This is a genomic window from Streptomyces sp. NPDC040589 (assembly GCF_055594445.1).
Genome location: NZ_JBVIWP010000004.1, coordinates 392946 through 450616, shown reverse-complemented (window position 1 = coordinate 450616; position 57671 = coordinate 392946). Strand labels below are relative to the sequence as shown.

The following is a 57671-nucleotide window of genomic DNA, read 5'->3' as shown; positions in this document are numbered from 1 at the left end:
ACGGCCCGGCCCCGCTGCCGCTGAACCAGTGGAGCCATCTGGCGGTGACGATCGCGGGCGGCACCGGCACCCTCTACGTCAACGGCACCGCCGTCGCCCGGAACGCCGCGATGAGCCTCACCCCGGCGGCTCTCGGCACGCTGAAGAACAACTGGCTCGGCCGCTCGAACTACTCCGCCGACCCCGTCTTCGCGGGCACCTTCGAGGAGTTCAACGTCTTCTCGCGGGCGCTGACGGCCGCCGAGATCACCGAGTTGCAGGGCCGCCGGGCCGCCGACGCCTCGACGGGCCGGGGCGACCTGGCGTCGTACGCCTTCGACGAGACGGCCGGCGGGACCTTCGCGGACGCCTCCGGACGCGGACTGACCGCCACCCTGCGCCGCACCTGGGGCGGGCCCAGCCACCCCGGGTTCCTCGCGGCGTACCCGGAGACGCAGTTCATCGACCTGGAGTCGAGGACCTCTCCCGACTACACGAAGGTGTGGGCGCCGTACTACACCGCGCACAAGATCCTCAAGGGGCTGCTCGACGCGTACACCGCCACGGACGACGACCGGGCCCTGGACCTCGCGTCCGGCATGTGCGACTGGATGTACTCCCGGCTGTCCAAGCTGCCTGAGGCCACGCTTCAGCGGATGTGGGGAATCTTCTCCAGCGGGGAGTTCGGCGGCATCGTCGAGGCGATCTGCGATCTGCACACGATCACCGGCAAGGCCGAACACCTCGCGCTGGCCAAGCTGTTCGACCTGGACCGGCTGATCGACGCGTGCGCCGCGAACACCGACATCCTCGACGGCCTGCACGCCAACCAGCACATCCCGATCTTCACCGGGTACGTGCGGCTGTACGACGAGACGGGCGAGGAGCGCTACCTCACCTCGGCGAAGAACTTCTGGGACATGGTCGTCCCGCACCGGATGTACGGCATCGGCGGCACCAGCACCGCGGAGTTCTGGAAGGCCCGGGACGTGATCGGGGGCACCCTGAGCGCGACCACCGCCGAGACCTGCTGCGCGTACAACATGCTCAAGCTGAGCCGGACCCTGTTCTTCCACGCGCAGGACCCGAAGTACATGGACTACTACGAGCGGGCCCTGTACAACCAGGTGCTCGGTTCCAAGCAGGACAAGCCGGACGCGGAGAAGCCGCTCGTCACGTACTTCATCGGGCTGACGCCCGGTCATGTCCGGGACTACACACCCAAGCAGGGCACGACCTGCTGCGAAGGCACCGGCATGGAGAGCGCCACGAAGTACCAGGACTCGGTGTACTTCGCGAAGTCCGACGGCAGCGCCCTGTACGTCAACCTGTACAGCCCGTCCACGCTGACCTGGGCCGAGAAGGGCGTGACGGTCACGCAGACCACCGGCTATCCCAGGGAGCAGGGCAGCACCCTCACCTTCGGCGGTGCCCGCGCCGCCTTCACGCTGCGGCTGCGCGTGCCGTCCTGGGCGACCGCCGGGTTCCGGGTGACCGTCAACGGGAGGGCGGTGCCGGGCACTCCGGCGCCGGGGAGCTATTTCGCCGTGTCCCGGACCTGGCGGGCCGGCGACACCGTCCGGGTCACCCTGCCGTTCCGGACGCGGGTGGAGAAGGCCCTCGACGACCCGTCCCTGCAGACCCTTTTCCACGGCCCGGTCAACCTGGTCGCCCGCTCCTCCGCGACGGAGTTCCTGAAGGCCGGGCTGTACCGCGACGCCGGACTGTCCGGCGACCTGACCGCCTCCCTCACGCCGGTGCCGGGCAAGCCGCTCCACTTCACGCTGGACGGGACCGAGTGGGCGCCGTTCTCCGAGGGGACGGAGGATCCGACGCACGCCTACTTCCGCCGCCAGGAGCCGAAGGCCGTCTTCGGCGGCCGGGACTCGGGCGTCGCCAACCCGGCGAAGGCCGACGGCACCACGCTGCTGGACGAGGTCTGGGCCGGGGCGCCCTTCCGGAACAAGGGGGCCCTGGTGGCACGGGTGCGGTCCACGGTGGACGCGTGGGTGACGGCCGGACTGCTGAGCAGGGCCGACGGGGACAAGGTGGTGAGCACGGCGGGAGCGGCCTCCTACGAACCCTGAGCGGACGGAGCGGCGTTCGGGTGGGCCCGGTGCTGTGCGGTTCCGGCACCGGGCCCCGTCACATCCGGAACTTTTTTGCGGCAGGGGTGATTGTTTCGCGTCCGGCATCCGTACTTCTCGGTGTTGGGCCGTTCATATCCCAGGAGGCACGATGCGCATCTCGCGCAGCACGGCAGGAACCGCGTTCGTGGGCGGTGCGATGATCCTGACGCTCACCGCGCTCGCCTACCCCAGCATGCTGGGTGTGGAGAACGCGGCTTCCGGCCAGGACCGCATCATCGCCAACACCCAGTGGGGTCCGCTGACCGAGGCGGACCGCGACTTCGTGGTGCGCGTGCGCGCGGCCGGCCTGTGGGAGTACCCGCTGGGACAACTCATCATGGAGCGGAGCACGGCGCCGGCGATGAAGGAGACCGGTGAGCATCTGCTCGTGGGACACGGCCGGCTCGACGCGGCCTGCCGCAAGATCTCGACAGACCTGGGCATCACCCTGCCGAACGAGGCGTCGCCGCAGCAGCAGCAGTTCGTGGCGACGGCGGAAGGCAGCTCCGGCAAGGAGTTCGACTCCACGGCGGTGACCATCATGCGCGTCGCGCACGGGGGCATCTTCCCGACGGTCGCCAAGATCCGGGCGACCACCCGGAACAGCCTCGTGCGGGAGCTCGCCGACACGACCAACGACACCGTGCTCGACCACATCACGGTCCTGGAGAAGACCGGTCTGATCAACCACGAGCAGGTCAGCTTCCAGATCACGGCCCCGGCCAAGCTGCCCGGGGACCAGACGACGCCGCCGCCTCCGCAGGCGGGTGCGCCGGTCCGGGTGCTGCCGGTCCCCGAGAACCTGAAGGATCTGCAGACGGTCGCTCCCAACCCGTCCTACGGGGCGCCGCAGCCGTCTCCGTCGGCCGGCTGAGCCAGAACGGTTCGCGAGGGCCTCGCTCGCTGCGGCGGGCCCCGGAACCGACTAGGAACGACGGCGGGGCTTGCCGCGCCCGTCGCCCTTGGAGGCCCCGCGCCCGCCCTTGCCGGTGCGCTTCGCACCCGCGGACCGCCCGGCCGCCGACTTCCCGGGCGCCGGCTTCCCGGACACCGGTTTACGCCGGGCCCCGCCCCGGTCGGACGCCGCGGACTCGTCCGGCTGCTTGCGGCCCCGGGTGCTGTTGACCGTGCGGCCGCGGACGATGCCGATGAAGTCCTCGACCTGGTCGGTCGTCGCGTCCTGGGGCCAGGCCAGTGCCACGCTCGACTCGGGGGCGTCCTTGAGGGGACGATGCGCCAGGTCCTTGCGGTGGTGGAGACGGGCGAGCGACAGCGGCACGACGAGGACGCCGATCCCGGCCGCGACCAGTTCGATGGCGTCGGCCGTGGTGGCGGGGCGTTCGACGGCGGGCTGTCCGGGCAGGGTGTCCCAGTCGAGGACGTCGTCGAGGGGGTGCAGCACGATGTCGTCGGCCAGGTCCTCCGGGGACACCTCGTCGACGGCCGTGACCAGGTGGTCCTTGGGCACCACGACGACCGTCTGCTCGGTGTAGAGGGGGATGGCGCTGAAGACCGTCCGGTCCACGGGCTGCCGGACGAGCCCCGCGTCGGCGTCCCCGTCCAGCAGCCGCTCGGCCACCGCCCCGGCGGCCACCTGCGTCAGAGCCAGCGGGACATCGGGCTGCCGCTCGTTCCAGATACGCACCCACTTGTCGGGCATCACCCCGGGGACGTATACGAGCCGGAACGAGGGAGAAACATCCGAGCCTGTCACCGGGCCAGGTTACCGGGCGTGGTCGGAGGTCGTGCACATGCTGGGCCCTGTCGGCAGATTCCCCGCCCTCCGGGCGGACGGCGGGAATCTGCCGACAGGGCCCAGATACCCTGGGCATCATGACGTCGCACCAGAACACCCAGACGATGAAGCCCGCCACCGCGGCGAAGAAGCTGGGTGTGTACCTCGAGGCCACACCCGCCGAGTTCCGGGAGGGAGTCGTCTCGCGCGCCGAGCTGAACGAACTCCAGGCGAACCCGCCGCAGTGGCTCCAGGAGCTGCGGCACAACGGCCCGCATCCCCGCCCGGTGGTCGCGGCGAAGCTCGGGGTCTCCATCGCGGGGCTCGCCCGGGCCGGTGTCACCGAGCCCCTCACCACCGAGCAGATCGAGACACTGAAGCAGGAAGGCCCCGAGTGGCTGGAGCGGGAGCGCGCCACCCAGGCGGAGGTCCGCAAGGAAGCCGCCCGCATCAAGAAGAAGAACGCCGAGCAGGCAGAACGCCAAGCCTGACGCCCCCTGCCCCGAAGGCCCCGACCGGATCATCCGGTCGGGGCCTTCGTCGTTCCCGGGCCGCACTTCCCGCACCGTATGGCCTCGGTGAAATCTTTCGGCCATGTATTGACATGGCGATGAAACGATCCGTAGCTTGGCCGATCATTTAGATTCGTGAAGCGAGTTCACGAATATGAACGGAGAACCACCCATGCGGGATCGCCGACGCTGCATAGATATGCGGCTCCGCCGCGGGCGCCTCGTCGCCACGCTCGCCGTCTCGGGGCTCCTGTTCGGAACGGCCGCCTGCGGCTCCGGCTCCGGCAGCGCCCGGGCCGGCGATCCGAACACGCTGGAGGTGTGGACCCGGAGCGATCCGGAGTCCGCCCAGACCTACCAGAGGGTCTTCGCCGCCTTCACCAAGAAGACCGGCATCAAGATCGACTACCAGCCGGTCATGAACTTCGACCAGCAACTCCAGAGCCGCGCGTCCACCAAGGATCTGCCGGACGTCATGATCAACGACACGGCCCTGATGGGCAGCTACCAGGCCCAGGGCCTGCTCAAGCCCATCACCCCGGACTCGATCGCCGGACATGACGAGATCACCGCCAAGTCCTGGTCGTCCACGGTGGGCCGCGACGGCCGGCACTACGGCATCCCGTACTCCCGTCAGGCGATGACGCTGTTCGTCCGCAAGGACTGGCGGGAGAAGCTCGGCCTGCCGCAGCCGAAGACCTGGCAGGACACCCTCGCCCTCGCCAAGGCCTTCGCCACCCGCGACCCGGACGGGGACGGCAAGAAGGACACCTACGGCATGGTGGTCCCCGGCAGCGCCCAGAACGGCTATGTCGCCTGGTGGGGCTCCAGCTGGCTGTGGCAGGGCGGCGTGCAGATCTTGGAGAAGGAGGGCTCGGGCTACCGGCCCGCCATGGACTCGGCGGCGGCCCTGGACACCGTCACCTGGATGAAGAAGAACCTCTTCTGCGGCGACAGCGGTGTCATCCAGCCCAGCGCCCTGACCTCCGTCACCGCGAACACCACCAACTTCCAGGACGGCAACGCCGGGATGTACCTCACCGGCCCGTACAACATCTCCACGTTCGACAAGGCGCTCGGCAAGGACAAGTACGAGGTCCTGCCCGCGCCTTCGGGCCCGGCCGGGAACGACGTGCTGGCCGACGGCGAGAACGTCTACTTCGGCGCCAAGACCGGCAAGGCGAAGCAGGAGCAGGCGCTCGCCGCCTTCCTGGTCTCCCCCGAGGGTCAGACGCTGGCCATGACCGGCGACCACCAGCCCGTCGTACGCATCCCCGTCAACTCCACGCTCGACGCCGCGAAGGTGCGGAACGACCCGCGCTGGAGCGTCGTGCAGAAGGCGTACGAGGACGACTCCGTACAGTTCCCCAACGCGCCCGACTTCGCCCCGATCAAGCAGGACACCGCCGACGCGCTCAACGCGATCTTCACGTACTGCGGCAGCGACGTCCGCTCCGGCCTGAAGGAACTCAACGACACCCTCGCCGGTGACCTCAAGGACCAGGACCTGTTGAAATGACCGCGACCGTGACGACTCCCGGGCCGCGCAGAGCCCGGATCCTCGGCAAGAGGGCCGTACTGCCCTGGCTGTTCCTCGCCCCGGGCCTGCTCCTCGCCCTCGTCTTCAAGTTCCTGCCCATGGGCAAGGGCGTCTGGCTGAGCTTCTTCGACGTGCGGCCCTTCCTCGGTGACAAGTGGGTCGGCCTCGACAACTACACCCGGGTCCTGACCGACCACCGCTTCCAGGACGCCATCGGCCACACCTTGCTCCTCGGCGTCGGGATGTCCCTCGGCGGGATCGTCGTCGGCTCCGCGCTGGCGCTGCTGCTGGAGGGCCAGGCCCGCTCGCTGAAGATCATCCGCACCGCCGTGTTCCTGCCCGTCGTCACCGCCACCGCGGTGGTGGGCGAGATGTGGCGGCTGATGTACTACCCGACCTCCGACGGCCTGATCAACAGTGGTCTGGGGCTGTTCGGACTGGGGCCCGTGCCCTATCTGGACAATCCCGACACCGCGCTGTGGGCGACGATGGCCATGGGCATCTGGATGCTCGCCCCGTACAACATGGTGATCATCCTCGCCGGACTGGCCGGCGTGGACCGCTCGTTGTACGAGGCCGCCGCGATGGACGGTGTCTCGCTGTGGCAGCGGCTGCGGCACATCACACTGCCCGCGATCCGGCCCGCCCTCGGCATCGTCCTCACCCTCGCCGCCATCCGCGGGCTGCGCGTCTTCACCGAGGTGTACGTCCTCACCGGCGGCGGCCCGGCCGGGTCCACCGATGTGTGGATGACCCGCGCCTACACCCTCGGCTTCACCCGTAACGACATCGGCGGCGCCTCGGCCGCCTCCGTGGTTCTGCTCTGCGTGACGCTGCTGCTCACCGTCACGGTCAACTACCTCCGCAAGAGGGGAGACGTGAGATGAGCGCTCCCGCCATCGACCCCGTCCGGACCCCGGTGACCGCCTCTCCCGCGGGCAGGTCCGCCGGGAAGCAGCGCACCACCCCCGCCCGTTTCGACACCGCCCTCGGCTGGAGCGACCGGCCGGGACCCGCCTGGGCGCTGCGCGTCCTGCTCTGCCTGCTCGCCCTGGGCGTCTTCGCGGCGCCGTTCCTGACGATCTTCTCCGGTTCCTTCAGCGAGAAGGCCAGCGGCTCCACCCTGTCGTTCCTCCCCCACCACCCGACCCTGCTGAACTTCAACGTGGCGGGCGAGCGCGGCATCTGGGACTACTTCGGCAACTCCCTGGTCATCGCGGGCGGCGGACTGCTGCTCCAGCTCGCCGTCTGCACGCTCGCCGCGTACGCCCTGGCCCGGCACCGCTTCCGTGGGCAGGCCCTGATCCTGACCCTGTTCATGCTGACGATGATGCTCCCCGAGGAGGTCATCGCCATCCCGCTGTCCCTGGTCCTCGGGCATGTACCCGTGGTCGGCATCGACCTCAAGGGCACCGTCTGGGGTGTGATCCTGCCGCTCGGCGCCTGGGGCTTCTCGGTGATGGTGCTCACCGAGTTCATGAAGGACGTCCCCGCCGAGATCGAGGAGGCCGCCCGTATCGACGGCGTGGGCGAGCTGCGGATGCTGTGGCAGGTCATCCTGCCGCTGTGCAAGCCCGCGCTCGGCGTGGCCGGGGTGCTCGGCTTCATCATGATCTGGGACCAGTACCTGCTGCCCCTGATCGCCGCCAAGGACCCCACCGACTACACGGTCACCGTCGCCCTGTCCATCCTGCGCACCGACCCCGAGGTCGGCTCCGGGGTGGTGCTGGCCGGTGCGGTCATCGCCCTGATCCCCAGTCTGATCGTCTATCTGCTCCTCCAGCGCTCGCTGGTCACCGGCATCGCCGCCGGCGCCACCAAGGGCTGACCACCCCCACCCCCCACGTATGAGGGAGACATGAAGTTCCACGGAGTGCTGTTCTTCCCGGTCACGCCGTTCACGGCGGACGGCTCACTGGACGAGGAACGGCTTGCGCAGCACATCGAGTCCGGTGTCGCCGCAGGCGCGGGAGGTGTGTTCGTCGCCTGCGGCACCGGCGAGTTCCACGCGCTGTCGACCGAGGAGATCGAGCGGGCCACCCAGGTCGCCGTCCGCACGACCGCCGGACGAGTTCCGGTCCTCGCGGCGGCCGGCGGACCGCCGGCGGCCGCCCGCGACCAGGCCGCCCGCGTCGAACGGGCCGGTGCCGACGGCATCCTGCTGCTGCCTCCCTACCTGGTCAGCGCCCCGCAGCAGGGTCTCGTGCGGTACGTCCGGGAGGTCACCGCCGCAACGAGGCTGCCCGTCATCTTCTACCAGCGGGGCACCGCCCGGCTCACCGCGGACACGGCCGCCGAGATCGCCTCCCTGCCCGGGGTCGTCGGACTCAAGGACGGCATCGGGGACATCGAGCGGATGCACCGCATCGTCCGCGCGGTGCGTGCCGTGCCGGGCACGGAGGACTTCCAGTTCTTCAACGGCCTGCCCACCGCCGAGATGACCGCGCCCGCCTACCAGGGCATCGGCGTCGAGCTGTACTCCTCGGCGGTGTTCGCCTTCGCCCCGGAGATCGCCCTGGCCTTCCACCGGGCCCTCGCCGAGGGCGACGACACCCTGGTCAACCGGCTCCTCGACGAGTTCTACGGCCCGCTGGTCGCCCTGCGCGACGAGGTCCCCGGCTACGCCGTGTCGCTCGTCAAGGCCGGGGTGACCCTGCGCGGCCTGGACGTCGGCGGCGTACGGGCGCCGCTGCTCGATCCGGAACCGGAGCATCTCGCCCGGCTCGCGAAACTCCTCGACCACGGACTGGAGGTGGCCGGCGCATGAGCTCCACGCGTATCCGCGAACTGATCGTCACGCCGATCGCGTTCGGCGACCCGCCGCTGCTCAACTCCAACGGCGTGCACGAGCCGCTCGCCCTGCGGATCATCCTCCAGCTGGTGCTGGAGGACGGCACAGTGGGCCTCGGCGAGTCCCCGGGCGGCACGGCACGCCTGGAGCGGCTGCACATCGCCGCGCGGACGGTCGTCGGCATGGACGTCTTCGACACCACGGCCGTGGCCGCCGCGATCGACGCGGCCCTGCTGCCGACCGTGCCCAGCTCGCACGAGCGCGGCTGGACCACCTCGGCGATCGAGGTGGCCTGCCTCGACGCGCAGGGCAAGCTGCTCGACCGCCCGGTCAGCGACCTGCTCGGTGGCAGGGTCCGCGACGCGGTGCCGTTCGCCGCGTACCTGTTCTACAAGTGGGCCGAGCACCCCGCGCTCGACGGCCGTCCGGCCATCACCGACGACTGGGGCGAGGCCCTGGACCCGGCCGGGATCGTGGAGCAGGCCCGGCTGATGCGGGAGCGCTACGGTTTCAAGTCGTTCAAGCTCAAGGGCGGCGTCTTCCCGCCCGACGAGGAGATCGCCGCGATGCGGGCGCTAGCGGAGGCCTTCCCCGGGCAGCCGCTGCGTCTCGACCCCAACACGGCGTGGACGGTGGAGACGTCGAAGTACGTCGCCCGTGAACTCGACGGTGTCCTGGAGTACCTGGAGGACCCGGCCAAGGGCATCGAGGGCATGGCGGAGGTGGCGAAGGACTCCCCCATGCCGCTCGCGACCAACATGTGCGTGATCGCCTGGGAGCATCTGCAGCCGGCCGTCGAGCAGAACGCGATCCAGGTCCTGCTCACCGACCACCACTACTGGGGCGGACTGCGCCGCACCCGGGAACTGGCCGCCGTCTGCGAGGCGTTCGGGCTCGCCCTGTCGATGCACTCCAACTCGCACCTGGGTATCAGCCTCGCCGCGATGACCCATGTCGGCGCGGCCATCCCCAACCTCGACCACTCGTGCGACACGCACTACCCGTGGAACTCGGCGGACGACGTGATCGTGCCGGGCGTGCTGGAGCTGCGCGACGGGGAGGTCAAGGTGCCCACCGGTCCGGGTCTCGGTGTGGAACTCGACCACGACCAGCTCGGCCGGCTGCACCGGCGGTACGTCGAGTCGGGGATGCGCGGCCGGGACGACACCGGCTACATGCGGCGCTTCCAGCCGGAGTACGAGCGGCTGCTGCCCCGCTGGTGACACCCGTGCGCCCCTCCGCAGGGAGGGGCGCACGCTCTCACTTCCCGGACCGGGGCACCTTCAGGCGGTCCCAGGTGAGCTTGCCGGGGATGCCGTCGGCGTCCTTGCCGGAGAAGCCCTGCTTCTGCTGCCAGAGCGCGTAGGACCGGCGGTCGGCCTCGGACCAGTCGGGGCTCGGCCCCTCCTCGTAGCGGCTGCAGCCCTCGGCGACCAGGCGGCGGCCCATCGCCGTGATGATCGGGGAGCGCTGCCCGACGTGGAAGAACGCGGCGCCCGGGAACGGCTCGTAGGACGGCTTGGGCGCGGGCTTGGGGTCCGGGTCCGGCTTGGTGCTGCCCCCGGCGCCCTTCAGCCGGTCGGAGATGCGCTTGCGCATGCCGTCCATGGTGAAGCCGCGCGGGTCCACCTTGCCCGGCTGCCACTCCTTGTGGCCGATGACGGAGCGCTCGGACCAGCCGTGGTGGCGGCAGATCGCCGCCGACACCTTCTCGATGGCCTCCTTCTGCGCCTCGGGCCAAGGGTCCTTGCCGTTGCCGAGGTTGATGCACTCGAAGCCGTAGAAGTGCCGGTTGCCGTCGGTGTCGGCCTCGTTGTCGCCCGGCAGCTTCGACTCGTTGGTCACGGCACGCAGGACATCGCTGTCGCCGAGGCCGGCGTGGTTGGCCCGGCCGTTGCCGACCAGGTGCACATGGCCCTTCTTGTCGATGACGCCGTGGCACAGCGGGCCGGGCAGGTTCGAGTAGCCGTCGTAGCAGATGTCGACGGAGGAGGCGGTGCCGGAGGTGACGGTGTGGTGGATCATCACGCCGTTCACCGGGCCCCAGGGGCCCTTGCTGTTGCGGTTGTGGGTGCGCCAGCTGCGGACCTCGTGGACGGTCACGCCCTCGGCCCGCAGGATCTCCACCAGCTTCGACGCGCTGAGCGGCTTGGCCATCAGTTGTCTCCTTCCACGGCGGCTTCCGCCTCCGCTGTGGTCTGGGACCTCCCCTGTGAGGGGTCCTCGGCGGCCAGCTCCTCGCGGCGGGCCTGTTCTTCCGCGGCGAGCGTCGCCTCGTCGGCGGCCGGCATGCTGCTCGCCAGCGGGCCGAACGCCAGGCGCAGGTCGACCGCGCTGCCCTCGCCCTTGATCAGGGCCAGCGGGGCGAAGTGCCGGGCGATGCCGGCCGGCCCCTGGAGCAGCGGCCGGCGGGCCGGGTCGACCGGCCACTCGACGCCGCCGGTGGCGGTGCGGGCGGGCACGATCCAGTGGTCGCCGGTGCGGTAGGCGCCGCCCCTGGCGAAGTACACCTCGACGCCGTCCTCCAGGGGCAGCCACTCGCCCTCGGTGACGGGGATCGCGCCGCCGCGCAGGTCTGTGGTGCGGCCCTTGCGCTTCGGGCCGCCGCGGTGGTCCCAGCGGCGCAGGTACGGGTTCAGGTGCGCGAGCCGTCCGACGCCCGGGTCGGGTTCGGCGGACAGGCGGACGCGGCGGCCGGGCAGGTCCAGTTCCTCGACGCGCAGCAGCGGCAGGGGCTCCAGGCGGGAGGCGTAGGCGGTGTCGGTGAACTCGACGTGGTCGCCGACGTCCAGGTCCAGCTTGTCGTCGTGACCGAGGGACGCCAACTGCACCCAGGTGCCGTCGAGTTCGTCGACGGGGAAGACGACGGAGCCGTTCTCGCGGGACCACTTGAAGGTGGCGTCCTTCGCCTCGCCGCCCGCGTGGACCTCCACCCGGTACAGCTGGTTCTCCGGTCCGCGGTAGCGGGCGTCCGGCTTGACCAGGCACGGGTCCTCATCCGCGTGGCCGGGCCGCTCGCTGCGGGCGGCGAGCCGGGCCGAGGGGGCCGACTGGCGCTGTGCCCAGCGGGTGAAGGCGGCGCGGACGACCTCCTTGGACGGGTCGGCCTCCTCGATCTCCAGCTGGGTCAGGGACAGCGCCAGTACCTGCCAGACGACCTTGAGGCGGGCGGCGGTGTCGGGCATGGCGGCGCCGAGGGCGACCTCGCGCAGCGCGGGGTCCTCGGCCGCGTTGACCGAGCGCTCCCATACGTTCAGGTAGACGAGGAACGGCGTCTGGGCGGGCGAGGGCAGCCGGTCGCCGGGCTTCTCCGGGTCGCGGAAGGCATCCGGCTGGTCCCAGTAGGTCCACTGCGCGGGCGGTTCCGGCGCGGACTCCTCGCTCTCCTCGTCGGTGACGGGCACCCCGGCCGCCGGGCGGTCGGCGTCGCACAGGATGCCGTCGACGTAGTAGCGGCCGCCGTGGACGACGAGGGTGTCGATCTCGTGCTTGCCGCCCACGTACTCGATGCGGAAGCCGGCGGCGTCACGCGGCCCGCCGTGCGGTCCGATCAGGTCGGCGGCGAGGCTGCGGGCCTGGTGGAGCTGGATCGCGGTCTGCTCGTTGAGGTCGGCGTCGAGCTGGACGCGGCCCTGCTGGGCGACGACCGCCGAGTAGTGCCGCTCCGGCCGGAACGTGGAGCGGGAGAGGTCTGCGTGCATGAAGGGTGTCCCCTCGGGTTCAGAGGTGCGGGTTCACGAAGTCGGTGGCGGTGCGGCTCAGCCGGTGGCGGCACGGCTCAGCCGGTGGCCGTGTGCTCACGTCACGAAGAAGATCCCGGCGTCGGTGCCGGCCGGCGTGTACTCGGCGAGCCGGGCCCTGAGTCCGTCCTCGCGCTGCGGCCGGTACAGGTCGTGGAAGGCGCCCATCTCGGCGCCGTCGTCCGCGCCGCGCCGGATCTCCTCTCGGCATCGGTCGGACGACAGCGCGTACCAGGGCGTCCCGTAGCGCTGGGACGTGAACGACGGCTTGGTGTCCGCGCAGCGGTGCCGGCGCGGAGTGCGGGAGCCGGTGGGGACGCAGGAGTAGCGCACGCAGCCGATGCCGCGCCGGGCCACGTGGAGCCGGCCCGTGAAGACGCTGTTCTCGGCGATCTTCACCGCGTGCGTGTGGATCTCGCCGATGACGGTGGTGCGGTGCAGGTGCAGCACGGCGTGGGCGTGGCGGCAGTCCGGGGCGGACAGGGCCTCGCGGTCGTCGGCCGTGGCGTCGAGGACGCTGTCCCGGATGTGGATGTCGAGGGGGTCCTCGCCCACCTCGTCGCCGATGACCTCGATGGTGCCGAGGATGCTGTGCTCGACCTGGAGGCAGGCGGTGGTGCGGTCCAGGACGATGCTCGGCTCCTCGGGCGAGTGCGGATCGCACTCGGGCTCCAGGGACCAGCCGGGCACGAGCGTGCTGTGCCGTACGACGACGGCGCCCATCGCCCCGGTCACGTTGATGCCGCGGCCGGCGACCAGCAGCCCGTCGAGGACGACACGCGGCCGCTCGTGCGGGGCGCAGTCCTCCGACACCGCGCGGATGTTGAGCGCGTCAGGGCGGTTGCTGTACCAGTCGAGCAGGCGGATCACGGGGCGTGTGCCCTCCGCTGCTCGCACTTCCAGTCGGTCGCCCGGGTCGAGGTCGAAGTCCAGCTGCTCCTGGTAGGCGCCGCTGTGGGTGATCTCGATGATGCCGTCGGGCCCGGTACGGCCGGCCCGGCGGTCGTTCTGCCAGGCCCGGTAGGCGTCCATGATCTGCCGGTAAGGCTGTCCGGGCCCGACCCGGTAGAACTCGGCGTCGGGACGCGGCTCACGGTCGCGCTCGTACTCGCCGCCGCCCATGTCGGCCGCGAACGCGTAGTGGTAGTCGACCCACACGCCCTGCCGGGGCGCGGACCGCGAACCGAAGGCGATCCGGCCCAGCTCGGGGTCCACGGCCACCTGTCCGCGCTTGGGCCGGTAGCGCCAGTCCGACAGGTCGGCGACCACGATGTCCGAGGGCGGAACCGGGTTGTCCTCGCCGTCGCGCCGGATGACGAAGCTCTTGCCGGGCCCGTAGTAGTCGAGCAGCCGGTCGTGCAGGAGACGGCGGGTGACGAACGCCGGCACGTTGTCGACGGTGGCGATGTGCGTCGGCGAGGGCTCCGGGAACGGCTTGGTGATCAGCGGGGTGTCGTTGCCGAGGATCGAGAAGGTGTAGAGGTTGCGGGCCCGGTCGATGCAGTAGGCGGGGGTCCGGGTCAGCGCGTACGCCTTCAGCCGCCATACGAACAGGGCGACACCGGCCGGGGTCCAGCCGCCCTGCCGGTGCCGTGACTCGGCGCGGCGGACGTCGGCCGTACGGGCCGAGTTGGCGAAGGGGCCGCCGCCGAGGGCGAGTTCGGCGCCGTCGCGCAGGTCGGTGAGACGGCCGCGCTCGCCCCGGTGGGTGCCCGTGCCGTACAGCTTCACCGGCTGGGTGTGGGCCACCTGCCGGGACAGTTCGACGGCGCGCGCCGGCCAGGCCGCCACCTGCTCGGACAGTTCCTCCAGCAGGTGCAGGGTGCCCTTGCGACGGCGGCTCGCGACCGTGGCGGCCACGTCCCGGCGCGGGGCGACGGCCTCGGCGAGGGCGGCCCGGCCGCCGTCGTGCAGGCCGGTGGTGAGGACGCGTTCGTAGCCGGGCAGGGTGCGGTAGCCGACGAGGTCGCCGAGGTACGGCAGCACCCAGGGGGCCGCCGTCTCCACGAACAGGTCCTCGTAGCCCTGCTGGACGCCGTCGCGGACGCGGTCGACCTGCTCGGCGATCACGGCGAGCAGCGCGCGCAGCGGCTCGCCCTCCTCGGCGTCGCGCAGCCGGTGCCAGCGGGGCAGCAGGTCGGCGAGCCCGTCCGGCTCCCTGGGCACCACCGGGGCCGGCGTCTCCAACTGGGGATCCGGGGACATCACTTGACCTCCGTCAGAATCAGGGTGTCCGCGGCCCGGGGCGACAGCAGCGCGAGCTGGGCCGGGCGGATGCCGCGGAAGACGTACACCGACCGGCCCTTGGGCAGGCGCCGGGTGTCGGTGATGTCGGGGTTGAGGCGCAGCAGTTCGGCGAGCGGGACGCCGTACCGGGCGCAGATCTCCGACAGCGTCTCGCCGTTCTCGGCGCGGACCGTGTGGATCTTCTCGTCGTACGTCGCCGGGTGCGCCGGGACGGACGCCCTGGGCGGGCCGGGCCGGGTGAGCAGTTCGGTGAGCTCCTCCGGGGTGGCGGAGGCGGGCACGCCGGTGAAGACGTCGACGTCCACGTAGTCGACGCCGGGCACGGTGTGGGCGGTGGCCAGGACCTCGGAGAGGCGGGCGGGCCGGCCAAGCTCCCGGCCCTCGAAGCCGAGCCGGTTCAGCAGGGCATGCCGCAGGCGCGGCTCCACGGTGTGCCAGGCGTGGTCGGGGGCCACCTTCACCCGGGCGGCGATCAGCAGCAGGACCAGTTCCCGGCCGTCCACGCGGACCGGGAGGTTGGGGTCGCCGTACTCGGTGAGGGCGCCGCGCAGGGCGCGCAAGGTGTCCGAGTCGGGGGCGATGGGCACGTCGTCCGTGCCCGCCACCGTCACGTGCAGCACGCGCCGCCGCCCGTCGAAGAGTTCGCGTGCCGAGGCCCGGCCGATGCCGGCGCGGGAGCGGGCGAAGTTCTCGTAGTCGGACTCGGACACCAGCCGGTCCAGCGCCGAGACGGCCAGCGGGACCGTACGGCGGGTCAGGCCGGGGCCGTCGGCGTCGGCGCCGCCGGTGGCCGGGCGCGGGTTGGTGACCGCGGTGACGCCCAGCGGCCGGGTGAGGGGCTGGGTGACGCGGTCCGCGGGCACGTTGGCGGCCCTGCCGGTGCCGAAGCGGTAGCGGGCGCGGACGTTCTCGTGGCCGGAGGGCAGCCGGGCGCCGTGCACACCGTCGCCGAAGGTCACGGTCGTCCGGCCGTCGGCCGTGGCACCGCTGATGTAGACCCGCTCGGTCGGGCCGCGTCCGGCGAGGCTGTCGACCTCGTGCCACAGCACGCCGTCGACCCGGAGCTCCAGCACGGGGGTGGCGCCGAGGGGGTTGTCGTCGGCGAGCCAGGTCAGCGGGGACTGCCAGAGCGCGAAGGTCTGGTTGACGCGGTCCGAGTCGCCGCTGCCGATGGCCTCCTCGCGGCTCTCGCCGTGGGTGGCCTCGACGACGTTGCCGAGGATGCGGACCGTCTCGCGGCGGTAGCGGTGGGCGAGGTCGGCGGTGAGGGTGAGCCGGGTGTGAACGTGGTCGCCGGGCAGCCGCGGATCGACGGCCGGGTCGGCGGCGGCGATCGACACCACCTCGGTGGCGCGCACCCCTGCCGTGCCGGGGAGGTCGCTGCGCTCCCCCGCCACGACGAGCGTGCGGCCGGGCCTCAGCCCCTCGTACAGCTCGGCGAGTTCGATCTCGTTGCCGTGCACGTCCTCGCCGAGGGGCTCGTCGGCGAGACGCAGCGGCTCCCCGGCCGCGTGCACGGTGGTGTCGCGGATGTGCGACAGCAGGACGTCGAACTCGTCCAGCCAGGGTTCGGCGAGGGTGAGTTCGGTGCCGCGGCCGGTGATGCCGTAGTTGGTGTAGGCGGCCGTACGCGCGGCCACCACCTGGGTGGTGACGAACTTCAGCTTCGGGTCGCCGGGCACACCGCCCTCGGCTCCCTTGGCGGGCCGCTGGATCGCCACCCAGCTGCCGACCGTGATGCCCTCGTGCACGGTGTCCAGCTGGAGCGTGCGGCGGTTGACGGGCTCCGGCTTGCTGGCGATCACGACCTCGACGTTGGGCTCGGCGCTGCCCACCGTGTACGTGAGGCTGACCTGGTGGTCGCCGTGCGTGAACTGCTCACTGGCGCCCGGCCGCAGGGCGATCTGCTCGGAGGTGCCGTTGTGGACGCCGACGTGGACCAGGCCCTCGTCGTCGGGCCGGGACACGAAGAGCGTGCGCTCGGGCAGGGCGGAGAGGAAGCGGGCCGTGACGCCGGGCTCCTGGGAGTCCGCGGGTCGCCGGTTGAGCCAGCTCAGGTCGCGGTCCTGGCCGGAGCGCACGGACAGTTCGACCTGGCCGGGGCCGAGGGTGAAGGTGACCGGCTGGGTGACGGGCAGGTTCTCCGCGCGCTGGTCGGAGCTGCTGCCCTCGACGTACTGGAACTCGGCTCGCACCGGGGACTTGCCCGCCGTGTCGAAGACGACCCGCATGGTCGCCAGCACCGCGCCGGTCAGCGGCCAGTCGGCGGTCCGGATGACCCGGCCGCGGTCGTCCTGGACCGGCTTCAACGGGGCCGTGGCACCGAAGGGAGCCGCGGTGACGCGCAGGGCGAGCAGCTCGCGCAGAAGCTGCGGGGTGCCGGGCGCGGCGGCCGTGCGCCAGGCCGGGTAGAGACTGCCGAGGCCGGGGTTGAGGGCGGAGAGGAGGCGGGCGGTGTCGGTGCCGGGGAGCTGCGGACCGGTGGTGCCCCGGGGTGCGGGGGCGGTGGCGCGCAGGGCGGGAAGTACGACACCCAGGGCTTCCAAAGCGGCAGCCCGCGAGTCGCCCTGAAGGGGCGCGGGCCGTGCCATTGTGCGGCTCCGCCGCGTGGGCGCGACCAGCCCCAACGGCCCCGCAGACGGCCGACCACCCACCGACACACCCTCCTCATCCGCCTGCGCAGGCGCCAACTCCAGCGCCCGCTCGGCAAGTTCGGCAAGCACCCCTTCCAGCTGCTCGAACCACGCCGCCACACCCTCATACGGAGTAGCCAGCACCTGCGCCTCACCGAGCCGGGCAAGAGGCTCGGCGAGACGGGCCGCGAGCCGCTCGGGCGTCTTGACCTCCTCCAGGTCGTCACGCAGCGGTTCGAGGACCTGGTCCTCGAAGTCCTCGATCAGCCGGCTGACCGGACGCGGGTTGGGAACCTCCGGCGTGGGCGGCTCCTCCCCCGGCTCTCCCGGCTGCACGGGCGGAGCCGTCCAGCGGCGTACCTCGTCGACGAGTTCCTCAAGAGTCGGCGGCGCCGACTCCGGCAGGGAGATCGCCGTGATCTCGTCGTCCCGGTCGACCCGCGTCTTCGCCACGGGCAGCAGCTTGCGCGCGCCGCCCGCGCCTTCCCCGAAGACGAACAGCAGCTGGTCGCCGGTCTGAAGGGAGAGCCCCGTGCCCTCGACGAACAGCTCGGAGCGCTTCTCGAGGTCCTGCGGGGTGAGGAGCGAGGGACGGCGGCGGCGGACCTTCAGCTCGTTGAAGTCCCAGCGGGCCGTCAGATCCCGTGCGGTCTCGAACGTCAGCGACGCCTCATCGGCGGAGGCCGGCACGCTGTGGCTGCGCGCACCGCGCGGGATCAGCACGTTCTGGGCCTCGGCGCGCGGGTCACGTTCGAGGGTGTACGCCAGGTGCGTGGCGGCGGCGACACCGGGACGCGGGCGATGCCCGACGAGCCGGCCGAGCAGCACCAGGGAGCGATGCTCGTCGGCGGTGCGGAGGTAGGCCTCGTCGGCGATCCGCTCGGAGTGGAAGGTGAGCAGGTCACCGAGGACGGCCGTGGCGTCGAGCAGGCCGATCGCCGGGTCGTCCGGGGTGCGGACGGTGAGGCGGTTCAGCGCCGGGTACGCGGGCGAGGCGAGCCGGTCGAGCAGGGCGGCCAGGAAGGAGCCGTACTCCCCGACGCGGTAGTCCAGCGCGGTGCGGCCGGGCGGGTTGTGCGGCGGTGTCGGCGCGAGGCGCTCGTCGTGGCCGCCGCGGCAGGCGCCGCCGCAGCCGCAGTCGTCGGTCGCGGGGACCGGGTGCGAATCCGTCATCGGGCGCCTCCCAGGGATATCGCCAGCAGGCCGTTCTCCGGCCGGTCCGGGTCGTTGTCGCAGGTGGCGATCTCCAGCGGGCCGAGCCGCAGCACGCCGTCCTCCCTCTCTCCTCGGTCTTGTTCGGACAGCCGGCGCAGCCGGGTGACCTCGACGCTCTCCACTCCGGGCACGGCCGCGGCGACGGCGACGAGGCGGCTGAGCCGGACCGGTTCGCCGAAGGTCAGCGCGTCCGGGTGGAAGAAACCGAGCCGTCCGCCGGGCAGCCGTCCGCTGCCGAGCACGCGGTACAGCTCGGCCAGGATCTGCCCGTGCTGGTGGCCCGGCTCGGCACAGACGCTCAGCGCGATGTCGAGCGGCACCAGCCGGGCGGGCGCCACGACGAGGTCATGGCCGATGCGCCGGTACGTCTCCAGGGCCTGGGCGACCGAGTCCAGCAGGCCCGGCGACGGGTCGGCGGTGCCGTACGCGTCGATCGCGATGTGTGCTTCCTGCACGCTGCCGGTCCAGCGGATCTCGGCCGCCGCCCGCTGCACACCCGGCAGGGCGCCGGCGAGGGCGGCGTAGTCCTCGGCGGTGACCGCGCGCAGCCGGGTGCGGCGCAGGTCGAGCGGGGCCAGCTGGCGTACCTGCTCGACGGGTTCGGGCCGGGTGCCGCCGGTGGCGGGCAGCGGGTTGCGCACCACGGCGACCGGCGCCTCGCAGTCGCCCTGCACGACCAGGTGGTTGATGGCCTCGGCGCCGACGTTGCCCGCGGTGCCGCCGCCGAGCCGGTAGCGCAGCTCCAGGCGGGAGCCGGGCGTGGGCCTCGCGCCGTGCCGGCCGTCGCCGAAGCGCAGCGCGAGGCGTCCGTCGTCCTCCAGTTCGCCGACGAAGTGCCGCTCGCGCGGACCGCTGTCGAGCAGGTCGCGGCGCGGCTCCCAGGTCTCGTTCCCGTCGTGCGGGCGTACGGCGGGCAGCGCCCGGCGCGGGTCCTGGGCGAGGGCGGCGGTCGCCGAGCCGCGCAACACCGTCTCCTCGGGGTGCAGCCCGCTCGCGTAGGCCGGGCCCCAGGCGTGGGCGATCTCCCAGGCGATGTGCCCGTCGAGGACGGTTCCCGCCCGGGCCCGGGCGGCGAGGACCTCGACGCGGCGCAGCTTGGTGTCGAGCAACTGGTCGCTGCGGTAGAGCAGTTCACGCAGGGCGCGGACCGGGTGGCGGTGCAGTTCGAGCCGCTCCAGCACGTTCAGGCCGTAGATGACGGCGAGTTCGGCGATCTCCTCCCGGCCGAGTCCGTCCCGGTCGCGGGCGCTGCGCCACAGCTCGACGAGCCGCTGCCGCACCCGGCCCGGGATGGCCGCGATCCGCTCGGCCTGCCCGGCGGCGACGGTGCCGGGGGCGGGGAAGGGCACCGCCTGGGTGACGGGCGTACGGCCGAGGACCGGGCGGAAGCGGGGCGCGATGCCCGGGTAGACGGACTGGGCGAGCAGCGTGCGCAGGGCGGCGGCCTGGGCGTAGGCGGTGCCGGGCACGACCTGTTCGTGCCGCTGCCCGGCGCTTTCCAGGCCGAGGCCGGCCCGGTTGGTCGCGGCCTCGCCGACGACGTCGAAGAGTTCGCGGACGTCGTCGGGTACGAGGGCCCGGCCCGACTCGGCCTTGTCCGTCAGGGCGTTGATCAGCCGTGCGGGGGCGTTGCCCTCCGCGGTGTCGTGGCAGCCGAAGGCGGGAGGGTCGCAGGGGGCGGTCACGGCGGGCACGGGCGGCACGGTGACCGTCTCGGGCAGGCCGGTCAGCGTCCGTCCGTGGTCGGCGAGGACGACGTTGCCGCGGGCGAGGGTGACGTCCTCGACGGGCAGGCAGTCGCGTCCGCCGCGGGTGGTGAGGCAGAGCGGGAAGCGGAGCGCGTCCTCGGCGGCCCAGGTGATCTCCTGGACCGGCTGGTCCTCGATCCGGTCGAGTCCGGGGGTGACGGAGGTGATCCGGACGGCCTGGCGGTGGGCGGGGTCGGCGTCGCCGGGGGTGCCGGTGCGCGGGCCCTTCACCTCCTCCAGGACGAGCACGTCGCCCGGCCGGAGGGCCAGCCGGCGCTCGCGGCAGGTCTCCGGGTCCACCCACGCGTCCCGCAGGGTGGCGGCGGTGGCGCCCTGGGGCAGGGTGCACACCTCGCCGCCCCAGGTCCACAGCCGGATGGCGTTGTGCGCGACCCGCAGCTCCAGCGGGTCGGTGGCGACGACCGGTTCGAAGACCTCCACCGAGCCGCGCTCGTCGAGGTCGCCGAGGTCCGCCTCGTCGATCACCGTGCCCGGTTCGGGGCGGTCGTGCGGGTCGAGGCTGCGTACGTCGACGGAGGCGAAGCGGAAGGTGCCCGGGGCGAGCGTCCGGTCCTCCGCGGTCCGGACGGTGACGTACGCGCGGGCGTTGCACCCGTCGTGCATCGCGTAGTCGATGAGCTTCACATGGCGGCGTACGGAGACCCGGCGGCGGGCGGTGTCGAGGTAGGCCTCGGTGGCGACCGCGTCCTGGTGGTAGCTGATCTGGTCGCCGGTGTGGGCGAGGAGTTCGACGAGGGTCATGCCCAGGTCGGCGGGGTTGCGCTCGGCCCAGTCGGGGGTGGTGAGCGCGAGCCGGTCCAGGAGCAGCTTGCGGATGGTCTCGTAGTCGCGGGCCGTGTAGTCGATGACGGGCGTGGCGGGGAAGTCCGGCTCCGGCCGGTGCTCGTCCTCGCAGTCGAAGGGGGTGGGGCAGTCGGGCCGGAAGGAGAACGTGGCGCTGTGGTAGCGCTGGTCGAAGCCGCGGTACGGCTCGGTGCCGGGCCGTCCGTACGGGTCGGTCTCGACGAGGGAGAGCCGGTAGCGGGAGGTGTCACCGGCCCGGTCGAGGGTGACGTAGAGCCGGTCGTCGAGCTCCGGGTCCTCCTCGCGTTCGACGCTGACGTCGACGGCGGTGATGCCGGTGACGCGGCGGCCGCCGTCGATGCGGACGTTCTCGGGGCAGAGGCCGTGCGGGGCCTTGCCGAGGAAGGTGACGGTGAGCAGCAGGCCGTCGTCGCCGGTCTCGACGGTGTCGACGCCGTTGAGCTGGGCGGCCCTCACCTTGCCGCGGCGGGACGTTGTGGTGCCGGTCGTCATGCGGCGGCCCTCCCTTCGAAGACGTCGTCGCGCCGGGCGCCGGTGGCCCGGACGGCGTACGACAGGTACACGCGGACGACGCCGTCCTCACCGCCCTCGCTGACGATGTCGAGGGCCTGTACGTCGATGAGGTCGCCGAGCCAGCGCTGCAACGCGGCCTGCACGGACAGTTCGAGCGTGCTGATCAGCTCGGGACTGTTGGGCGCGAACACCAGGTCGAGGAGTCCGCAGCCGAAGTCGGGGCGCATGACGCGTTCGCCGGGGCTGGTGAACAGCAGTTGCTCGATCAGGTCGTGCACGTGCTCGCCGTGTGTGGCGTGCGCGGTGCGGCCGCGGCGGTCGGCGCGGAAGGGGAACGCGATGTCGGAACGGGGCCTGGCGGCCCGGCTGGCGGGGTTCATCGGACGGTGACCTTTCGCTGCGCGGCCTGGACGACGGGCGGCCCCTGCGGGACGAGGGCCGCGCTGAAGCACTGGGCCGCGGAGGTGTCGAGCAGCACGGGCGCGCCGTCGACCGTGATGCCGGTGGTGTCGGCGGTCCAGCGGACCGTGACGCACGGCGAGGGCACCCGGTCGACGGTGTGCGGGCAGCCGGTGACCACGTAGGAGTGCGCGGCCGTGGCGACGGCGGCACCCGCGACGCGGACGCCGCCGGCGGGCGGGGTGGCCGCGGTGACGCGCCCGCCGTGCGGGCAGCCGAGCACGGTGCCGGCGTCGAGGAGTCTTCTGTTCGTACCTGTCACTTGCTGGATCCCCCGTCGTCTATCGCTTCGAGAGCACGGTCAACTGGCCCTCGTTGATCGTCACTTCACGTCCGCGCAGCACGACCTCGGCACCCGCGCCGGTCGCGATGACCACGGCTTCCTTGGTGATGCGGATGTAGGCGCCGCCCTGGGCCTGCAGGAGGATCCCCTGCTCGGCGCCGGGCGTGTCGTTCATGACGAGCTTGTGCGCCTGCGGTGTCTGCACGACGACCGGCTTGCTCGGCGAGTTCGCCTGGAGCTCGCGGCGCGCGTCGGGCGGCAGCTCCTCGGCGGCGCCGTACCAGCACCCCGTCCACACCGGGAAGCTGGGGTCCCCCTGCTCGAACTCCACCCATACGCCCGCGCCGGGCGGCGGCACCACGAACTGCCCGGACTCCGGCCCGGTGAAGGGCAGGCAGGGCAGCGCCCAGGTCGACGGCTCGTCGCCGAGCACGTCCGGGACCTCGACGGTGACGCGGCCGATGCGCAGCGGGTCGTTGTTGTCGACGACCCGGCCGCGGAATTTGCCGAGGTAGCGATTGCTGGGTGCCGCCATGGTGGAGGTGCTCCTGGTTGGTGGTCGTGGGTGGTGCGGTTACGGCCGGACGTAGTCGCTGCGGGCTTCGAGGCCCTCCCTGGAGAGGGTGAAGTTCTGCTGGTACGAGCCCGGCCTCAGGTTGTGCGTGACGGACTTGACGTAGTAGTCGCCGTCGTAGGCGCGTCCGGCGCCCCGTACGCCGACGAGCTGGCGCGGCTGGAGGATGTAGCCGTGCCGGTTGACGTCGAGGGAGCCGGAGCCGGAGACGACGTCGGCGGAGACGGCCGCGCGGGCGAGCAGTTCGGCCTCGGCCTGCTCGCGCTGCTGCTTGGCCGTGCCGGACAGCGTCCTGCGCTTCAGGGCCGGGGTGGGGCGCCTGCCGAGGGGCGGGCGCAGCGGGCTGATCGGCGGTTGCGGCAGCAGGGTGGACTGCCGGGTGCCGGGGTCCTGCCAGCGTGCCTGCGGCTCTTCCCTGGCCGTCCCGTCGTAGGCGAACGTCAGCTGGTCGACGGTGGACTGGGCGTCCATGTTGACGTTGAGGGCGTGCTGGCGGATGCCGAGCCGGACCTCGGGGCCCCAACGGGCGGAGGATTGACCGGGGTTGGGCCCGGGCTCCAGGTAGAAGGTGTAGCCGTTGGCACGGGCGAGCTCGGTGACGTACTGGAGGTCGGTGCCGGTCTGGTAGTGGACGCGCAGGTCCTGGTGCGGAGGCTGGGCGACCTTCTCGGTGTAGACGTCGGGCCGGATGCCGTAGTCGGAGTAGCGGCGCAGGATGGCGAGGGCCCGCTCGGAGGGCGGCAGGTTGGGATAGCGGGCGGTCCGCTCCTCCAGGTCCATCAGCAGGGTGAGGTCCTCGCCGGTGACGGTGAGGGTGGAATGCCCGGGCCGGTTGCTGGCACCGACCTCCTGACGCACCACCAGCCCGTCGAAGAGCACGGCGGCCGTGCCCCGCACGTTGACGGTCACGATCAGGCGGGTCTTCGGATCGAAGAATCCCTCGGGCAGCAGCCGGCGGCTGATGATGCCGTTCTTGGTGAGGTCGAAGGCGAGCTGGAAACCGCTGCGCTCGCCCGCGGTGGCGGTGATCTGCGCGGAGAGCAGGGCCTCGGTGACCTCGGCGGGCACGGGGCGGGCGAGCTTGGGCCCCATGAGGAGGGTGATGTGCACGGGGCCCTGCCCCACGGGCAGGTCAAACACGCCGGTCCCCCTGCGGGAAGCCGCCGGCGGTCGGTATGCCGATGATCCGCCCGGCCTCGTCGGTCAACTCGCGTGGATCGAGCACCGGGTTGGCGTCGGCGATCTGCCACCACTGCCCGGGGTCGCCGAAGTACCGCTGGGCGAGCAGGTCGGGCCGCTCCCCCGCGCCGACGACGTGAGGCTGGGCCTCCTGGTGGCCGCCGTCGTCCAGAGGCGGCAGCAACCGGCGCTTGGTGTACCGGACTTCACTGCCGTCGGGGCGGCGGTGCACCCCGATCTCGGCGTCGTGGTACCGGCTGGTGCGCGGATACGGATGAGCGCCGGGGATGGCGTCCAGGGCGCGCTCGTACGGTTCGATGTCGGCCATGGTGTGGCTCAGCCCCTCCTGATCGATGCGCTCGCTGCCCCGATGCCGCCGCCGAGTCCCAGCGCGCCGAGGCTGCCGCCCCGGGCGGCGGCGGCCAGCCGCTCCTTCTGCGCGAGATGCGCGAGGTAGAGATCGGCACCGCGGTGCCCGGCGGGCAGGTCACTGACGGTGAGGATCTTCATGCCGATGCTGAGGGAGGCGCGGATGGGATTGAGGTTCACGTCGAAGGCGGACTCGTTCACGGACAGCTCCGTCAACCGCACCGGCATGACCCGCTTGCTCCCCCACGTGAACAGCGTCAGGGGCATCTCGATCGGGCTGATCTCGATGGCACCCTTCTGCGACAGCCGGCTGGCGGCGCGCAGTTGCGCCGTTGTCGGCTGTACGAGCATCTCCAGCGTGGCGAGCTGCGGATGAATCCCGTCGGGCGCCGCGACCTCGAACTGATCCGTCGCGTCGATCTCGGCGGTGAACTTCCAGGTCTCCTGCGCGGGGCCCTTGAGCCGCAACGCCTCATTCCGGTCACCACTGCCGGTCCCCCCGCCTCCGGCGTCCCCACTGTCACCCGCGGACTGCGGGCTCACGCTGCGTTCGAGGGTGTCCGGGTTGAACTGCAGCACGATGATGCGTTGGGGGGTGCCGGTGTCGGGGTCGACGACGACGATGCCGGAGCGGATGGGTTTGGGGATGTCGGCGTAGCGGGTCACGTGCGCTCCCGGAGGCGGGCCTGGAGGTCCGAGTAGTCGTGGTCGGGGAAGAACTCCGGAAGCACGTCCAGCATGACCCGAAGGTCGGCAGCCGTGCCGGCGAATTCCTCGTCGCTCAGCGGCGCCTCCGTGAAGAGGTGCTGCCAGTCAAACACTCCCTTGGTCATCCGCAAGGCATCCATGTATGCGCGGTAGTCGAGGTTCATCTGCCACAGCGTGTTCGTCCGGTGATCGGAGAACCAGACCTCGGGATTCTCGACTCCGGACTGCAACCGCAGGGCGACGAACGAACCTGTGCCGGTAAAGGGGCTGGCATCGATCACACGAAACCCGGTGGCCAGTTCACGCTGTTCGTCCGAGTAGAGCGACGACGGAAATTCCGGCGCGCCCTCGTGCACCGCCAGGGGCAAGGGAGTGAGCTGGAACTCGCCCGCCAGATACGGGTAGGGGTCGATGGTCCGCCATTGACTTCCCAGCTGCGAAAAGCGAATGTACGCACTACGGAGTTCCGCACCGATTTCGATGCCATCCCACTCGGCGAGGTCATCGAAGGCGGTGTCCTCCGCCGTCAGGTCGATGTCTTCCCTCGCCTCGTTCAACACGTCGACAGCCGGGCTGTCACGCAGCTCATCGAGGACTTTGAGCCAACCCTCTTCGTATGCTGTCGGTTCTTCGAGTTCCATGATGTCTCCCGTGACCTACCTGAAGTAAAGCCTTTTGCCCTTTTCGGCCTCCTCCAAGACCGCGATCACTCTCTTCGCCGCAGCCAGCGCGGGAGCGCTTGCCGCCTGAGCCTCCAGCTTGGTCTTGAGGTCACCCATTCCCGCAAATTTCTTGCCCGGCTGAGCGTCCCGGAGGTTCACAACTCTTCTGGCAGTGGCCGTGTTCAGCCTTGATATCGCCTTTACTTCCTTGAATGTGGCCTGGTTGAGATTGACCGAGAGTGGCGTGTTTCCGGTTGCTTGCCACGGGGGCGGGGCGAAACTTCCCGTGGTCCAGGGTCCGCCCGGCCGGCTCTTCCGCTGCCAGTGCCCATTGGGGTACTCATAGGTTCCCCAATGCATGTCCACGGAACTTGGATATCCCGGATAGCTGCTCCGCATGGTGATGTTGACGTCATACCAGATCATTCTCTCCAGTTGACCGACCCACCCGGGCTTCTTTCCGATCGCGCGCGCGGCAGGATGTTCGGCCTTCTCCCTGGCGTCGATGTTGTCTGCCCGGCGGGCCGGCGCCAGGTTCGATGTAGAGGCATGACCGCCCAGGACTGCGGTGAGCATGTGCATGCGCACCCAGTCGCCTCTCGCGGTAATGCCGTTGGCGACAGCCCGGTCCCAGCCCAAAGGCCATGCGTCCGGGCGATGGTCGGCTTCCGTGCCGACCGGTGTGTCTTGCTGGATGTAATGCGCCTTGAAAGACTTCGCGGTGTCGCCGTCGGAGAACACCGGCAGAATGGTGTCCGGCAGGGGCGGCTCGCCCACGCCTCGTGAGCGCTGTTCCAAGGCGGTCGCCAGCTGCTCCATCAGTGCCCTGAGAGCGGTCAGTTGCGCCTCGATACCGGCCTGCTCCCCTCCCAGGAAGATCGGTTCCCCGTACGTCGCCCGTCCTGTGCGCCGGGTGTACCGGCTGTTGCTGATCTCCCGGTCCGGGAGACGGCTCTGGGCCCTTTCCGTGCTCTCACGCAGAGCTTCCGCCTGCTTCCGGGCCTTCTCCTGGTCGGCCCGCAGCTGCTGCTGTTGCGCGATCGGGCGCGTGTTGTTGTCCCGTTCCCAGTCGTTGATGTACGACGTGATCGCGGCCAGGGTGCTCCGCATGGCCAGGTCGCCGCTCTTGCCCTTGCCGTCGAAGAGCAGCGTGTGCATGGCCCCGTCGATGGCACGGAAGCGGACCGAGGGCAGCTCGTAGTCCTTCTTCCCCTGCTGCCACGCCTGCTTGTCCCGGTCCCGCATGCGGTCCCTGCGGCGGTCGCGTGTCCGGTCCCGGTCGTTCTTCCGGCGCCACTGCTCTCGCAACCGGCGAAGCCTGTCGTTGAGGCGGTTGCCCAGCTTGCGGCGTGCCTTGCCGAAGAGCTTGCCGGTGGCGCGACGAGTTCGGTTGACGGCCGACTTGATGGTCTGGCGCGCGCGGCGGAGGGGCCGGCGGCGAGGGCGCTCCTTGTCGGTGTCGCGGCGGCGGTCGTCGTTTCCACGGCGGCCGTCGTCCCGTCGGCGGTCGGTCCCGCGGTCGTCGTCACGGCGACGGTCGTCCGTGCGGCGTTCGCCCGGACGCGTGTCCTTCGGGTCGCGGTCACGGTCGCGGTCGTTCGCGTCGCGGCGGCGGCCGGGGCGGACCGTGTCGCGGGCCGGGCCCCGGCGGGTCGGGGTGTCGCGGCGGTCGTCCCTGTCGTCGTCCTTCATCCCGCGATCCGCGTCCCGCATGCGCTTGCGGGCCGCGTTCACCTCGCGGCCCTCGTCGCGGCGTTCGTCGTCGCGGCGCTTCTTCGGGCGGGTGGTGTGTGCGGGGCGTCGCTTCTTCTCCGGGGTGGGGCGCTTGCCGGGGCGGGGCTTCGACGGGGGGCGGGAGGTCTTGTCCGGGGACGGCTTGCGTGGTGCCGACGGGCGGCCGGTGGGGCCGTCGTCCGTGCGGTCGGCCGGGCGGTCCGGGGTGCGGTCGTCGGTCGGGGCCTGACGTTCGTCCTTGGGTTTGGCGGGGGCGTCCGGCTTGTCGTCGGCGGGGCCCGGCTTGTGCTTCTTCGTGCGGAGGTTCTTGAGCATGTCGCCGAGCCGTTCGGCCACCTTGCCCATGAAGCGGCCGACGCCCTCGATGAGGAACTCGTAGACCAGCTCCAGCAGCGCCACGACACCGGCCGCGACCGCCTTCGCGAACGGCAGCGCGCCGTTGCCGCTCTTGACCGACTTCAGGAAGTCCATGAACAGGCCGAAGGCGGCGAGGATCTCGCTGAGCGCGCCCCACGCGGTCTGCAGGGCGTCGATGACGGCCATGACCCAGCCGGCGCCCGGGATGAGCTTGGCGACGACCTTCTCGACGACCATGACGCCGATGATGACGGGGAGTTGGGGAAGGGCCTCGTCCCAGGCCATCTGCGCCATCTGCTCGACGGTGACGCCTCCGGAGATCAGCTCCTGGAAGTCCTCCATCGGGATGCCGATGATCTCCTGGACCTTCTGGTTGAACCAGGCCCTGACGGCGGTCTTGATCTCCTCGAAGAGGTGTTCCTTGGCGCCCGTCTCCGCCGCGGCACCGGCCTTGCTGATCCAGTCGCCCGGGTCGGAGACGATGTCGTTGAAGATGGCCGCCCACTCACCGAGCGCGGCGACCGCGGCGGCACCGAACTCCAGCGCGCCGACGGTGACCGTCTCAGCGATGTCGACCGCTGCCAGCAGGCCGCCCTCCAGGGCGTCGAGGCCCGCCAGGAGCGCGCCGCACAGGCCGTCGAGGAGCTTCCCGGCGACCTCCTTCAGCGCGTCCGCCGCCTCGTTGACCTTCTGTACGGCCCAGTCGCGCGCGCCGTCGATGGTGTTGCGCCACTTGTCGCGCATCGCCGGGTAGTCGGCGAGGAGCTCGTCGCCGAGGGCTATCAGCGCGTCGGCGAAGGTGTTGATCTGGTCGATGACCCAGTTGCGGGCGTCGTCGATGAGCTTGAAGACCTGCTGCTTGAACTTGTCGATGAGGTCGGTGACGACCTGGCGGGCCTTCTCGAAGACGCTCTTGATGGCGTTCTTGAGCTTCTCGAAGAACTCCTTGAGCTTCTCGATGGCCTCTTCGAGCCAGTTGTCGGCGTCGTCCTTGCCGTCCTCCTGCTTCTTCTCCGCCTCCTTCTCGGCGTTGGTCTGCTCGTCGTCGATCTTCTTGTTGTCGTCCTCGGTCCGCTTGTCGACGTCCTTGTCGGTGTCCTCCTCCTTCTTCTTGATGTCGTCGCGGACCTTGTCGTACTTCTTGCCCTTCTTGCCGTCGATCTCCGAGACCTTGTCGTCCTGCTCCCCGCGCCACCGGTCTCGTGAGTCGGCGATGTCGGAACGGCCCTTGTCGCGGGCGTCGGACTGCTTCTTGCCGCTGGCCGTGACCTCCTTCTGGAGGTCCTGGTCGTGCTGCTTGCGGTCGTCCGCCGCCTTCTTGTCCTTGGCCTGGCGCTCCTGGCCCATCTTCTGGCGGCCATGGGAGAAGCCGGCCTGGATCTGCGGGCCCCGGTCGTGCTCGGCGACCGCGGAGGCGGACTCGATCGGCACACCGCCGCCGGACACCGACCGCGCGCCGCCGCCCTTCGCGCCCTTCTTCCCGCCGGCCACCTTGCCGGTCAGGGTCTCCTTGGGCACGTCGGGATAGATCTGGTCCTCGCCCATCGGGCGGGCCGCGTCGTCACGTCCCGACTGGTGCAGTTCGTTCTTCCGCTCGTCGAGCTTGTGGCCCTGCTCGTCGGTGCGCTGCGGGTCCGAGTCGTTCTCCAGCGGAAGCCTCGGGGCGTCGCCCACGCGGGCGTTCTTCAGCCCCTCGTCCTTGGTCGGCAGCCCGAGGATGGAGTCGATCAGGTCGTCGAGCGGAAGGATCTCCTTGAGCAGCTTGCCGAACAGCTGGGCGCCGATGGTGACGGCGATGTCCCACCAGCTGGGCTCCGGGACGTTCGCGCCCGGGACGTCGCCCTCCGGCTTCTGCTCGCCCTTGATCTCGGGCGTCTTGCCCTGAGCCGCGTCCGTACGGGCGACCTTGGCGTTGGTGTACGTGCCCGGGGCAGCCGCACGCGGGCCGCCGGGGACCGTGCGCGGGGAGCCGGAGGGCCGCTGCATCTTGGGCGGCGCCTTGCGCAGGGTGGTGCGTTCCTTGTCGACCGAGCGGCCGACCGCGCTGCCGACGCCCTTGAGCGTTTCCAGGGCCTGGTGCGGTTTGAGCCCCGCGGCCGTCGACAGGCCGGACTCGGGGGTGGCGTTGGAGACGTCCGGGGGCGGGGTCTCCTTCTTTGCCTTGGCCTTCGATCCCCCTGACACGGCGGGGCGGCCACCGCCACCTCCGCGGCCGCCGGAGCGGACGGGTGCCGGTGCCGCGGACTTGCGGCCGCCGCCTCCGCCCCCACGGCGCGACGCGGTCTTCGCGGCCTGGCGTGCCGCCTGGCGCTTGCCGCCCCCCGGGCGGGAGCGCGAGCCCGTGGAGCCGCCGGACGATCCGGCGGGGGCCGCGGACTCGGCGGCCTTGGGAGTGTTGGTCTTGGGTTGCGGCCCCGCGGCCATGGGCGAAGGCCCGTTGCCCGGTGCCAGTTTCGGCGCGCTCGCGGGTCCCGGGGTGGAGACCTTGTCCGGGCCGCTCTCCGGCCCGGGAGTGGTGGCCGGACCCTTGCCCTCGGAGACCTCCGGGCCACCGGGGGACGTGTCGGGTGCGGGAGCCTCGGTCCCCTGGTCCCCGGCGGTGTCGCGTGGGCCGGTCGTCCCGCCCGCTTCGCGCCCGCCCTCGGACTTGTCGGCCTGCTTGTCCTTGCCCTTGTCCGCTCCGGAGTCCGTCTCCTTCCCGCCGCTGCGGTCCAGAGCTCCGGCTTCCGGTTTCCGGGCGCTCTGGGCGGCCTCGCTTGCCCCGTCCTTCTCGGCCCCGGTGCTCGATGGCGAACCGGCACCCTGTGTACGGGCGTCCTCGCCCGACTTGGCCAACTGGTCGGGCGCGGCGGTCTCACCGGGCCCCGCGGCGGCACCGGTCGCCGCGGCGTCCGAGGTCCGGGCCTCCTCGTCGCGCCGTGCGGCCTCGGCGTCCTCCTTGTGTTCGTCCGACTGCTTCCGGTCCCGGTCCGTCCCGGCGGCGTCGGCCATCGAGGCCGCACCGGGAGACGCCGTACCGAGGGCACCGCCGATTCCGGACGCATCGGTCTGCTGCGCGTCAGCCGTACCGCTCAGGAGGTCCTCGAAAGACTCGCCGCCGGGGCCTTCCTCCTCCTCGGAGCGGGCCGCGGCGTCCCGGGGTGTGCCGGGCGTGGCCTCCTGCGGTGCCGTGTCCGGCGCCGGGGCGTCGGAGGCGGACGACAGACTGGGCAGAGGAGCCGTACCCTTCCGCCGCTCCTCGACGAGGCTCGGGTTCTTCGCCGCGTCCGTGAAGCCGACGAGATCGGCATCGGGCACGGGCTGCGCGCCGGCCGCACCGGCCGTGTCGTCGCCCGTCTCCCGTTCCGTCTCGTCCTGCGCGGGTTCCGCGTCCAGCCCCAACGGCTCGTCGTCGCCGTCCTGTTCGTTCTCAGGGTCCCCCACCGCACGGGCCGTCCCGGCGTCACCCCCGGTCCGGGACTTCTCGCCGGGCTCGGCGCCGCTGCGGTCGACGGTGCCCGGGGCGGGGGCCTGGCGGCGGGTCGCCTCGGACGTGCCCTCGTCCTCGCGCCGCTCCTGCTCGCCGGCCTGCTGCTCGGGCTCCTGGGCGGCCTCGTCCTGGGGGCCGCCCTGGTCCTCCTCCTCGGCCTCGCGCTCGTCCTGCTTGTCCTGGTCCTGCTGGTCGCGTTCGGTGTCCGAGGCGTCCTTGCGTTCGTCGGCGGCGTCCTTCTCGGCGTCCCGGCCGGAGGCGTCCTTGTCCTCCTGCTGGTCCTGCGAGCGCTCCTGCTCGTCCTTGGAGCCCTCCTGCTGCCGCCCGGCCGAGCCCGCGCCACCCTGGGCGTTCTCCTGGTCGGCGTCGCCGGAGACGGATCCTCCGTCCTCCTGGTTCTCGGCGTCCTCTTCACGGTCGCCGCCGGGCGCGGGCCGGCCGTCCTGCGGTTTCCCGTCCGGCTTGCCGGGCGCGTTGGGCCGTACGTCCTGCTCGGGGACGGGCTCGGACTCGGAGTCCTCGCGAGCGCGCCGCTCCTCCTCGATCTCCTCCGCCGCACCGGGGACAGCCGACGGAGCCGCCGCGGTGTCCATCGGCAGCGGACCTGCCCGCTCCGTCTCCTCCACGCCCTCCAGCAGCCGGTCGACGACGGGCACGGGCAGCCGCAGTTCCAGCCGGTCCAGAACGCTGTCCTGCACCTCGGGCGCCATACGGGCCAGCTGGATCCGGACGCGGCCCGACCGGTCCTCCGGGTCGCCGCGCAGGGAACGCAGGAGGCCGTTGGCGAGGCGGTCGACGAGGGTCGCGGGGTCCAGTTGCTCCGTGCGGCGGCGGTCGGCGTCGACGGTCGCGTAGCGGAGCCAGCCGGGGGTGGCCTGCGCCTGGTCGAGGTCCGCGGCCGTGTCCGGGCCCTGTTCCGGGTCCCGTACCAGGTCCTGTGCCGCCGACTCGGCCTCCCGTTCGATGGCCTGCTGCGGCAGGCTCACAGCGCCCAGGTCGCGGCCGGCGCGCAGGGTGCCGAGGCCGTGCGGGTTCTGGACGGTGTGCAGGAGTTCGTGGGCGAGCAGACGGCGGCCCTCGTCCGTGCCCGGCCGGTACGCCCCCTCGCCGAAGAAGATGTCCTGGCCGACGGCGACCGCGTCCGCGCCGAGCAGGTCCGCCAGCTGACCGGCGTCCCGGCCGGTGTGCAGGCGTACGCGGCTCAGGTCGTGCCCGAGGCGCTCCTCCAGCTCCCGTCGTACGCCGGGGTCGAGCGGCTGACCGGCGCCGCTGACGATGTCCTTCGGCTCGGGGGCGCGGGACGTGGCCGCACGCTCCTTGCGCTTGCGGCGGCGCTGCTCGGCGGACTGCTCGGAACGGCTGTCCTGGGTCGAGGAGTTGCTCACGACGTCACCTCCCCGCGGCCGCACAGGCCTTCGTGCACCGCGCGGGCCAGTTCCTGCCCGAGGCGGCGGGCGGACAGGCCTGCGGGCAGCGGCGGCAGGCCGGACAGGACGTCGGCCGTCCACGGGCCGTCGGCGGGCACGCCGCGCTCGCGGACCAGCCGGGTCAGCTCGTCCTCGAAGGCGGCCGAGACCCGGTCGGGGTCCGCGCGGAAGCCGTCGAGGACCAGCTCGCCTATCTCCACGCGGATCTCGCGCGGCGCCGGTGCCCCACCGGGGCGCGTCCCACCGGGGCCTGTCCCACCGGACGGCGTCGCACCCGTCTGCGTCACACCCATCCGCGGACCTCCGTCGGCGTCAAGGAGCGCTCCAGCTTGAGGTATTCGGTTCGGGCGCCGGCGAGCATGTGCCGCATCTGGAGCGGCTCGCCCTCCTCGGCGGCGAGGAACGCGCCGGACAGGGCGATGTTGCGGATCGAGCCGCCCGCCACGGTCAGCTGTGCGAGCAGCCGCGGGTCGATGTCCTTCACCGGGGCCTGCGGAGGCAGCACGCGGCGCCAGATCTCGGCGCGTTCGTGCTCGGCCGGGAAGGGGAAGTCGACGACGAAGCGGATGCGCCGCAGGAAGGCGTTGTCCAGGGCCTTCTTCATGTTGGTGGTGAGGATGGCGAGGCCGCGATAGGCCTCCATCCGCATCAGCAGGTAGCTGACCTCGAGGTTGGCGTACCGGTCGTGGCTGTCCTTGACCTCGCTGCGCTTGCCGAACAGGGCGTCGGCCTCGTCGAAGAGCAGGAGCGCACCGCCGCGTTCGGCGGCGTCGAAGACGCGGCGGAGGTTCTTCTCGGTCTCGCCGATGTACTTGCTGACGACCTGCGAGAGGTCGATGACGAACAGGTCGAGGCCGAGTTCCCTCGCCATCACCTCGGCGGCCAGGGTCTTCCCGGTGCCGGAGCCGCCCGCGAAGAGCGCGGTGACGCCCAGGCCGCGGCGCAGGGTGGCCGCGAAGCCCCACTCCTGATGGACCATAGCTCGCTGTCGCACATGCGCGACGATCTCCCGCAGCACGCCGGTCTGCCGCTCGTGCAGCACGAGGTCGTTCCAGCCGGCCTGCGGTTCGATACGGCGGCCGAGTTCGTCCATGCCGACCCGGGCCTCGTCCATACCGGCCCGCCAGGCCAGGCCTGCGGCGTCCAGCTCGTCCTCGTAGGGCAGTTCACGGCGTACGGTGGCGGCGGCGGACCGTACGACGTGCGGCGGCAGCTGGAACTGGGCGATCAGGGACCGCAGTTCGGTCTGCTCCAGGTCGGCCACGTCGTCGAACGCGTCCGTCCACAGGGCCAGTTGCTCCTCGTCGTCCAGGCTCGGCACGCTGACGCGGGTGCCGTGCGGGCGGTCCGTGCGGCGCGGGTCGGCGCTCGACACGACGACGGGTACGGCGGCCCCGGCCAGGAACGCCTCCGTGGCCGCCTGCTGGTCCCGGTCCGGCTCGCCGAACTCCAGAAGCAGCGCGGCGGGCAGCAGGATCGCCTCGCGCTGCCACAGCCGGGCGAACCGGTCGCGCTCGGCGGGGTCGACGGGGATGTCCTCGGCGCTCAGCGCGTACAGCCCGAGCCCGGCACGCGCGGCGGCCGCGGCGGCGATGTCGGCACGGCTGCGCAGGTCGCCGCCGACCAGTTCGACGAGCAACGGCGCGTCGGGGCGGGCGCCGTCCGTCCAGCCGGCCGCGACCCCGCTCGCGGCGAGGTCGTACGACGGCGGCAGCCGGTCGGGCACCGGCGTGCGGCGGAGCTGGCCGTGCAGCCGGGCGTCCAGGTAGGGCGAGCCGAGCAGGAAGTGCAGGATGCGTTCGTCGAGCCGGAGCCGGGAGGTCGTCAGCCGCGACGCGTCGTCCGGCTCCACGATCCGCCAGCGGCGCAGCGGCGACACGGGCGGCAGCGCGCTCCAGTGCGGTGCGTCCAGGGCGGCCAGGGCGAGCGAGAAGGTCGGGTACGTCCGCTCCGGATCACCACTCGCGGCGGCACACCGGGCACCGGTCGTCGGCTCCAGCTCCTGCGCGGCGGCGAGCAACACGAGGTCACGCTCGAAGACGGTGAGCCCGAAGCAGGTGACCAGGGCGTCGAGGGGGGCGACACCGGGGCCGTCGGCGACGGTCCCGGGCACGGTGCCCCGCCCTTCAGACGGTGTGCCGACACGGTCGGGGGCAACAGTGCGGTCGGGGTCCTGCGAGACCCGCTGTGCGGCGGCGCCGTCGGGATCCTGCGAACCGCGCCGCGCGGCAGTACCGCCGGAATCCTGCGAGACCCGCAGCCCGGCGGCGCCATCAGGATCCTGCGAACCGCGCCGCGCGCCAGTACCGCCGGAATCCCGCGAGACCCGCAGCCCGGCGGCGCCATCAGGATCCTGCGAACCGCGCCGCGCGGCAGTGCCGCCGCGGTCCCGCGAGGCACGCTGCCCGGCTGTCCCGCCGGGGCCTCCGCCCGCGGTGCGCCCCGCACCCATGCTGCTGTCCTGCGCGGTGCGACGCCCGGCCGTGTCCCCGAGCGCCTCCCCCGCCGCCCGCCCCGCGTGAGCGTCGACGCGGGCCAGGACACGCCGGATCTCGCCCGTCAGCGTCGTGCCGGCGCCCAGCGCGGCGGCAGCCGTCGCACCCGCCGCGGCCGTGCCGTGCGCTCCCATGTCCTCACCTGCCCCCGTCGCTCCCATGGGCCTCAGTTCTCCGTGTCCTCGTCGCCGTCCGTGTTCTCCGCCGCCGACCGGGTCTGCGGGGACTTGGCGGACTTGGGGGCCGTCTTCTTCGCGGCCCTGGCGGGCGGCGCGGGCTTACGACCCCGAGGCGCCTTCGCGGGCGTCCTCGCCGGTGTCTTGGCGACGGCCTTCGCAGGCACGTCGGACGGCTCCGCGGCACCCTCCGAGGGCAGACCGTCGGGCGCCGACGCCGCAGTCGGCTCCGGCGCACCGGGCGCCCCGAACGGCAGCACCCGCACCTCCGGCCGCTCCACCCGCTTCGCCGGCACCGGCGTCTCGCGCCCGTCGATGAGGACCAGGACCGCCTGGTAGACGACCGACAGGGTGTACGGCGTCTGGTGGAGCATCCCCCACAGCTTGGACGTCTCGTCGACGTCCATCGCCGTCGGCGTGAACCGCACCCGCTGCACCGCCTCGGCGAGGTCGCTCCCGTTCAAGTGCGGCCGCTGACCGGCGAGTTCGATGATGTCCCTGGGCAGTACGGGTATCTCGTGCAGAGTGCGCACCACCGAGCCGATCAGGCGCTGCCCGACCAGTTCCGCCTCCTCGCCGTACGCGCTGATCAGGTAGTGCAGGTCGAGGGCGGCGGCCGGCCGCCGGACCAGTGTCCCGTCGGACGCCCGGACCGGCAGGTCGTTGTTGCGCTGCGAGGTGTTGGGCGTGACCTGGTACAGGAACACGGTGATGGTCGGCTCGAGAGGCGGGTCGGCCGGCGGCTTGCGCGGCTCGACCTTCACCGCGATGTCGATGTCCGGCGGAAGGTTGGCCTCGATCAGCAGGGCGAGGGCCTGGGTGACGTGGGCGAGGGCAAGTGCGTTGCTCATGGCGTCGGTTCCTCGGTCCCTCTCCTCGTCCTGGTCTGTCTCGTCGTACGGCTGCCGTGCCGTCGCCGCTCACTCACTCGCGTCCCCTGGCCAGATAGTCCGCCAGGCTGACCGCGGCCCGGGGCCGCTCCGCGTCCCGTGGCCGGGGCCTGTCGCCACCGCCCTGCGGCGCCCCGCCCGCGGTGACCTCCAGCCGCCCGATCTGCACCTGCACCACCTGCTCGGCCGGGCGCCCGGGACGGCGGGCCGCCGCCTGCCGGACGGCGTCCCGTGCGGCCGCCGTGTCCGCCGCGCTGGGGAGCAGCGGGGCGGACACGGCGGCGGGGGAGGCGGCGTCCGCACCAGGGGGGGTCGGCACGGACGCCGCGTTCGTGGGGGCCGCCCGCTCGGTACGGCCCCGGCCCGCCGCGCGGCGCGCGGTGTCGGGGACCGGCCGCAGTACGGGGCCCGTGGGGGTGACGGGACGCAGCAGCGGCCCGTCGGACTCGGCCGGCCGGGCCGGACGACGTGCGGGCCCGTCGGGTGCCGGGGCGGGCTCGGTCCGTACGACCGTCCGTTCCCGTTCCGTACGGACGACCTCGCGGGCCGCCGGGCGCGTCCCGTCCGGCCGGGTGACGGCGGCCGGGGCGGCGACGGGCCACAGCGGCTCGGTGCCGTCCGGGTCCGGTGCGGCGGCCCGTACCGCCTCGACGCGTTCGAACGGACCGGCCAGCCGCGGCCGTACGCGCACCACTCCGGGCCGCCGCGCGGCGGGCGTCGCGTGCCGGGCGAGCAGCCGGTCGAGGAAGTCGGGCTCCGGCCGCCCTTGCGAGGTGGAGTCAGACATCCGCACACAGCTCCAGGTAGTAACGGCGCCGCAGCGGGCTGAGCGCCAGGATCTCCGGCTCGCTCCAGCCGTAGGCGGTGGCGAGCAGATGGACGTCGAGCAGGAGGTCCCGGGCCCAGGCGTCCAGTTCGGTCCACAGGTAGGAGGCGATGTCCAGCTCGGCCCGGGTGGGCTCCCCGCATTCGGGGCAGGCGATGGCGAGCGTGACGTCGGCCCCCGGGTCGGCGGCCTGCGCCGCCTCGGCGATCCGCCGCTGTACGGCGACGGGCAGCGTGTCCGCGGACACGGACTCCCCATCGTGTACAGCGCTCACCACACACCGCGCCAGCAGCACGCCGCGCGGGTCGGCCGCCCGGGCCGCCGCCGTCAGGTCGGCGACGCCGGGCATCCGGAACTCGACCTCCCAGCCGTCCTCGGCGACCCGCACCAGCGGATCGCCCCGGTCGGCCAGGGTGCGGGCGAACTCCCCGGCGTCCAGCTCGAACTCCATGTCCGCGCCGCACGCCGAGCAGTCCAGGCGCACCTGCATCCGCTCGCCGAACAGGGCCCGGCGCAGGGCGAACAGATCCGCCTCCCGCTCCCCCACCGGGAGCGACAGCAGCGCCTGCTGATCGCCGCCCAGGTCCGGCCGGGCGGCCCGGTGCAACAGCACCGCTCGCCCGGCCGGGGCCTGGCCGAGCCCGGACTCCCAGGTGGCCAGGACGTCGGCCGCCCGCGTCATCGCCATCTGTCCCCCCTTGCCAGTGTCCGAACAGTTCCCATGAACCCACGCGGTTCAGCAGCGCCCCCAAAGGGGCGCGGGGAACTCCGCGACCAGCCACGACGCGCCGGCAGACAACAGACGGCCGATCGCGGCACTCCCCGCGGAGCGCTACGCCGGGTTCAGAAACGAGGGCTCCTCCGGCTCGGGCACCTCGTAGTCCCGCTCCCAGCCCTCGCACTCGAGCTTCAGCGACTGGATGGCCACCGCGTTGGCGTTGGCGTCCAGTTCGCCGAGGACCTGGTACTCACTCGGCCAGGTCCGGTACAGCTTGTGCGAGACGGCGACCTGGCCGGCCTCGTTGAGGACCTGGATGACGATGTCCTTGCGGAAGTCCGCGAGGGACACCTCGGAGCCGAGGCCCGCGCCGACCTGCCAGACCTTGTTGGCCCAGCGGTCGAACTCGGGGTCGTGCGTGACGCCGCGCTCCAGGGTGATGCCCTCGAACTCGGAGCGGCCCGGCGACTTGCGCGGAGACGAGGGGTCGCCGCCGTGGCGGTGCTTGACCACCTCGGTGGTCCGCTTCAGCGGACTGATCTTGCTGATGCCCGCGACCGTCCGACCGTCCCACAGGACCAGGAACTTGAAGTTCTTGTACGGGTCGAAACGATGGGCGTTGACCGTGAACTCTGCCATCGAAATGTCCTCAGGGATTCCTTGGAGCGTTCCTTAGAGCGCGAACTGCCCGGACGTCTGCTGGATCTTGACGACCACGAACTCGGCCGGGCGGACCGGCGCGATGCCGACCAGGACGTTGACGATGCCGTTCTCGATGTCCTCGCCGGTCGTGGTGTCGCTGTCGCACTTGACGAAGTAGGCCTCGCGCGGTGTGCCGCCCTTGAAGGCGCCTTGGCGGAAGAGCGTGTGCAGGTAGGAGGAGGCGCTGAGGCGGATCTGCTGCCACAGGTTCTCGTCGTTGGGCTCGAACACCACCCACTGCAGGCCCCGTTGGAGGCTCTCCTCGACGTGCAGAGCGAGCCGCCGCACCGGCACGTACTTCCACTCGCTGTCGAGGGCGTCGGAGCCCTCCAGCGTGCGCGCGCCCCAGACGACCGGGCCGGTCACCGGGAACGTCCGCAGGACGTTGACGCCGAGCGGGTTGAGCAGGCCGGTCTCGCGGTCGGTGAGGTTGACCGTGAGCGAGTGCACGCCCGCGAGCCGCGCCTCGGTGCCGGCCGGGGCCTTCCACACGCCGCGCTCGGAGTCCGTACGGGCGATGACGCCCGCGACCGCGCCGGACGGCGGGAAGGAGCGCAGCCGGCCGGTGAGCGGGTCGGTGAGCTGGAGGTGCGGGAAGTACAGGCCCGCGTGGTTGCCGCGGACGGCGTCGAACGCGGCGAGCCCGGCACGGGCCGTGTCCACGCTGACCCAGGTGCTCGGCGCGTCGACGAGCAGGAAGATCCGCCGCTCCTGGCACAGGCGCTGGGCGGCCGAGACGACGGTGAGGGCGTCCTCCGCCTTCTCGTACGCCGCGAGTTCGGGCAGCACGAGGAGGTTGACGTCGGCGACGCCGCGCAGCGCCTGGATGCCGGACTTGTCGGCCTCGGAGCCGATGAGGTCGCGCGGGCCGGGCGCCTCGCCGTCCTCGCCGCCCTCCAGCGGGAAGACGGGCGGGTTGACGGAGGCCTCGAGGCCGAGGTCGTTGGCGCACTCGCCGAGGAAGCGGACGACGTCCTCGGGGTCGGTGGAGCCCGCGACGACCTGGACGCGCCGGCCGAAGGCGGTGACCTCGGCGCCCGCGAAGGCGTGCTTGCCGGGCGCGTCGGGCAGGGCGCGCAGCTTGCGCTCCAGCAGCAGCGCCAGCTCGGCGACGGAGCTCGGAGCCTCGCCGTCACAGTCGGGGTCGTGGAGCGTGAACTCCCGCTCGACGTCGCCGATCTTGACGGTGAGGTCGACGGCGAGGTCGGGCAGCTCGTGCCCGAACGGCTTGGAGACGGTGCCGGACGGGTCGGGCCGGCCCTCGCCGACGACCTCGACGCGGATCAGCCGGGAGCCGGCGTTGACGACGGTCTGCACGTACCGGCCGTTGGACGGGTCGGCGGACAGACCGGTGAAGCTCTCGCGGGCCTCGCCCTTGGCGTCGTGGACGCGCAGGTTGAAGGTCTCCTCGGGGCAGGGCGTGTCGTAGTCGACGGCGACGCGCAGGCCGTTGCCCCACACGCCGGGTTCCTTGGCGTGCACCTTGAGGACGTCGCACTCGCTGTGGCCCTCGGTGGACTCCAGCGTGACGCAGGCGGCCTGGCCGCTGCCGGCCTTGGCGACCCGGACGATCACGGCGACGGTGCCGCCGTTGCCGAAGAACTGGTGAACGGCGTAGCCGACGGCGCTCTGCGCGCTCAATCCCCCGAAGCGGCGCTCGAACTCCGTGAAGCTGGTGACGCGCACCGGCTCGTTCAGCGGACCGCGGCGGGTGTGTCCCACGAAGGCGGTCACCGAAGTGGTCAGGGTCGAGATGGTGCGGGTGCTGCTGGGAAGCTCTTCGACGTAGACACCGGGATACGTCGGCTTGGCGGCGCTCACTGCACTCATCGGCATTCCCCCTCCTATCCCTGTCTCGGGCACCGGATGAAGGCACCAAGAGACGGTGAGGGAGAGACGTTCCGGACGTGCGCGAGGAACTGCCCCCGAGCGTCGGCGGTGGGCACGCGCACTTCATCAGTTCCCCCGTCAGTACCCGCGCGGTTCGGTCGCACAGGTCAAGCAGCGCGCTTGTGACTCCTGATGCTCAAGTGCTCAATCCACCTTGGTGCGTTCGGAGTTGACCGAACAAGGCAGGTTCTGGCCAGCAGGGTGGAAGGTTTTGTGAAGGCAAACTTCCCTGATTCGCACATCCTGCCCGCGCGCCCTCGTGGACTGGTCCACACCTCGTGCACAGCGGGTGTGAACGCGGGGCTGCGGGCATGCCTGGGAGCCGCGCCACTCCGGCGACGGCGGCCCATCCGCCCAGCACGCTCCCCGAGTTCTCCCCGAGCCGTTCATCGGCCAGTGGCCGGTTTCGTATGGGCGGCATGGACGGGCACGGAGTTGACCGCGGCCTTACGTGACGCGTCTTCGAGTGCCCTCTTTCGACCGGGACATGCCCGACCCAAACGCCAGGCCACGCCACCCCTTCCGGCGCCTAGAAATATCTACGAGCATGACTGGGGCCGGATCGGCACCGCGGATCTCCCGGATTCCCGCGGGCCACCGGCCCGTGTCCCGCGTGCGTCCTTCGGGGGCGCGCCGACTGTGCCTGGGGTGGCCATGCAGAGCGTCATGTGGAAGCAAGCCGTCGAGTGGCTCGCCGCGGCCGCCACGGACCCCCAGGAGTGCAAGCGGGAGTGGGACTACGGCGCGGGCACGGTTCTCGTGGAGGCCGGGCGGTACTGGGACGTGCTGAGCGTTCCCGACCGGCTCGGCCTGCTCGCCCTGGACTATCTGTGGCGCGACCCGCTGAAGGTGCCGGGCCCCACCCTGGTGGACTGCACGGCGCGCAGAGTGGGCTTCTTCCTGCCGCCCGACCCCGTCAGCGAGTGGGTCGGGTTCGGGGTCCGGCACGTCGGCCGTGGTTCCTGGGTCGCGGTACCGCCGCCGTACCGGCCCGCCGGTCGCCTGGAGTGGCTCGTGCCGCCGGACGGCACCGGCGCCCTGCACTCCCCCGGCACCCTCGAGTCGGCCCTGCGCGAGGCCACGGGCACCCTCGCGGTACTGGCACCGGTCAGCGCGGAGCCGGTGGCGCTTGACGGCTGGTGAGGCGGACGCCGAGGGGAGCGGCCGGGGTTGCCGGGATCCGATCGGCGGCCGGGCCCGCGGGCCGACCGGGAGCCGGATGTACCGCGGGAGACACGTCCGGGCCTGTGCGCCGACCAGGGGTCGGATATACGGCGGGAGGCACCACCGGGCCTGTGCGCCTGCCGGGGGCCGGGGGAACTCCCGCAGAGCCGACCTGGCCCGGGTGGCGGCCGGTGGCCGGTTGCGCGCCGGAAGGGACGACCGGGCCCAGATGCGGGCCGGTGTGCCACGCGGGGACGGCGGTCCAGGTCTCGCTCTCGGTCGGCGCGGCGAAGGAGACCCACTGGCCGTCACGGTGCTCCGGGACGGTGTGGCCCCTCGCCTCCCATTCGGCGACCAGGGCCGCGTAGATCGGCGGATGACCCGAGTATCCGCTGGTGAGTTCGGCGTACGGCCGGGGCGCGGCGTCGTTCCCGAGCAGGCGCCGCGCCGTCGCAGTGCTGTCCATGCCAGGGCAACGCCACGCCGCGCGCCGGTGGTACGCGGGCGGGACGCCGTCCGTCGGGTCGAGTGAACCCGTCACCCGTACGGCGGCACGCGGGGTCCGGACAAACATCCAGTCAGGCGGTCGCCCGTTCAGAGCAGCGTCACTTCCCGGCCAGTCATCCGGAACCCCGGCCCCCGGTCCGCCGGTTTCCTCGACCGGGCCCGGCGCATCCGGTAACACTGGCCTCACGCCGAGAACCGGTACGACCGCAGGGAGAGGCCATGTCACAGCGCCCTGACCTCCGGCAGCGCAGGGCCGTGCTGGAGCACGAGTGGTCCCACTGGGTACCGCGGCTGAGCGTCCCCGGCACGCGGCCGGGCGGCAGCGCGGCGTTGCGCCACGAGGTGACCGAGTCCTGGGCGCGCTCCCTGGGCAGCGTGGACCCCGGCCGGGACAGCGCCCCGGTCACCGACGGCGGCCCGGTGCACCAGCGTTGGACGTCCTCACCGCTGTACCGGCCGGTCTCCGGCCTCGCCGGCGAACTGCACAGCATCGCCGAGGACGCCGGGTTCGTCACGGCGGTCACCGACGAGTCCGGCACCATCCTGTGGACCTGCGGCGGCCCGACGATGCGCCGCAAGGCCGAGCGGGTCAACTTCGCGCCGGGCGGCCGGTGGGACGAGCAGGCCATGGGCACCAACGCCCTGTCCCTCGCCCTGCGTACCGGCCGCCCCAGTTCCGTCTTCTCCGCCGAGCACCTGGTGTCGGCCCTGCACGGCTGGGTCTGCTATTGCGCCCCGGTGCACGGCCCGGACGGCCGGGTCCTCGGCGTACTGGACCTGTCCACCACCTGGGACCGCTCGCACCCCCTGGCCATGTCCACCGTACGGACGCTGGTGTCCACCATCGAGGCCCGCCTCACGACGGAACACAACGGCCCGGGCCGGCCGAGCCGACTGTCCCGGCTGCGGCTCACCTGCCTGGGCGCCGAACAGGCCGTACAGGCCGTACCGGACGGACGGCACCTCCCCCTGCGCCCCCGCCAGGTGGAGATCCTCACCCTGCTCGCGCTCGAACCCGACGGCTTCACCCCGGAGCGGCTGCGCGCCGCCCTGTACGGCGACCGGCCCGTCACCGCGTCCACCTTCAAGGCCGAGATCTCGCACCTGCGCCGCGCCCTCGGCGGCGGCATCGCCCCCCGCCGCTACGCCTTGACGACCCCGGTGTCCTGCGACGCCGCCGACGTCCTGCGCGCGATGGCGCAGGGCGACACGGACACCGCCCTGCGCCACTACGGCGGTCCACTGCTTCCCCGTTCCGAGGCACCCGGCATCGAGGAGTGGCGCACCCGCATCGAAGTGGCCGTACGCGAGGCCGTGCTGGCGAGCACCCGCCCGGACCACGCCCTGCGCTACGGCGAACGGGCCCCGTACGACGCGGAGATCCACGAGCACGCGCTACGGCTGCTCGGCCCGGACGACACCCGCCGCGCGATCGCCGCGGGCCGGCTGACCACCGCTCTGCGCGACTGACGCCTCCGCGCAGCTGCCCGGTCCCGCGGCGCCAACCTTGCGCCAACCTCGCGGGAGCACAGTGAAGGGCGTCACCCGTCACCGCCCTTCACCGAGGAGAGCCGCCATGGTGTACGCGCAGCCAGGAACCGACGGCAGCATCGTCAACTTCGCCCGGCGCTACGACAACTTCATCGGCGGTGACTTCGTCGCCCCGGTCGAGGGCCGCTACTTCGAGAACCCGAGCCCCGTGACCGGCAAGGTCTTCTGCGAGGTGGCCCGCTCCTCCGCGGCCGACGTCGACTTGGCCCTGGACGCAGCGCACCGGGCGGCCGACAAATGGGGCCGCACGTCCGTCGCGGAACGCGCGGGCATCCTCAACAGGATCGCGGACCGCCTGGAAGAAAACCTCGAGAAGATCGCGGTCGCCGAGACCTGGGAGAACGGCAAGCCGGTCCGCGAGACCCTGGCCGCCGACATCCCGCTGGCCGTCGACCACTTCCGGTACTTCGCCGGTGTCGTCCGCGCGCAGGAGGGCAGCATCGCGGAGATCGACGCCGACACGGTCGCGTACCACTTCCACGAGCCGCTGGGCGTGGTCGGCCAGATCATCCCGTGGAACTTCCCGATCCTGATGGCCACGTGGAAGCTGGCCCCCGCGCTGGCCGCCGGAAACTGCGTCGTCATCAAACCGGCCGAGCAGACCCCGGTCAGCCTGCTCTACGTCATCGAACTGATCGCCGACCTGCTCCCGCCGGGCGTGGTCAACGTGGTCAACGGCTTCGGTGTCGAAGCGGGCAAGCCGCTGGCCTCCAGCCCGCGCGTGGCGAAGGTGGCGTTCACCGGGGAGACGACGACCGGCCGCCTGATCATGCAGTACGCGAGCGAGAACATCATCCCGGTCACCCTGGAGCTGGGCGGCAAGAGCCCGAACATCTTCCTGCCCGACGTCATGGACGCGGACGACGACTTCCTGGACAAGGCCGTAGAGGGCTTCGTGATGTTCGCCCTCAACCAGGGCGAGGTGTGCACCTGCCCGTCCCGCGCCCTGATCCACTCCTCCATCTACGAGGACTTCATGGCCCGTTGTGTCGCACGCACGCAGGCGATCGTCGGCGGCGACCCGCTGGACCCGGACACCATGATCGGCGCACAGGCGAGCAACGACCAGTACGAGAAGATCCTCTCCTACCTCGACATCGGCAGGAAGGAAGGCGCCGAGGTCGTCACGGGCGGCAACCCCCGCGCGGTCCCCGGCCTCGAGGGCGGCTACTACATCGAGCCGACCATCTTCCGCGGCAGCAACGACATGCGGATCTTCCAGGAGGAGATCTTCGGCCCGGTCGTCTCGGTCACGACCTACGACTCCGTCGACGAGGCCCTCAAACTCGCCAACGACACCCTGTACGGCCTGGGCGCCGGCGTCTGGACCCGCGACGGCAACACGGCGTACCGCCTGGGCCGCGAGATCAAGGCGGGCCGGGTCTGGACCAACTGCTACCACGCATACCCCGCCCACGCGGCGTTCGGCGGCTACAAGAAGTCGGGCATCGGCCGCGAGACGCACAAGATGATGCTGGACCACTACCAGCAGACGAAGAACCTGCTGGTGAGCTACTCGCCGAAGAAGCTGGGCTTCTTCTAGAGGCACGGAGTAATTCAGAGAAGTGATGTCGGCTGCCGGGCAGGACACTCTCCTGCCCGGCAGCCCTGCCCGTCTTCGGCCGGGCGCGACACGCGCTCCGGGGGTGCCCGGGCAGCGTGACGGACTCGGGGATCCTGGCCGGGACCGAAGCCAGTTCCGCACCCCGGGAGGTGTGTCATCGACGGATCCGCCTGCGCCCTGTTGGGTGTGTACAAGGGGTTCGGCGCCGAGGCCATCGCCGCGACGGTGCGGCACGAGGATCTACTGGGCCGGCCCGTCGAGATCGGCAACGACTACCTGCCGCATAGGAGTTGGGCGGAGTTCGATCCGGTGACGATGTGCCGGTATCAGCTCGATCCGTGGCGCTCATGGCGGGACGAACGCCCGGGCTCGGCGTTCGTGTACGGGGTTCCGCCGCTGGTCGAGGGTTTCGAGGGAGCGTTCGCGCGGGGGGTGGCGGGTGAGTTCGACGCCGCGTACGGGCGGGCGGCGCGGGCACTGGTGGAGTCGGGGCACGGTGACGCGATCGTCCGGCTCGGCTGGGAGCCGAACAACCGGGCCATCGGCCCGTGGCAGGCGACGGACGACCCGGCGGGCTACGCCGCTCTGTTCCGGCACGTCGTCGACGTGTTCCGCGCGACGCCCGGGTCGTGCTTCACGTTCGAGCTGTCGAGCTCACTCGGGGTGCAGCCGGGCCGGCGGCTGCACGCCTTCGTCGACTATTACCCGGGGGACGGGTACGTCGACTGGCTGGGCATGAACGCCTACGACCTCAAGTGGGGCGACCCAACGGTGTCCCCGGACGACCGCTGGTCGTGGATCCGGTCCCAGGAATCGGGCCTCGACGCCCACGTGGCCTTCGTCCGCGCGCGAGGGAAACGCAATGTGTGCTCCGAGTGGGGTCTGTATCGCCGCGGGAACGTATTCGCGGGCGGCGGAGACAACCCGTACTACGTCGATCGGATGGTCGAGTATTTCTCCTGGGGCGAGGTCGCGTACCAGTCGTACTTCGACCACGACTGGGGCGGCGGCACACTGGCGGAGTTCGCCTCGGGGCGGGCCGCTTACATGGAGTGGTTCGGGTGACCACGCACGGGCGAACCACGCTGAGCGGTGCCGCAATTCCTGAGGTGAGGTGAGGCCGGCAATGGCCGCCGTCCCAATCCGTCGCCGCGATGTGCGCATGTCCCTGCGGGCCTGGTGCGTGGCAACACGACCTTACGTACCCAGGACGTTCGTGCGAATACCTGGATGCCGATCAGGCATACGCAACCCGACTCACACCTGCGTGTGATCCTGACGGATTACGCCGTTCGAAAGCGGGGTCAATCCCGGACCAGGCGGTGACCCCGTGCGCTCCCCAGCGCGACACCCGCCGAACAGCCCAGCAAGCAATCCGCCTCCGAAAATATGAGCACATATGTCGATAGTCTCATCCTGCGTTTCGAGAGAGCTCCGTTTGTCGGCCCATCCGGTCATCCGCCATTCGCCTGTCCGAGCGAGCGGGGCGTGAGGTTATTTCGCTTCTCATTCATGGAGAAAGACATGCGCGTTGCCGTGACCGGTGGCGGTGGTTTCCTTGGGTCACACCTGTGCGAGGCGCTCTTGCAGCGCGGCGACTCCGTGGTGTGCCTGGACAACTTCTCGTCGGGTGACCCCGCGAACATCGCACACCTCCTGTCCAACCCGGCCTTCGACTTCCAGCACGCCGACGTGAGCGTGTCCGTGGAGGTCGCCGGCCGCGTCGATGCCGTCGCCCACTTGGCTTCCCCCGCCTCCCCGACCGACTACCTGCGACAGCCGCTGGAGACCCTCGCGGTCGGCAGCCGTGGCACCGAGAACGCGCTGCGCCTGGCTCTGCGTCACGACGCCCGCTTCATCCTCGCGTCGACGAGCGAGATCTACGGCGATCCCCTGGTTCACCCACAGGAGGAGACGTACTGGGGCAACGTCAACTCCATCGGTCCGCGCAGCGTCTACGACGAGGCGAAACGATACGCCGAGGCGGTCTCGGCCGCGTACCGCCGCACGCACTGCCTCAACGTCGGCATCGCACGGATCTTCAACACCTACGGCCCGCGGATGCGGCCGCACGACGGCCGTGTGGTGTCCAGCTTCATCACCCAGGCTCTGACCGGTGAACCGCTCACCATCTACGGCGACGGCAAGCAGACCCGCAGCTTCTGCTTCGTGGACGACCTGATCCGCGGTCTCGTCGCCCTCCTCGACTCCTCCGAGATGGGCCCGTTCAACCTCGGCAACCCGGTCGAACACACCGTCTCCGAACTCGCCGCGATCGTGCTGGCGATGACCGGCTCGTCCTCCGAGGTGAACTTCCACCCTCTGCCGGTCGACGACCCGGTCCGCCGCCGCCCGGTGATCACCCGAGCCCGCGAGGTGCTGGGCTGGGAGCCGGAGATCGACATCACGGAGGGCCTGAGCCGGACCGTCGCGTACTTCGGCGCCCGCCCCGACCGGCTCGGCGTGTTGGCCGCGGCGATCCGCGGCGGCCAGAGCGAGACGGTCCCGTTGGCCGCAGCGACGGCCACGGCTGACGCGCCGCAGACGATCCCCGGCCCTGCGGCCGTCCCCATCGGCGTGGCGGCCACCGCACCCCAGCCGTCCACATCGGGATCCTGAGCCCCGTCCGCCCCGGCCGGGCGGTGCCCCGGCCCCGCCACAGCCCGTTTCCTCCCCCGCACACCACGGCCCGATGTCGCCCAACCTGGAGAACTTGCCGCCATGACGTCGTTGGAGCAAGGTTCCGCCCATGGGACCGGCACCGTCAAGGACCCACCGCTCCCCTCCCCGGCTCCGGGATCACCGGAGGAGTGGCATGCGCTGGGCGATGAGATCCGAGCCCTGTCGAACGGTGCGGTGGCCTCCATCGGCCCGAACGGACCCGTCCTCGCGATGCCGGCGCGCCGGCTCACCTTCCTGCCCTCCAGTTTCGTGCGGGCGTTCTCGCCCTTCGATCGCTTCCTTGTCGTGCTGCTGTCCCTCGGCTGGGCGGCCTGCCTGGCCTGGTTCTGGGTCTGGTGGCTCCAGCCGTCCCATCGCATCGGCTGGCCGGGCATGGTCATCAACAGCGCTCTCCTGCTGTACCTCACCTACCTGCCGGTGCACTTCCTCGTCGCACTGATCCGTATGCGCCGCTTCGACCCGGCCCATCCGGTACCTGCGCTCCGCACCGCGTTCGTGGTCACTCGCGCTCCGTCCGAGGGCTGGGACATCGCCCGCGCCACCCTGGAGGCAATGCTCGACCAGGACTTCCCGCACGCCTACGACGTGTGGCTGTGCGACGAGGACCCCACCGAGGAAATCGCCGACTGGTGCCGGGCCCACGGTGTCGGCGTCTCCTGTCGGAGGGGCCGTATCGACTACCACCGGGCCGACTGGCCGCGGCGCACGCGCTGCAAAGAGGGCAACCTCGCATTCTTCTACGACCACTGGGGCTACGCTCACTACGACGTGGTCGCCCAGCTCGACTGCGACCACGTTCCGGGCCCCCGGTACCTCGCCGAGGTCGTCCGTCCCTTCACCGACCCGGCCATCGGCTACGTCGCGGCCCCCAGCATCTGCGACTCCAACGCCGACGAATCATGGGCGGCCCGCGGCAGACTGCAGCGCGAGGCAATGTTCCACGGGCCCGTGCAACTGGGCCACTCCGCCGGCCTGGCCCCCGTGTGCATCGGCTCGCACTACGCCGTCCGCACCCAGGCGCTGCGGGACATCGGCGGTCTCGGCCCGGAGCTCGCCGAGGACTTCTCGACCACCTTCCTGCTCAGCTCGGCCGGCTGGCAGGGCGCGTTCGCGATCGACGCGGAGGCTCACGGCGAGGGGCCTCTCACCTTCGGCGCGATGATCACCCAGGAGTTCCAGTGGTCCCGCAGCCTGGCCGTGATGCTCCTGGCAATGCTGCCGCGGCACCTTGGCCGGATGCCCCTCACACTGCGGATGCGCTTCAGCGCGGCGCTGATGTATTACCCGCTCCTCGCCGTGGCCACCATCATGGGCATCCTGCTGCCTCCGATCGCCGCGATCAGCGGCGCCCCCTGGATCAACGTCAACTACTTCGAGTTTCTGGCGCACTTCTGGAGCATGTCCGTCTGGCTGATCCTGCTGACGCTGCTCTGCCGCCGCCGTGGTCTGCTGCGCCCCAAGGACGCCGCGATCTTCAGCTGGGAGGTCTGGCTCTTCGGGCTCTCCCGCTGGCCCTATGTCGTGTGGGGCGTGCTGGCCGCGGTGACGCAGAAGCTGCGACCCCGTCAGATCACGTTCAAGGTCACGCCGAAGAAGCGCGACGGCCTGGAGCCGCTCCCGCTGCGCGCCGTCTCCCCGTACCTGCTGATCACGACGTTCCTGTCGGGCTCGGCTCTGCTCGGCCAGTTCACCGGCCCGGCCGTCGGCTACGTCTTCCTGTGCATCCTCGGTTCCGCCTCGTACACCGCCGTGACGCTCGCGATCGGCGGGCTGCACGTCAAGGAGACGGCACGCGCGACCGGTGTCTCCGTCTTCCGCGCGCTGCGCACAGCCGCGCTTCCGCTCGTAGCCGGTCTGATGTCCCTGCTTCCCCTGGCGCTCGCCGTCGCCGTCTTCCCTGTCTATTTCACCGGCTTCTACACCTGGTGACGGCTGCCGCGGCGGTCGATCGAGAAATGAGGTTCCTCGTGCCCCAGACGGTCCTGGTCACCGGCGGCGCCGGTTTCATCGGCAGCCACACCTGTGTCGAACTCCTCCGCTCCGGCCACGAGGTCGTCGTGCTCGACGACCACTCCAACAGCTCTCCCGAGGCCCTCGAACGCGTCGCGAAGATCGCGGACCGCCCGATCGCCGGTACCCACATCGCCGACGTGCGTGACCGGCGCTCCCTGGACGCCGTCTTCGCGCACCACCCGATCGACGCGGTGATCCACTTCGCCGCCAAGAAGGCCGTCGGCGAGTCGGTGCAGATCCCGCTCACGTACTACGACATCAACGTCAGCGGCACCATCGCCCTGGTCTCGGCGATGCACGACCACGGGGTGCACCGACTGGTGTTCTCGTCGTCCTGCTCGGTCTACGGCGACGCGACGACCGTCCCGCTGACCGAGGAGTCCCCGACCGCGCCGACGAACCCGTACGCCACCACGAAGTGGACCTGTGAACGAATCCTCGCGGACCTGTGCCGCCATCTCCCCGACCTACGGGTCCTGGCGCTGCGGTACTTCAACCCGGCGGGCGCCCACCCCACCGGGCTGCTCGGCGAGGACCCGCGCGGCGTGCCGAACAACATCATGCCGTTCCTGACCCAGATCGCCGTGGGCCGCCGTGCCGAGCTCTGCGTCTTCGGCAACGACTACCCGACACCCGACGGCACCGGTGTGCGCGACTACATCCACGTCGTCGACGTCGCCGAGGGGCACCGCGCGGCCCTCGACCACATCGACGACGAACCCGGCATGCGGGTCTTCAACCTCGGCACCGGGCGCGGCGCTTCCGTCCTTGAACTCGTGCGCGCCTTCGAGGAAGCCTCGGGGCGGCCGATCCCGCACCGCGTCATCGAGCGCCGGCCCGGCGATGTCGCGGAACTCGTCGCCGATCCGGCGAAGGTTGCGGGGGCCTGGGGCTGGAGCGCGCGGCGCGACCTGGCCGCGATGTGCCGCGACGCGTGGAATTTCCAGCAGCAGAACCCGTACGGCTACGTCAACTGACACGTTCCGCCACGCTCCCCAGCTCCCCCCTCCAGACAGGAGAACAGCGCATGCGGTTGACCGTCATCGGTACGGGATACCTCGGAGCTGTGCACGCCGCGTGCATGGCCGGCATCGGACACGATGTCCTCGGCGTCGATGTCGACGCCGCGAAGATCACGTCCCTCGCCGAAGGCCGACCACCCTTCTACGAACCGGGTTTCGAAGATGTTCTGACCCAGGCGCTCGCCACCGGGCGCCTGCGCTTCAGCACCAGCCTGCGCGACGCGGCGGTGCACGGCGAAGTCCACTTCATCTGCGTGGGCACCCCCCAGCAGGCCGGCTCCCAGGCGGCCGACCTGCGGTACGTGGACGCCGCCGTCGACGGGCTCGCCCCGCACCTGCCCGCATCGTGTCTGGTGGTCGGAAAGTCCACCGTCCCGGTGGGCACGACCGAGCGGCTGGCCACTCGCATCGCGGGGCTCGCGCCGGTCGGAGTGCGGGCGGAAGTGGCGTGGAACCCGGAGTTCCTGCGCGAGGGCTTCGCGGTCGAGGACACGCTGCGGCCGGACCGTCTCGTCGTGGGCGTGACCAGCCAGGAGGCGGACGAGACACTGCGCCAGGTGTACGCCCTGATGCTGGAGGCGGGAGTCCCCTACATCAGCACCGACCCGAACACGGCCGAGCTGGTGAAGGTCGCGGCCAACTCCTTCCTCGCCACGAAGATCTCCTTCATCAACGCCATGGCCGAGGTCTGCGACGCCGCGGGCGCGGACGTGGTGACCCTCGCCGACGCCCTCGGCCACGACGCCCGGATCGGCCGCCGGTTCCTGAACGCCGGCCTGGGCTTCGGCGGAGGCTGCCTGCCCAAGGACATCCGGGCGTTCTCCGCCCGCGCACAGGAGCTCGGCATCGGTCAGGCGGTGGACTTCCTCGACCAGGTCGACGAGATCAACCAGCGCCAGCGGACCCGGACCGTCGCGCTCGCCCGCCAGATGGCCGGCGGCGACCTGACCGGCCGCCGGGTGACCGTCCTGGGCGCGACGTTCAAGCCGAACAGCGACGACGTGCGCGACTCGCCGGCGTTGGCTGTCGCGACGGCGCTGCACCGGCAGGGCGCCGACGTCCGAGTCCACGACCCACAGGGCGCCGCGAACGCACAGCGCGCCCACTCGGAGCTGCGCTGCACCTCGGACCTGCTGACCGCTTGCGAGGGTGCTGAGATCGTCCTCCACCTCACCGAGTGGGACGAGTACTGCGAGGTGGATCCGGCCAAGCTGGCCCGCGTGGTCCGCGAGCCGGTCCTCGTCGACGGGCGGAACGCCCTCCTGCACGACAAGTGGCGGGCCGCCGGCTGGACCGTCAAGGCGCTGGGCCGCCCCACGTCATCGGCCCGGCCGTCGGACGCCAAGGCCAGGCAGCACCTGCGGGCCACGATCGCGTCCCAGGTAGCCGAGCCGGACCGCGCCGCGGCCATGACCCCTGCGCCGACCAGCGGGCCATAGACCCACCTACGGACACACCGGCTATGCCCTGTGCTCATGATCCTCGACCGTGGGGCAGGCCGAACCATGCCGCACCCTGGACGCCCGCAGCGGTTCGCTCCGTCCGAGCCGCGGCTCGCGCGGTGAGCCGGTTCTTCGGAGGCTGTCGGGCCACGCCCGTAACGCGGAGAGATCGCCGATGCCGTCGGCGGTCCACAGGCGGAGGGCGGCCGCCTCCGCGACTCGGTGGTCAGCGCGCTGGAGTCAGTCGGCAGTGCGCGTCTGCGCGGCCCCGGCCGTCAGCGCCTGCGGAATCCGGTCGCCGAAGTAGTCGACGGGACCCACGCCGATGCCCAACGCCTGCGGCCCGAGACCGACGAGCCCCTGGCTCTCGCAGTGCGGCACCAGGTTCCGGGCGCCGGCCCCGTCGGTGATCGGGGCTACCAGACCAGGAAGGCACGGGTCCTCGCTCGAGCCGGCCGGCTCGCCGTCGAGTGTTTCCTGGCGGGAGGCGGTGCGCCAGCCGTCCAGCCCCGTGAAGGACTGAGCGCCCCACTCCACCGACCAAGGGCCAGTGCTGTAGTACACGTTGCCCTGAAGCCGAAGCGTGCTGGGGCTGTACGACGACTGGGCGGAGATCAAGGGGCCGCCGTCAGTGGCGAAGATGTTGTTGTGCATGCGCACGCCGTGCATGCCATCGTGCAGCCTGAGCGCCGGAGGCCGGCTCCCCGCGGCCTCTGCGGAGGCCAGGCCTTCCGTCCGCATCACAACGGTGTTGTGGTAGATGTCCAAGTTCGCCATGCGGGTGCCGTAGGCGACGATGCCGCCGTACTCAGGCAGTTTCCGTGCGTCGTCCCAGCTCATGTTGAAGCGGACGATGTTGTTCTTGTGGGCGCCGGTCGGCTGGCCGGAGTAGACGAGGAAGCCAGGCCCGTCGTTGCCGTACGCGAAGTTGTACTGCATGACCGAGAAGGACACGTTGTTGTCCAGGCCGAATCCACCGCCGTCGACCCTTGAGCCCGTGCGGTTGCGGTACGACCTGTTGTTCTCCAGCACCACGCGGGTGGAGTCGTACACCCAGATGCCCTCGGGGCCCTCCTCGGCGACGGCAGCGGAGGTAGAGCCGTTGTCGTGGGCCACCGAGCGCATGACCTTCGCGTCCCGGACGCTACCGAGCGTGATGCCGCTGCCGGTGTTGCGCTTGTCGCTCTGCGGGTCGCCGGTGTTGGAGTACGCCTTGACTCGCTCGATCCGGAGCCCCGCGTGCGCGTAGGTCGGACGGTCGGCTTCGAACTCGGGCCCATAGAAGACGAGCCCGCTCTCAAGATTGTGATGCACGGAGACGTCGCTGATCCGCACGTCGCCGTAGCCGGCGACGGCATCCTTCTCCGCGCCGACGCTCACCCCGTTCTGGAAGCCTCGCGCCTCCACGTTCGTGATCCTGACGTGGTCGAGTCGCCGGGTACCCGGGAGGCTGTTGCGGAAGCCGATCCCGACTCCCTCTCGCAACGACTTGCGGTCGCCGATCAGCGAGAGGTTCCTGATCTGCACGCCGGCGGTGTCGCGCACGGTGATGCCGGACGAGCCGCGCGGCGCGATCGTGGCGCGGCCGGTGCCGTACGACTCGATCACGACCGGCTCCGTCGAACTGCCCGCCTCGCCCTCCTCCAGGGTGACGCTGCCCCGGAACCTCTCGCCGCCCTTGAGCCGGAGCCGGTCGCCGGGCCGGAAGCGCACGCCGTTGGCGTGGTCGAGGGTCCTCCAGGGCTTCTCCGGCGAGAGGCCGTCGTTCTCGTCGTCGCCGTCGGGGCTCACGTAGAAGGTGTACGGGCCGCCGGACGCGGGGCGAGCCGGCCGGTAGATCCCCTGCACGTCGCACCCTGTCAGCAGCAGGAGCACTGCGACCGAGACTCCAGCGGCACTCCTCGTCGCCCGGCTCCGCTTCACCGCGTTCAAGCGCACCCCTTAGGGACGTTCCCGTGTCACATCAAGCACACAACGGAGCAGACTGCCATAGACAGTGCGTACGAAACGCCGTCGGCAATGCGGCATCCGAGTCACATGGCGCCTTCATTCGTTCCGGTGATCCACTCGATCGGGCCCATCCGCTGGCTCTGGACGTTCGAGAGACGGCCGCCAGATCCTTCTCGAGGGCTCGCCGACGAGTCAGGGAACCGCCAGCGCGCGGTGGACAGTGTCGCGCGGAGGTCCGGGGTGCCGACCACCGTGCTCCCGCGCCGCCCTGATGGAAGCCGCGATCCGCCTGGTCTCCGATTGAGGCACAACCGCCCTCCCCGTCTCGACCTGTCCGATGCCGCGGACGTCAGCAGGTAGCTGGTGTACATCCCGTTCGGGGACCGCGACGCCCCCCTCGTGGCGGCCGCGACCGACCTGGCCGCACGGGGGGCATCGCCGAGGCGGGGTACGACAGCACCGCGCCGGGCGAGCGTCTGCCGGCCGGCTCGGGAGCCGAACCGAACCGGTCCGCCGGAGGGGTAGTGATCCACGCCTGCATGGTCGCGATTCACAAGGTTCCAGTGAGCCCCTCGGGTGGCGAGCCGTGCCGAGACTGCGTGCCTCCGATGCATGTCGGGGTCCAGTTGGGGTACCCGGCACGATTCGCGCTTGACGGAGGAGGGACATGGACGACATCGCCGCTCCCGGCAGGGAAGGTACTCCCCTGTCCAGGCACCAGGCGAGGTCTGGCGCCCTGCTCGACGGAACGCTGGAAAACCTGCGGGCGTCCGCCATCTCGGTCGATGACGATGGCCTCATCCTCGCGGCCAATGGCGCAGCCCAACGCCTGCTGGGCAGGGATGCTTCGGAATTCGTTGGCCAGGACTTCCACGACCTGCTGCACCGGGACAAATACGGGCACTCGGTGCCGCGCACTCGCTGCCGGATAAGGAAGGCCCTCCTCACGGGGGACACCAGGCATGGCGACGCCGAGTGGTTCGCCCGCGGGGACGGCACTCTCGTCCAGTTGTCCTGGTTGGTCACGCCTTACGCACCTGGTCCCGGCGCGACAGGTGCGCTGGCGATGCTGTACGAGCCCGAGGACGTGCACCAGAACGATGGCGGGCACTCCGCGCCGCTGACGGAACTGGACCGCCTGGCCCTGCTGGCGGAGACGACCACACAGCTCACGACCACCCTGGACGTGGACGAGGCGCTGCACCGACTGGCGGCCCTGACCGTGCCCCGGCTCGCGGACTGGGCGGTGTTCGACCTACTCACCGAACGTGACGAAGTGCGACGTGTTCTCGTGACGGAACACAAGGACGGCATTCTCCTCGAGCGGGATGACCTGCAAGGCCCGATGCCTCCCGTGCCGGCAGAGTCGCCGATGCCGCTGTCGCGGGCTCTGCGCGGCGCCGCCTCCTCCCTCGCCGGCCCCGCCACCTACCAAGGTCCGCCCGATTCGGGCATCGCGGTCGAGCAGCAGCGTTTGTTCACCGAGACGGGCATGCACTCCGCTGTCATCGCACCCATTCGCGGACTGCGCGACGTACTCGGCGCCCTGACCCTGGGCCGCGCCCGGCGTCATGACGCCTTCACCCCTGCCGACCTGCCACTGCTGGAGGACCTCACCCGCCGGGCGGGCCTGGCGCTGGACAACGCGCGCCTGTACCAGCGTCAGCGCAAAGTCGCCGAGACCATGCAGCGCCACCTGCTGCCCCAGCTGCCCGCCCTGCCCGGGCTGGAGATGACCGCACGCTATGTACCCGCTCCGGACGCCTCGTCCGTGGGCGGTGACTGGTACGACGCCTTCGCTCTGGCCTCCCACGCCCACGCACTGGCCATCGGCGATGTCGTCGGGCACGATCTCGACGCCGCAGCCGGTATGGCGCAGGTCCGCAACATGCTGCGTGCTTTCGCCTGGTCCCACCCCGAGGCCCCGCCCAGCGCCGTCGTCACACGGCTCGACGAGGCCGTGATGCACATAGCCGAGGTGCCCATGGCAACGATGATCCTCGCCAGGCTCACACTCGGCGACGACGCACTGTGGCACCTGCGCTGGACGAACGCCGGCCACCCGCCGCCCCTGCTCATCACCCATGACGGTCAGACCCGCTACCTCGACGAGGCTCACGGCATCCTGCTCGGCACCGGAGTCACCAGAGCTCGCCCCGACGCCGTCACCGTCCTGCCGCCCCGGGCCACGCTCCTGCTCTACACCGACGGTCTGGTCGAATCCCCGCATCACTCCATCGATCAGGGGCTGGACCGGCTGCGCCGACACGCGGCCTCTCTGGCCCACCGCCCTCTGGACTCCTTCTGCGACTCACTGCTGGACCAGGTCCGCCCCAGCGACAATGACGACGACGTCGCCATGATCGCGCTGCGCACACCACCTCCCGTACAGGAGCAATGACCCGAACTGCTTGCGCACGCGTCGTGGAGCTGAATGCTTCTCCCCTCCTGGTCAGTCAGTCTGCGCACACGGACAGGCTCGGCCACCGCACCTCCAGCGATCGGATCGGACGTCACCCCACATCCAACCGCCACGACCACCGACCCGGTGGTTTTGGCGACGGGATCCGGCTCTGGTCCACTTCGTGTGGGCGCGTACGCAGGGTGACTGTTGATCTTCGTGTGATGGCGGGCGAGTTCGCCCGAAAATCGCCCGGCTGGATGGCGGTGTGGTCGACAGTCCTTCGCCGTGAACGAAGTGCTGCCGAAGCTGGACGAGCTGCTGTTCTCCTCGGTCGAGGGCGTGTTGGTGGAATCAGTCGAGGTGACCGACACGGTCGTCCGGGTCGAGGCCCATACGTCCGCAGGGCGGGCGGCCTGTCCGGGGTGTGGATGTTGGTCGGGGCGAATACACGGCTCCTACCTGCGATTTCCTCGTGATCTGCCGACGGTGGGCAAGTTCGTCGTGGTGTCGTTGCGGGTGCGGCGGTTCGTCTGCGAGGAGGAATCCCGCGAGCGCAAGACCTTCGCCGAGCACGTACCCGGCCTCACCCGCAGGTTCGGGCGACGGACCGAGCGGCCGCGGTCGACGCTGGTGTCGGTCGGTCTTGCGCTCGCGGGCCGGGCCGGGCCGGCGCCCGGATGACGGACGCCTTCAAGGTTCCGGTCAGCCGGAACACCCTGCTGAGGCTAATCGCCTCGCTTCCGGACCCCGCCACCGCAGCACCCCGCGTGGTCGGCGTGGACGAATTCGCCCAGCGCAAGGGCAACCAGTCCCTACTGGCTCGGACTGCACGAGGTCGTCATTACGG

At 71.4% G+C, this 57671-nt stretch carries 40 protein-coding genes (1 of these 40 only partly in view); 18 read left to right on the top strand and 22 right to left on the bottom strand.

Going from position 1 to position 57671, the window contains the following annotated elements; all coding sequences use genetic code 11:
* A protein-coding gene (locus ACZ58V_RS19900; protein WP_468189054.1) for a beta-L-arabinofuranosidase domain-containing protein crosses the window boundary here: on the top strand, nt 1-2066 show its 3' portion. 748 nt of this gene lie to the left of the window's left edge; 2066 of the gene's 2814 nt are visible here — the last part of the coding sequence; its start codon lies off the left edge, out of view; its stop codon occupies nt 2064-2066.
* Nucleotides 2067-2217: 151 nt separating this feature from the next.
* Nucleotides 2218-2982, top strand: a complete 765-nt coding sequence (locus ACZ58V_RS19895) for a DUF4142 domain-containing protein (protein WP_468189052.1) — start codon at nt 2218-2220, stop codon at nt 2980-2982.
* 51 nt (nt 2983-3033) lie between these two features.
* On the opposite strand, the gene ACZ58V_RS19890 is transcribed toward ACZ58V_RS19895, so the two are convergent.
* Nucleotides 3034-3822, bottom strand: a complete 789-nt coding sequence (locus ACZ58V_RS19890) for a LysR family transcriptional regulator substrate-binding protein (protein ID WP_468189049.1) — start codon at nt 3820-3822, stop codon at nt 3034-3036.
* A gap of 119 nt (nt 3823-3941) precedes the next feature.
* On the opposite strand from ACZ58V_RS19890, the gene ACZ58V_RS19885 reads away from it, so the two are divergent.
* The 6 genes from ACZ58V_RS19885 (at nt 3942) to ACZ58V_RS19860 (ending at nt 9909) form a co-directional block, all read left to right on the top strand.
* On the top strand, nt 3942-4334 hold the full coding sequence (locus ACZ58V_RS19885; protein ID WP_471291134.1) for a DUF5997 family protein: 393 nt from the start codon (nt 3942-3944) through the stop codon (nt 4332-4334).
* 220 nt (nt 4335-4554) lie between these two features.
* Nucleotides 4555-5874 (top strand): sugar ABC transporter substrate-binding protein, encoded by a 1320-nt coding sequence (locus ACZ58V_RS19880; protein WP_471291727.1) that lies wholly within the window; start codon nt 4555-4557, stop codon nt 5872-5874.
* Complete coding sequence (locus tag ACZ58V_RS19875) at nt 5871-6782, top strand: carbohydrate ABC transporter permease (RefSeq protein WP_468189043.1); 912 nt, start codon at nt 5871-5873, stop codon at nt 6780-6782. Before ACZ58V_RS19880 ends, ACZ58V_RS19875 begins: the two co-directional genes overlap by 4 nt.
* Nucleotides 6779-7723 carry a carbohydrate ABC transporter permease gene (locus tag ACZ58V_RS19870; protein ID WP_471291132.1) on the top strand — a complete coding sequence of 315 codons (945 nt, stop codon included), beginning with the start codon at nt 6779-6781 and terminating at the stop codon, nt 7721-7723. Before ACZ58V_RS19875 ends, ACZ58V_RS19870 begins: the two co-directional genes overlap by 4 nt.
* Before the next feature lie 30 nt (nt 7724-7753).
* Nucleotides 7754-8662 carry a 5-dehydro-4-deoxyglucarate dehydratase gene (locus ACZ58V_RS19865; protein ID WP_471291130.1) on the top strand — a complete coding sequence of 303 codons (909 nt, stop codon included), beginning with the start codon at nt 7754-7756 and terminating at the stop codon, nt 8660-8662.
* A complete protein-coding gene (locus ACZ58V_RS19860) occupies nt 8659-9909 on the top strand; it encodes a glucarate dehydratase family protein (RefSeq protein ID WP_471291128.1) in 1251 nt (416 codons plus the stop codon). The genes ACZ58V_RS19865 and ACZ58V_RS19860 overlap by 4 nt, the downstream gene beginning before the upstream one ends.
* A gap of 37 nt (nt 9910-9946) precedes the next feature.
* On the opposite strand, the gene ACZ58V_RS19855 is transcribed toward ACZ58V_RS19860, so the two are convergent.
* The 20 genes from ACZ58V_RS19855 to ACZ58V_RS19760 all read right to left on the bottom strand — a co-directional run bounded on the left by ACZ58V_RS19855 (nt 9947) and on the right by ACZ58V_RS19760 (nt 40471).
* Nucleotides 9947-10843, bottom strand: coding sequence for a peptidoglycan-binding protein (locus ACZ58V_RS19855; protein ID WP_471291126.1), 897 nt, complete (start codon nt 10841-10843; stop codon nt 9947-9949).
* Complete coding sequence (locus ACZ58V_RS19850; protein WP_471291124.1) at nt 10843-12387, bottom strand: DUF6519 domain-containing protein; 1545 nt, start codon at nt 12385-12387, stop codon at nt 10843-10845. The genes ACZ58V_RS19855 and ACZ58V_RS19850 overlap by 1 nt, the downstream gene beginning before the upstream one ends.
* A 96-nt stretch (nt 12388-12483) precedes the next feature.
* Entirely contained in the window at nt 12484-14631 is a 2148-nt protein-coding gene (locus ACZ58V_RS19845) for a hypothetical protein (RefSeq protein WP_471291123.1), read from the bottom strand.
* Nucleotides 14631-18479, bottom strand: coding sequence for a putative baseplate assembly protein (locus ACZ58V_RS19840; protein ID WP_471291121.1), 3849 nt, complete (start codon nt 18477-18479; stop codon nt 14631-14633). The genes ACZ58V_RS19845 and ACZ58V_RS19840 overlap by 1 nt, the downstream gene beginning before the upstream one ends.
* On the bottom strand, nt 18476-21586 hold the full coding sequence (locus tag ACZ58V_RS19835) for a putative baseplate assembly protein (RefSeq protein ID WP_471291119.1): 3111 nt from the start codon (nt 21584-21586) through the stop codon (nt 18476-18478). The genes ACZ58V_RS19840 and ACZ58V_RS19835 overlap by 4 nt, the downstream gene beginning before the upstream one ends.
* Nucleotides 21583-21987, bottom strand: coding sequence for a GPW/gp25 family protein (locus tag ACZ58V_RS19830; protein ID WP_468189024.1), 405 nt, complete (start codon nt 21985-21987; stop codon nt 21583-21585). Before ACZ58V_RS19830 ends, ACZ58V_RS19835 begins: the two co-directional genes overlap by 4 nt.
* Nucleotides 21984-22328 carry a hypothetical protein gene (locus tag ACZ58V_RS19825; protein ID WP_468189022.1) on the bottom strand — a complete coding sequence of 115 codons (345 nt, stop codon included), beginning with the start codon at nt 22326-22328 and terminating at the stop codon, nt 21984-21986. Before ACZ58V_RS19825 ends, ACZ58V_RS19830 begins: the two co-directional genes overlap by 4 nt.
* A gap of 19 nt (nt 22329-22347) precedes the next feature.
* On the bottom strand, nt 22348-22884 hold the full coding sequence (locus tag ACZ58V_RS19820; protein WP_193483451.1) for a phage baseplate assembly protein V: 537 nt from the start codon (nt 22882-22884) through the stop codon (nt 22348-22350).
* A gap of 39 nt (nt 22885-22923) precedes the next feature.
* Nucleotides 22924-24063: a hypothetical protein gene (locus tag ACZ58V_RS19815; RefSeq protein ID WP_189724191.1), complete on the bottom strand. Its 1140-nt coding sequence runs from the start codon at nt 24061-24063 to the stop codon at nt 22924-22926.
* On the bottom strand, nt 24056-24430 hold the full coding sequence (locus ACZ58V_RS19810; RefSeq protein ID WP_471291116.1) for a hypothetical protein: 375 nt from the start codon (nt 24428-24430) through the stop codon (nt 24056-24058). Before ACZ58V_RS19810 ends, ACZ58V_RS19815 begins: the two co-directional genes overlap by 8 nt.
* Nucleotides 24431-24438: 8 nt before the next feature.
* Nucleotides 24439-25137 carry a hypothetical protein gene (locus tag ACZ58V_RS19805; protein ID WP_189724193.1) on the bottom strand — a complete coding sequence of 233 codons (699 nt, stop codon included), beginning with the start codon at nt 25135-25137 and terminating at the stop codon, nt 24439-24441.
* Complete coding sequence (locus tag ACZ58V_RS19800; protein ID WP_471291114.1) at nt 25134-25820, bottom strand: hypothetical protein; 687 nt, start codon at nt 25818-25820, stop codon at nt 25134-25136. The genes ACZ58V_RS19805 and ACZ58V_RS19800 overlap by 4 nt, the downstream gene beginning before the upstream one ends.
* Before the next feature lie 15 nt (nt 25821-25835).
* Complete coding sequence (locus tag ACZ58V_RS19795; RefSeq protein ID WP_471291113.1) at nt 25836-32786, bottom strand: eCIS core domain-containing protein; 6951 nt, start codon at nt 32784-32786, stop codon at nt 25836-25838.
* On the bottom strand, nt 32783-33121 hold the full coding sequence (locus ACZ58V_RS19790) for a hypothetical protein (RefSeq protein ID WP_471291111.1): 339 nt from the start codon (nt 33119-33121) through the stop codon (nt 32783-32785). The genes ACZ58V_RS19795 and ACZ58V_RS19790 overlap by 4 nt, the downstream gene beginning before the upstream one ends.
* Nucleotides 33112-35457 (bottom strand): AAA family ATPase, encoded by a 2346-nt coding sequence (locus ACZ58V_RS19785; RefSeq protein WP_471291109.1) that lies wholly within the window; start codon nt 35455-35457, stop codon nt 33112-33114. The genes ACZ58V_RS19790 and ACZ58V_RS19785 overlap by 10 nt, the downstream gene beginning before the upstream one ends.
* 32 nt (nt 35458-35489) lie before the next feature.
* Nucleotides 35490-36350 (bottom strand): Pvc16 family protein, encoded by an 861-nt coding sequence (locus ACZ58V_RS19780; protein WP_471291107.1) that lies wholly within the window; start codon nt 36348-36350, stop codon nt 35490-35492.
* A gap of 73 nt (nt 36351-36423) precedes the next feature.
* Nucleotides 36424-37176: a hypothetical protein gene (locus tag ACZ58V_RS19775; RefSeq protein WP_468189002.1), complete on the bottom strand. Its 753-nt coding sequence runs from the start codon at nt 37174-37176 to the stop codon at nt 36424-36426.
* Nucleotides 37169-37903 (bottom strand): T4 family baseplate hub assembly chaperone, encoded by a 735-nt coding sequence (locus ACZ58V_RS19770; RefSeq protein ID WP_471291105.1) that lies wholly within the window; start codon nt 37901-37903, stop codon nt 37169-37171. Before ACZ58V_RS19770 ends, ACZ58V_RS19775 begins: the two co-directional genes overlap by 8 nt.
* Nucleotides 37904-38047: 144 nt before the next feature.
* On the bottom strand, nt 38048-38572 hold the full coding sequence (locus ACZ58V_RS19765) for a phage tail protein (protein WP_004003113.1): 525 nt from the start codon (nt 38570-38572) through the stop codon (nt 38048-38050).
* A gap of 33 nt (nt 38573-38605) precedes the next feature.
* Nucleotides 38606-40471, bottom strand: a complete 1866-nt coding sequence (locus ACZ58V_RS19760) for a phage tail sheath subtilisin-like domain-containing protein (protein WP_468188997.1) — start codon at nt 40469-40471, stop codon at nt 38606-38608.
* Between the two features lie 708 nt (nt 40472-41179).
* On the opposite strand from ACZ58V_RS19760, the gene ACZ58V_RS19755 reads away from it, so the two are divergent.
* The 8 genes from ACZ58V_RS19755 (at nt 41180) to ACZ58V_RS19720 (ending at nt 52467) form a co-directional block, all read left to right on the top strand.
* Nucleotides 41180-41668: a hypothetical protein gene (locus tag ACZ58V_RS19755; protein ID WP_189724575.1), complete on the top strand. Its 489-nt coding sequence runs from the start codon at nt 41180-41182 to the stop codon at nt 41666-41668.
* A gap of 747 nt (nt 41669-42415) precedes the next feature.
* Entirely contained in the window at nt 42416-43666 is a 1251-nt protein-coding gene (locus ACZ58V_RS19750) for an AfsR/SARP family transcriptional regulator (protein WP_468188994.1), read from the top strand.
* 106 nt (nt 43667-43772) lie between these two features.
* Nucleotides 43773-45290, top strand: a complete 1518-nt coding sequence (gene adh / locus ACZ58V_RS19745; protein WP_471291102.1) for an aldehyde dehydrogenase — start codon at nt 43773-43775, stop codon at nt 45288-45290.
* Between the two features lie 207 nt (nt 45291-45497).
* Nucleotides 45498-46376: a glycoside hydrolase family 26 protein gene (locus tag ACZ58V_RS19740; protein ID WP_471291100.1), complete on the top strand. Its 879-nt coding sequence runs from the start codon at nt 45498-45500 to the stop codon at nt 46374-46376.
* Between the two features lie 459 nt (nt 46377-46835).
* Nucleotides 46836-47930 (top strand): UDP-glucuronic acid decarboxylase family protein, encoded by a 1095-nt coding sequence (locus ACZ58V_RS19735; RefSeq protein WP_471291098.1) that lies wholly within the window; start codon nt 46836-46838, stop codon nt 47928-47930.
* Between the two features lie 102 nt (nt 47931-48032).
* Nucleotides 48033-49922, top strand: coding sequence for a glycosyltransferase family 2 protein (locus tag ACZ58V_RS19730; RefSeq protein WP_468188984.1), 1890 nt, complete (start codon nt 48033-48035; stop codon nt 49920-49922).
* A 38-nt stretch (nt 49923-49960) separates the two neighbouring features.
* Nucleotides 49961-50983, top strand: coding sequence for a UDP-glucose 4-epimerase GalE (galE, locus tag ACZ58V_RS19725; protein ID WP_471291096.1), 1023 nt, complete (start codon nt 49961-49963; stop codon nt 50981-50983).
* A gap of 50 nt (nt 50984-51033) precedes the next feature.
* A complete protein-coding gene (locus tag ACZ58V_RS19720; protein WP_471291094.1) occupies nt 51034-52467 on the top strand; it encodes a UDP-glucose dehydrogenase family protein in 1434 nt (477 codons plus the stop codon).
* A gap of 243 nt (nt 52468-52710) precedes the next feature.
* Here the strand turns inward: ACZ58V_RS19720 and ACZ58V_RS19715 are convergent, their stop codons facing one another.
* A complete protein-coding gene (locus tag ACZ58V_RS19715) occupies nt 52711-54345 on the bottom strand; it encodes a right-handed parallel beta-helix repeat-containing protein (protein ID WP_468188977.1) in 1635 nt (544 codons plus the stop codon).
* 742 nt (nt 54346-55087) lie between these two features.
* Here ACZ58V_RS19715 and ACZ58V_RS19710 point away from each other — a divergent pair.
* Nucleotides 55088-56821 carry a PP2C family protein-serine/threonine phosphatase gene (locus tag ACZ58V_RS19710; RefSeq protein WP_471291092.1) on the top strand — a complete coding sequence of 578 codons (1734 nt, stop codon included), beginning with the start codon at nt 55088-55090 and terminating at the stop codon, nt 56819-56821.
* A gap of 288 nt (nt 56822-57109) precedes the next feature.
* Nucleotides 57110-57505: a transposase family protein gene (locus ACZ58V_RS19705; RefSeq protein ID WP_468188973.1), complete on the top strand. Its 396-nt coding sequence runs from the start codon at nt 57110-57112 to the stop codon at nt 57503-57505.
* Nucleotides 57506-57671 lie beyond the last annotated feature (166 nt).

What these genes read in the sequence shown, in the direction of transcription:
- ACZ58V_RS19895 (WP_468189052.1), top strand. Translation starts at nt 2,218, where the DNA reads ATGCGCATCTCGCGCAGCACGGCAGGAACCGCGTTCGTGGGCGGTGCG.
- ACZ58V_RS19885 (WP_471291134.1), top strand. Translation starts at nt 3,942, where the DNA reads ATGACGTCGCACCAGAACACCCAGACGATGAAGCCCGCCACCGCGGCG.
- ACZ58V_RS19880 (WP_471291727.1), top strand. Translation starts at nt 4,555, where the DNA reads ATGCGGCTCCGCCGCGGGCGCCTCGTCGCCACGCTCGCCGTCTCGGGG.
- ACZ58V_RS19875 (WP_468189043.1), top strand. Translation starts at nt 5,871, where the DNA reads ATGACCGCGACCGTGACGACTCCCGGGCCGCGCAGAGCCCGGATCCTC.
- ACZ58V_RS19870 (WP_471291132.1), top strand. Translation starts at nt 6,779, where the DNA reads ATGAGCGCTCCCGCCATCGACCCCGTCCGGACCCCGGTGACCGCCTCT.
- ACZ58V_RS19865 (WP_471291130.1), top strand. Translation starts at nt 7,754, where the DNA reads ATGAAGTTCCACGGAGTGCTGTTCTTCCCGGTCACGCCGTTCACGGCG.
- ACZ58V_RS19860 (WP_471291128.1), top strand. Translation starts at nt 8,659, where the DNA reads ATGAGCTCCACGCGTATCCGCGAACTGATCGTCACGCCGATCGCGTTC.
- ACZ58V_RS19855 (WP_471291126.1), bottom strand. Translation starts at nt 10,843, where the DNA reads ATGGCCAAGCCGCTCAGCGCGTCGAAGCTGGTGGAGATCCTGCGGGCC.
- ACZ58V_RS19850 (WP_471291124.1), bottom strand. Translation starts at nt 12,387, where the DNA reads ATGCACGCAGACCTCTCCCGCTCCACGTTCCGGCCGGAGCGGCACTAC.
- ACZ58V_RS19845 (WP_471291123.1), bottom strand. Translation starts at nt 14,631, where the DNA reads ATGTCCCCGGATCCCCAGTTGGAGACGCCGGCCCCGGTGGTGCCCAGG.
- ACZ58V_RS19840 (WP_471291121.1), bottom strand. Translation starts at nt 18,479, where the DNA reads ATGACGGATTCGCACCCGGTCCCCGCGACCGACGACTGCGGCTGCGGC.
- ACZ58V_RS19835 (WP_471291119.1), bottom strand. Translation starts at nt 21,586, where the DNA reads ATGACGACCGGCACCACAACGTCCCGCCGCGGCAAGGTGAGGGCCGCC.
- ACZ58V_RS19830 (WP_468189024.1), bottom strand. Translation starts at nt 21,987, where the DNA reads ATGAACCCCGCCAGCCGGGCCGCCAGGCCCCGTTCCGACATCGCGTTC.
- ACZ58V_RS19820 (WP_193483451.1), bottom strand. Translation starts at nt 22,884, where the DNA reads ATGGCGGCACCCAGCAATCGCTACCTCGGCAAATTCCGCGGCCGGGTC.
- ACZ58V_RS19810 (WP_471291116.1), bottom strand. Translation starts at nt 24,430, where the DNA reads ATGGCCGACATCGAACCGTACGAGCGCGCCCTGGACGCCATCCCCGGC.
- ACZ58V_RS19800 (WP_471291114.1), bottom strand. Translation starts at nt 25,820, where the DNA reads ATGGAACTCGAAGAACCGACAGCATACGAAGAGGGTTGGCTCAAAGTC.
- ACZ58V_RS19790 (WP_471291111.1), bottom strand. Translation starts at nt 33,121, where the DNA reads ATGGGTGTGACGCAGACGGGTGCGACGCCGTCCGGTGGGACAGGCCCC.
- ACZ58V_RS19785 (WP_471291109.1), bottom strand. Translation starts at nt 35,457, where the DNA reads ATGGGAGCGCACGGCACGGCCGCGGCGGGTGCGACGGCTGCCGCCGCG.
- ACZ58V_RS19780 (WP_471291107.1), bottom strand. Translation starts at nt 36,350, where the DNA reads ATGAGCAACGCACTTGCCCTCGCCCACGTCACCCAGGCCCTCGCCCTG.
- ACZ58V_RS19775 (WP_468189002.1), bottom strand. Translation starts at nt 37,176, where the DNA reads ATGTCTGACTCCACCTCGCAAGGGCGGCCGGAGCCCGACTTCCTCGAC.
- ACZ58V_RS19770 (WP_471291105.1), bottom strand. Translation starts at nt 37,903, where the DNA reads ATGGCGATGACGCGGGCGGCCGACGTCCTGGCCACCTGGGAGTCCGGG.
- ACZ58V_RS19765 (WP_004003113.1), bottom strand. Translation starts at nt 38,572, where the DNA reads ATGGCAGAGTTCACGGTCAACGCCCATCGTTTCGACCCGTACAAGAAC.
- ACZ58V_RS19760 (WP_468188997.1), bottom strand. Translation starts at nt 40,471, where the DNA reads ATGCCGATGAGTGCAGTGAGCGCCGCCAAGCCGACGTATCCCGGTGTC.
- ACZ58V_RS19755 (WP_189724575.1), top strand. Translation starts at nt 41,180, where the DNA reads ATGCAGAGCGTCATGTGGAAGCAAGCCGTCGAGTGGCTCGCCGCGGCC.
- ACZ58V_RS19750 (WP_468188994.1), top strand. Translation starts at nt 42,416, where the DNA reads ATGTCACAGCGCCCTGACCTCCGGCAGCGCAGGGCCGTGCTGGAGCAC.
- adh (WP_471291102.1), top strand. Translation starts at nt 43,773, where the DNA reads ATGGTGTACGCGCAGCCAGGAACCGACGGCAGCATCGTCAACTTCGCC.
- ACZ58V_RS19735 (WP_471291098.1), top strand. Translation starts at nt 46,836, where the DNA reads ATGCGCGTTGCCGTGACCGGTGGCGGTGGTTTCCTTGGGTCACACCTG.
- ACZ58V_RS19730 (WP_468188984.1), top strand. Translation starts at nt 48,033, where the DNA reads ATGACGTCGTTGGAGCAAGGTTCCGCCCATGGGACCGGCACCGTCAAG.
- ACZ58V_RS19720 (WP_471291094.1), top strand. Translation starts at nt 51,034, where the DNA reads ATGCGGTTGACCGTCATCGGTACGGGATACCTCGGAGCTGTGCACGCC.
- ACZ58V_RS19710 (WP_471291092.1), top strand. Translation starts at nt 55,088, where the DNA reads ATGGACGACATCGCCGCTCCCGGCAGGGAAGGTACTCCCCTGTCCAGG.